34 protein-coding genes and 2 pseudogenes are annotated in these 45,558 nt (G+C 47.0%); 17 read left to right on the top strand and 19 right to left on the bottom strand.

The window, feature by feature from the left end:
• Window positions 1–100: pseudogene (locus NC996_RS22855) on the top strand (IS982 family transposase); the annotation flags it as partial.
• Between the two features lie 23 nt (window positions 101–123).
• Here the strand turns inward: NC996_RS22855 and NC996_RS22860 are convergent.
• Complete coding sequence (locus NC996_RS22860; RefSeq protein ID WP_199300602.1) at window positions 124–399, bottom strand: hypothetical protein; 276 nt, start codon at window positions 397–399, stop codon at window positions 124–126.
• A gap of 373 nt (window positions 400–772) precedes the next feature.
• Here NC996_RS22860 and NC996_RS22865 point away from each other — a divergent pair, with 373 nt between their 5' ends.
• Window positions 773–1,681, top strand: coding sequence for a DUF4394 domain-containing protein (locus NC996_RS22865; protein WP_242037590.1), 909 nt, complete (start codon window positions 773–775; stop codon window positions 1,679–1,681).
• Window positions 1,682–1,760: 79 nt separating this feature from the next.
• Here the strand turns inward: NC996_RS22865 and asnS are convergent, their stop codons facing one another.
• Window positions 1,761–3,152 carry an asparagine--tRNA ligase gene (asnS, locus tag NC996_RS22870; protein WP_190686524.1) on the bottom strand — a complete coding sequence of 464 codons (1,392 nt, stop codon included), beginning with the start codon at window positions 3,150–3,152 and terminating at the stop codon, window positions 1,761–1,763.
• A 109-nt stretch (window positions 3,153–3,261) separates the two neighbouring features.
• On the bottom strand, window positions 3,262–3,636 hold the full coding sequence (locus tag NC996_RS22875; protein ID WP_190686527.1) for a DUF2203 domain-containing protein: 375 nt from the start codon (window positions 3,634–3,636) through the stop codon (window positions 3,262–3,264).
• A gap of 37 nt (window positions 3,637–3,673) precedes the next feature.
• Here NC996_RS22875 and NC996_RS22880 point away from each other — a divergent pair, with 37 nt between their 5' ends.
• Window positions 3,674–3,955, top strand: a complete 282-nt coding sequence (locus NC996_RS22880) for a DUF6439 family protein (protein ID WP_190536186.1) — start codon at window positions 3,674–3,676, stop codon at window positions 3,953–3,955.
• A gap of 12 nt (window positions 3,956–3,967) precedes the next feature.
• On the opposite strand, the gene NC996_RS22885 is transcribed toward NC996_RS22880, so the two are convergent.
• Window positions 3,968–4,417, bottom strand: coding sequence for an ATP-binding protein (locus NC996_RS22885; RefSeq protein ID WP_190686530.1), 450 nt, complete (start codon window positions 4,415–4,417; stop codon window positions 3,968–3,970).
• A gap of 447 nt (window positions 4,418–4,864) precedes the next feature.
• Window positions 4,865–6,292 carry a 23S rRNA (uracil(1939)-C(5))-methyltransferase RlmD gene (rlmD, locus tag NC996_RS22890; RefSeq protein ID WP_190686533.1) on the bottom strand — a complete coding sequence of 476 codons (1,428 nt, stop codon included), beginning with the start codon at window positions 6,290–6,292 and terminating at the stop codon, window positions 4,865–4,867.
• 75 nt (window positions 6,293–6,367) lie between these two features.
• On the opposite strand from rlmD, the gene apcD reads away from it, so the two are divergent.
• Entirely contained in the window at window positions 6,368–6,853 is a 486-nt protein-coding gene (gene apcD, locus NC996_RS22895) for an allophycocyanin subunit alpha-B (protein ID WP_190412828.1), read from the top strand.
• A 428-nt stretch (window positions 6,854–7,281) separates the two neighbouring features.
• Complete coding sequence (locus tag NC996_RS22900) at window positions 7,282–7,719, top strand: hypothetical protein (RefSeq protein ID WP_190429045.1); 438 nt, start codon at window positions 7,282–7,284, stop codon at window positions 7,717–7,719.
• Window positions 7,720–7,991: 272 nt separating this feature from the next.
• Here NC996_RS22900 and NC996_RS22905 read toward each other — a convergent pair whose 3' ends face one another.
• On the bottom strand, window positions 7,992–8,693 hold the full coding sequence (locus tag NC996_RS22905; protein ID WP_348260025.1) for a hypothetical protein: 702 nt from the start codon (window positions 8,691–8,693) through the stop codon (window positions 7,992–7,994).
• 659 nt (window positions 8,694–9,352) lie between these two features.
• Between NC996_RS22905 and NC996_RS22910 the strand changes: the two genes are divergently transcribed.
• Window positions 9,353–10,273, top strand: a complete 921-nt coding sequence (locus NC996_RS22910) for an FkbM family methyltransferase (protein WP_348260026.1) — start codon at window positions 9,353–9,355, stop codon at window positions 10,271–10,273.
• Window positions 10,274–10,350: 77 nt separating this feature from the next.
• Entirely contained in the window at window positions 10,351–12,681 is a 2,331-nt protein-coding gene (locus NC996_RS22915) for a methyltransferase domain-containing protein (RefSeq protein WP_190686543.1), read from the top strand.
• Between the two features lie 29 nt (window positions 12,682–12,710).
• Here NC996_RS22915 and NC996_RS22920 read toward each other — a convergent pair whose 3' ends face one another.
• The 3 genes from NC996_RS22920 to NC996_RS22930 all read right to left on the bottom strand — a co-directional run bounded on the left by NC996_RS22920 (window position 12,711) and on the right by NC996_RS22930 (window position 17,060).
• Window positions 12,711–14,936, bottom strand: coding sequence for an O-linked N-acetylglucosamine transferase, SPINDLY family protein (locus NC996_RS22920; RefSeq protein WP_190686546.1), 2,226 nt, complete (start codon window positions 14,934–14,936; stop codon window positions 12,711–12,713).
• Between the two features lie 131 nt (window positions 14,937–15,067).
• Window positions 15,068–15,637 carry a type IV pilin-like G/H family protein gene (locus NC996_RS22925; protein ID WP_190686549.1) on the bottom strand — a complete coding sequence of 190 codons (570 nt, stop codon included), beginning with the start codon at window positions 15,635–15,637 and terminating at the stop codon, window positions 15,068–15,070.
• 118 nt (window positions 15,638–15,755) lie between these two features.
• Window positions 15,756–17,060 carry a methyltransferase domain-containing protein gene (locus NC996_RS22930; protein ID WP_190686551.1) on the bottom strand — a complete coding sequence of 435 codons (1,305 nt, stop codon included), beginning with the start codon at window positions 17,058–17,060 and terminating at the stop codon, window positions 15,756–15,758.
• A 274-nt stretch (window positions 17,061–17,334) separates the two neighbouring features.
• Between NC996_RS22930 and trxB the strand changes: the two genes are divergently transcribed.
• From trxB to NC996_RS22950, 4 genes are all read left to right on the top strand, one after another.
• Window positions 17,335–18,717 (top strand): thioredoxin-disulfide reductase, encoded by a 1,383-nt coding sequence (gene trxB, locus NC996_RS22935; protein ID WP_190686554.1) that lies wholly within the window; start codon window positions 17,335–17,337, stop codon window positions 18,715–18,717.
• Window positions 18,718–18,882: 165 nt separating this feature from the next.
• Complete coding sequence (locus NC996_RS22940; RefSeq protein ID WP_190426687.1) at window positions 18,883–19,788, top strand: ABC transporter permease; 906 nt, start codon at window positions 18,883–18,885, stop codon at window positions 19,786–19,788.
• A gap of 196 nt (window positions 19,789–19,984) precedes the next feature.
• Window positions 19,985–20,428, top strand: coding sequence for a hypothetical protein (locus NC996_RS22945; RefSeq protein ID WP_339380350.1), 444 nt, complete (start codon window positions 19,985–19,987; stop codon window positions 20,426–20,428).
• A gap of 156 nt (window positions 20,429–20,584) precedes the next feature.
• Entirely contained in the window at window positions 20,585–21,505 is a 921-nt protein-coding gene (locus tag NC996_RS22950; protein ID WP_199303137.1) for an ROK family protein, read from the top strand.
• A gap of 73 nt (window positions 21,506–21,578) precedes the next feature.
• Here the strand turns inward: NC996_RS22950 and NC996_RS22955 are convergent, their stop codons facing one another.
• From NC996_RS22955 to NC996_RS22965, 3 genes are all read right to left on the bottom strand, one after another.
• Window positions 21,579–21,995: a hypothetical protein gene (locus NC996_RS22955; protein ID WP_190412837.1), complete on the bottom strand. Its 417-nt coding sequence runs from the start codon at window positions 21,993–21,995 to the stop codon at window positions 21,579–21,581.
• Window positions 21,996–22,113: 118 nt separating this feature from the next.
• A complete protein-coding gene (locus tag NC996_RS22960; protein WP_190412838.1) occupies window positions 22,114–23,787 on the bottom strand; it encodes a CTP synthase in 1,674 nt (557 codons plus the stop codon).
• A gap of 179 nt (window positions 23,788–23,966) precedes the next feature.
• A complete protein-coding gene (locus NC996_RS22965) occupies window positions 23,967–24,140 on the bottom strand; it encodes a hypothetical protein (protein WP_190686557.1) in 174 nt (57 codons plus the stop codon).
• Between the two features lie 182 nt (window positions 24,141–24,322).
• Between NC996_RS22965 and NC996_RS22970 the strand changes: the two genes are divergently transcribed.
• Together NC996_RS22970 and NC996_RS22975 are read left to right on the top strand one after the other, a co-directional pair.
• On the top strand, window positions 24,323–24,874 hold the full coding sequence (locus NC996_RS22970) for a pyridoxamine 5'-phosphate oxidase family protein (protein WP_190686560.1): 552 nt from the start codon (window positions 24,323–24,325) through the stop codon (window positions 24,872–24,874).
• A gap of 56 nt (window positions 24,875–24,930) precedes the next feature.
• On the top strand, window positions 24,931–26,706 hold the full coding sequence (locus tag NC996_RS22975; RefSeq protein WP_190439890.1) for an N-acetylmuramoyl-L-alanine amidase: 1,776 nt from the start codon (window positions 24,931–24,933) through the stop codon (window positions 26,704–26,706).
• Window positions 26,707–26,796: 90 nt separating this feature from the next.
• Here the strand turns inward: NC996_RS22975 and NC996_RS22980 are convergent, their stop codons facing one another.
• From NC996_RS22980 to NC996_RS22995, 4 genes are all read right to left on the bottom strand, one after another.
• Window positions 26,797–27,588 carry an Rpn family recombination-promoting nuclease/putative transposase gene (locus NC996_RS22980; RefSeq protein WP_190686563.1) on the bottom strand — a complete coding sequence of 264 codons (792 nt, stop codon included), beginning with the start codon at window positions 27,586–27,588 and terminating at the stop codon, window positions 26,797–26,799.
• Window positions 27,589–27,657: 69 nt separating this feature from the next.
• Window positions 27,658–29,772: a TIGR00300 family protein gene (locus tag NC996_RS22985; RefSeq protein WP_190686566.1), complete on the bottom strand. Its 2,115-nt coding sequence runs from the start codon at window positions 29,770–29,772 to the stop codon at window positions 27,658–27,660.
• Window positions 29,773–29,990: 218 nt separating this feature from the next.
• A complete protein-coding gene (locus NC996_RS22990; protein ID WP_190686568.1) occupies window positions 29,991–30,674 on the bottom strand; it encodes a GDSL-type esterase/lipase family protein in 684 nt (227 codons plus the stop codon).
• Window positions 30,675–30,796: 122 nt separating this feature from the next.
• Window positions 30,797–31,066, bottom strand: a complete 270-nt coding sequence (locus NC996_RS22995; RefSeq protein ID WP_190686570.1) for a hypothetical protein — start codon at window positions 31,064–31,066, stop codon at window positions 30,797–30,799.
• A gap of 157 nt (window positions 31,067–31,223) precedes the next feature.
• On the opposite strand from NC996_RS22995, the gene NC996_RS23000 reads away from it, so the two are divergent.
• Complete coding sequence (locus NC996_RS23000; protein WP_190686572.1) at window positions 31,224–35,201, top strand: HEAT repeat domain-containing protein; 3,978 nt, start codon at window positions 31,224–31,226, stop codon at window positions 35,199–35,201.
• Between the two features lie 51 nt (window positions 35,202–35,252).
• Here the strand turns inward: NC996_RS23000 and NC996_RS23005 are convergent, their stop codons facing one another.
• From NC996_RS23005 to NC996_RS23015, 3 genes are all read right to left on the bottom strand, one after another.
• Window positions 35,253–35,528, bottom strand: a complete 276-nt coding sequence (locus tag NC996_RS23005) for a hypothetical protein (protein ID WP_190686574.1) — start codon at window positions 35,526–35,528, stop codon at window positions 35,253–35,255.
• A 195-nt stretch (window positions 35,529–35,723) separates the two neighbouring features.
• The gene (ppc, locus tag NC996_RS23010; protein ID WP_190686576.1) at window positions 35,724–38,840 is read right to left on the bottom strand and encodes a phosphoenolpyruvate carboxylase; all 3,117 of its coding nucleotides are present in this window, start codon (window positions 38,838–38,840) and stop codon (window positions 35,724–35,726) included.
• A gap of 206 nt (window positions 38,841–39,046) precedes the next feature.
• A complete protein-coding gene (locus tag NC996_RS23015) occupies window positions 39,047–39,295 on the bottom strand; it encodes a hypothetical protein (RefSeq protein WP_190686587.1) in 249 nt (82 codons plus the stop codon).
• Between the two features lie 432 nt (window positions 39,296–39,727).
• Here NC996_RS23015 and NC996_RS23020 point away from each other — a divergent pair, with 432 nt between their 5' ends.
• From NC996_RS23020 to NC996_RS23030, 3 genes and pseudogenes are all read left to right on the top strand, one after another.
• A complete protein-coding gene (locus tag NC996_RS23020; RefSeq protein ID WP_339380351.1) occupies window positions 39,728–42,988 on the top strand; it encodes a DUF1574 domain-containing protein in 3,261 nt (1,086 codons plus the stop codon).
• Between the two features lie 479 nt (window positions 42,989–43,467).
• Complete coding sequence (locus NC996_RS23025) at window positions 43,468–45,045, top strand: MBOAT family protein (protein WP_190686584.1); 1,578 nt, start codon at window positions 43,468–43,470, stop codon at window positions 45,043–45,045.
• A gap of 232 nt (window positions 45,046–45,277) precedes the next feature.
• A pseudogene (locus NC996_RS23030) lies at window positions 45,278–45,558 on the top strand (photosystem II q(b) protein); the annotation flags it as partial.

A 45,558-nucleotide genomic window follows, 5' to 3' on the forward strand; every position in this document is an offset into this window, starting at 1 on the left:
CAATTTCTTGGTGAATTTGGTCTGTGGATTAATTGCCTATTGCCATCAGCCCAAGAAGCCCTCTCTCAATATCAATGCGTTTTTCCTCCCTTCTGCTTAACCCGAACTCAGGTCAATTACATTTCATGACGAGCGCCCCGAAGGATATAAAGCTTTCACCTCTTCCCGGTTATATTGCAAGACTTCTTCTAGTTCCTGATACGTCCACTGGCTGTAATGAACTATCTTCTCTAGAAGAAAATCGATGGAGCGACCTGCGAAAGCTTCTTCTAAAATACGCTCTAAACCCGTTTCAGCAAAAGCTGCCAAAAGAACAATAGCTTTAGTGTTCCGGTTAGCGATCACCTCATAAGTCACAAGCTTCACAAAATCTCGCAAGACGCTTGTGACTTTACCCATAACTTTGCCGCAACGGCAAAGTTATGGGTAAAGTCACAGTGTTCTGAGTATTGGTTTTGAACAGCTTTGTACCTAATCCCACACTGCCTTAAAACACAAACTGAAAGTTTCTGCTTTCCGTAGTTTTCCCATACGTAGTTTAAACAAGCATTTCATCAAAACTTCATCAAAACTTCATCTTTTGAGCGAAAAGAGGCTGCTAATTAAAGAATTTGTAAAGATAGACTCTGACTGAAAACCGTAGTGATAGTTCCTCCGTACAGTACACAGTCATTGTCAATCACCCTTAAAACTAAGCATATTTGCGTAGTTTTAGTTACTTGTTGAGCTTGACTGACAAAACTAGAAAAAATTAGCAGTCGGAGAACTACCCATGAAACTAATTAAGCTTGGTACAGCGATCGCTGCATTAACTGTAGCCACGATGTTCGATCTGCTCGGCGTTGCCAAACCCGCAGAGGCAGCGACCATGAAGCTGATTGGTCTAAACGACGATAACGGTCTAGTTTTCTTCAACCGCAAACTTTCCAAGGTTAGTAAAACTGTTGAGGTCACGGGGCTTAAGGGCGAAAATTTGCTAGGTATCGACTTTCGACCAGCCGATGGTCTTCTCTACGGTGTCACAGACAAGAACGGTATTTATACGATTGATACCACCACAGGTGCTGCGACTTTGGTAAGTAACCTCAGCGCTCCCTTCTCTGGAGGAGTCACGTCAGGATTTGACTTCAATCCAGTACCTGACCGCCTGCGGCTTGTCGGTAGCAATGACCAAAACCTTCGCATTAACGTAGATAGCGGTGCCGTGATTACCGATGGAACCTTAGCCTATGCGGCTGGCGATCCCAACTTTGGCACTAACCCCAATATTACCGCTGCGGCCTACACTAATTCGTTTGCTGGGACAACCACAACCGCACTGTACGGAATTGACTTTGCTCTCGACACATTGGTTCAGCAGAACCCGCCCAATGCTGGCATTCTGAACACGATTGGCTCCCTAGGTGTTGATTTCGGCGAAACTGGAGGATTTGACATTGTAACGACCAAGAAGGGAGGTAGCATTGTCAATAATGCCTTCGCAGCTTCTGGCTCGAACATTTACAGCATTAACTTGGCCACAGGTGCTGCTACAACACTGGGTACTTTTAATGGCGGCGGCAATATTGTTGGTCTTGCTGCTACCTCCGTTCCGGAGCCTGGTACTGTTGGCTCTTTGCTCGGTTTCGGTGCGCTTGCCTTACTAAGTCGCAGCCGCCGTCGTGTCAAGTCAGCTAATTAAATATAGTTTCAAGATTTCATACTTTGCCCTTGTGCTTTTTGGGCTTTCAGTAGAGTGGGTATTGCCCACTCTACTGAACTTAAAAATCTACAGTCAATGGCGCACGAGGGAAGGGGATCACATCTCGAATATTGCCCATTCCAGTCATAAATTGCACTAAGCGCTCAAACCCCAAACCAAAGCCAGCGTGAGGAACCGTGCCATAGCGACGTAAATCGAGATACCACCAATAATCTGCTGGATTTAGCCCTTGAGCTTGAATTCGTCGTTCTAGCACATCCAGACGTTCTTCCCGCTGCGATCCCCCAATAATTTCGCCAATTTTGGGAGCGAGGATATCCATTGCGCGGACGGTTTTTTCATCGTCGCTCAAACGCATATAAAAGGCTTTAATTTCTACTGGGTAGTCGGTGAGGATGACAGGTTTTTTGAAGACTTCTTCAGCCAGATAGCGTTCGTGTTCTGACTGCAAATCCAAGCCCCATTTGACGGGATACTCGAATTTTTTATCGGCTTTTTCCAAAAGCGCGATCGCATCCGTATAAGCCAACCGTTCAAACTCGTTGTTAATGATATTGTCTGCTGTAGCGAGAACGGAGTTATCAATCCGCTGGTTAAAAAACTCCATATCTTCAGGACACGTATCCAGCACATACTTAAAAACTTGCTTCAGGAAGGCTTCTGCTAAGTCCATATTGCCTTCTAAATCGCAGAAAGCCATTTCTGGTTCTACCATCCAAAATTCTGCCAAGTGGCGAGAAGTATTGGAATTTTCTGCTCGGAAGGTGGGGCCAAAAGTATAAACATTGCTGAATGCCATCGCCATGACTTCCGCTTCCAGTTGCCCGCTGACGGTGAGATAGGCAGGGCGTCCAAAAAAGTCTTTGCTGTAGTCAATCTCCTGAGCGTTTGTGCGGGGGATATCCTTCAGGTTGAGGTTGGTGACGGTAAACATCTCTCCCGCCCCTTCACAGTCGCTAGCGCTGATAATCGGAGTATGAACCCAGAGGAATCCTCGCTCTTGAAAGAATTGGTGAATTGCATAGGAACAGGCGTTGCGGACGCGGAACACTGCGCCAAAGGAATTGGTGCGCGATCGCAAATGTCCAATTGTTCGCAAAAACTCAAATGAGTGACGTTTCTTTTGCAACGGATAGGTTTCGGGATCGGCTTCCCCGTACACTTTCACCGTTTCTGCCTTCAGCTCAATCCGCTGTCCTTTTGCCGGAGACTCTACCAGCACACCCACAACTTCTACAGAAGCACCCGTGTTCAGCTGCTTGATGATGTTTCCATAATCTGACAAATCCGGATTGAGTACAACTTGGAGATTAGCCATTGATGAGCCATCGTTGACTTCAACAAAGGCACATTCTTTCAATTCTCGCTTCGTTCGTACCCAGCCTTTGATCGTCAGCGGCTCATCTGGCTGACCATTTCGCAATATGTCTGCAATCCGTCGAGTCACCATGTTGTTATCTGTTGTTATCTGCTAAGTGAAGGTTTCGATAGTTAAAGGGTTGAAAATTGAGGGTTGAAGCTTTAACTTTCAACTTGCCACCTTTTCAACCTGCTAACCCCTACCCAGCGCAGGACTTCAAGATCCAGCCTACAACAATGCCAAGTCCTGCAAAGCGGACAGCTTGCCAAAAAGGTTCTTTTAAACTGTCCCAAGAAAATAGACGACTTTCTAAGTTAAGTTCTATAGTATCCAGCTCTTCTTTGATGCGCCGCAGCTCGACTTGAAGTTGTCGCTGCTGGGAAAGCTTTTGTTCCTTTTTTATCTCGTCTAATCGTTCCTGGAGTTCTGCTTGCCGTTGCTTGTCTTGCTGCGCTTGGACGTAGCGTTCTTTGAGATCGGCAAGCGAAGTCTCAACTTCCAACAGCGATCGCTCAAATTGCTCTTGATCCCCAAGTGGGGGCGATGTATCTGATCCTTTGGGACGGCGCGGCATACAGTAGAGTAGGGATAAATGCGAGTCTATCTTCAGTATGTCTCAACCGACCCAGCTTTCTAAAACCTCTGACTTGAACGAACTAAGTACCCTGGAACTCGCTCAAGCTCTGGCAGAACGTTTGAGTATTCACCCGAATGATTGGCATCGGCTCAAATCTAACCGCAAAGTTCGCGCTGGCGAACAAGCCATCGCCGCACTGGTATTTCTCCTGAAAGATCAACCGGAAGAAGCGTTGGTGCGCTTTCAGCAAGCTTCTGGCTGGCTGGATAAATCTATCTCAGCACCGCCTTGCCCAACTCATGGACACAGCCGTTAGAAAAGTCGGGTGTTAGAAAAGCAGGGGTTGCCGGAAGCGATTTTTGACTTGCTTGCAGAGTCTGAGTTCCGTTCCCTGGTGGTTCCAGTGGACTTGATCGAAGATTTGGTGGAGGATACACATCCCTCTGCCGCTTTCTGCTTCGTCGTCAGGGAGATGTTGTTCGGGGTCAGAATGGCAATAACAGGGGGGAGAAAAGCCCGTTCCTTCGTCTGAAATTACCCACCAGTATTGTCCTTCTACCATCGAAAAGCGGACGGACACGGTCTTACTGGGATCGAGCTTATTGCCGTGTTTTGCCGCATTGACTAGCGCCTCTTGCAGCCCTAACCGAATTTCTGCTTGCCACCGGGATGGAATCTGAGCTAACAGAAGATCCAGGACGGGACAAAGGTAGAGGGTAGAAGCGAAGCTTATCGTGCCCCAAGTTCGCCTTACCGGACGCTGTGAGATAGCAATCACTCAAAAAACCTCTAGACTTTCATTCAATAGAATTAACAGTCAGATGCCGAAGGGTATGCGCGTAGCGCTATACAGCTTTGATACGAGTAGTTTTGGACCCATCTTATGCGTACAACATCTCTTGCGTACAATCAGGTGCGTACAATCAGAGGAATCACGTAGATTCGAGATGATGTCCAGGCTTAAATACACCGATCGCCAAGCACTAATCATTGCGTATTTGTCCGGTACTCTCTTTTTTGAATCTGAGGATACCAAATGCATTTTTCCGTTAGATTACTTGGCAAATTGCTAGCTTTCTGACGGATACGAATAACTTGCTAACTTCTGACCTCTAGAGGAGTGCTTTTTATCCTAAAAGTTGTAGGATAAACCACTTTCTCTATTGTAACAAAATCTTCTAAAAAAGCCACCCCGAACCTCAGTCAAGTACACTACAGAGGGCTGTTATTGGCGTACAAGAACGGCGGCACATTCAACGTGAGACGTTTGGGGAAAGAAGTCAGCAGGTTGTACGCGGGTTAGCTTGTAGCCACCCGATTGACACAATAATTTAAGATCGCGAGCTAGGGTAGCGGGTTTACAACTAACATAGACAATCCGACTCGGCTGAATTTCTAAAAGGGTTTCTAAGACATCGCGACCGTCCTTCGGACGCCCTGAGCTAACGCATCCCTGCCGCGGGGGATCGAGCAATACAATATCTGGCTTCACTTCCAGCGTGGGCAACAACGTCTCGACCGTTCCCGTATAAAACTTTACATTTGTGATGTTATTCAATTGGGCATTGAGAGTCGCTTGCTCGACTGCTTCTGGCTGTATCTCCAACCCAATCGCCTGCTTTACTTTCTGCGCCAACGGCAAGGTTAACGTGCCAATGCCGCAGTAGGCATCTACTAGCACCTCATTTCCTTGGAGATCCAGTTCATCAGCGATCACCTGTAACAGCGCTTCAGCTTGCTCTGTATAAACTTGAAAAAAGGTGTCGGGACGCACTTGGAACTGTAAACCCGCGAATTCTTCGCGCAAGTAAGGTTGTCCGGCGATACAGCGGGTTTCCGTGCCAAAAATTGCATTGGTGCGATCGGGATTGCAGTTCAGCGAGACGCCCACTAGCTGGGGGTACCGAGTTAACCACTCCTGAGCTTGAGCATCGATCCCGGCGAGATTCCAATCTTTGACGACCAAGGTTAGCAATATTTCGCCCGTGCGTCGCCCAATCCGCAGCCCCAAATGACGGATTTTCCCTCGGTGAAGTTTTTCGTCATAAATTCCCCAACCCCGCTCCTGGATGCCTTGCTTGACTTCTGCCAGCAAGGGATTCAAACGCGAGTCTTGAACTGGGCATTGATTCAAGTTAATCAGGTGGTGGCTGCCTTTTTGGTAATAACCTGCTTGGACTTGACCCGTAGATGACCGTTTTACCGGATAGGTCGCTTTGTTGCGATAGCCCAACGGATCGGCAACTGCCAGGACGGGATCGACCGTTGGCTGGGCGATCCCGCCAATGCGTTCTAGGGCTTGGAGCACCTGATTTCTCTTGGCTTCTAGCTGGTGCTGGTAGTCAATATGCTGCCACTGACAGCCCCCGCACTTATCTGCCACAATGCAGGATGGACGGATGCGCTCGCTAGATGCTTCCAAAATCTCGTCCAATTTGCCGTGGGCATATTGAGGTTTGACTCGCACTAAGCGCACAAGAACGCGATCGCCCGGAACCGTATCCGGGACAAAAACTACCCGACCTCCCAAACGACCCACTCCGTCACCGCTGTCACTAAGATCGCTGATGATTATTTCCACCAGTTGACCTTGTTGCCAAAGGTCTTCACCCGCCTCGCTAGAACCTGTATTTAGTGATTTTGTTAGTGACATATTATCTCTGTCTCTTTATTTGTGTCCCACGGACTCGTTAAACTACGAATGATATTCTGAATCATCCCGATAATCATGAGTGTAGTTAGCCAAGTTATTCTCAAAGCAGACGACGAACTTCGTTACCCCAGTAGTGGCGAACTCAACAGCATCAAAGACTTTTTGCAAACTGGCGCACAGCGGGTGCGTATCGCCAACACGCTGGCTGAAAATGAGAAAAAAATTGTTCAAGAAGCCAGTAAGCAGCTCTGGCAAAAACGCCCGGACTTCATTGCGCCAGGGGGAAATGCCTACGGGGAGCGGCAACGGGCGCTGTGCCTGCGGGATTACGGCTGGTACTTGCGTCTAATTACCTACGGAGTTCTGTCCGGTGACAAGGAACCGATTGAAAAAATTGGTTTGATTGGCGTGCGGGAAATGTACAATTCCCTCGGCGTTCCTGTCCCAGGCATGGCTGAATCTATCCGTTGCTTGAAAAAAGCCTCCCTCGACTTACTCAACGAGGACGATGCAATAGCCGCGGCTCCTTATTTTGACTACATCATTCAAGCCATGTCCTGATTCTATCGCTATCAAACAGAACATGCGAGCGCGGGTGAAGAAGAATCTTTCTTCTTCACTTCTTGTCTTTATGCTTGTAGCGACATGCTTGTAACGACAAAAAACCGACAGTCTCTCTACAGAATCTGTCGGCTGGTCGTGTGTTCCCTATTGATGACTCGGCTAGAGTTCAGTCGTCTCTTAGTATGACCACTCAGCCATACAGGGAGAGCGATATCAATCATCTTCTTCTGTGATTGCGATCGCACAAGAAGATCGCTTACGAATGCGTAGGACAAAGTTGCAGGCGCAGTAGTATCTTGCGCGATCGCCCAAAAGACAAAAATCTCCCCAGCCTAAAAAAAGCCTAAAAAGGAGACCATAGTTTGCTAGCTCAGTGTAGACTCTTGGTACAAGATTGATACGCCAAAGGGAGCGCAACGAATGGAATGTCTTTCCTGAAAAGATTGCCTAGGGCAACCCTGGCGTTGCTTCTGGGTACTTATTGCGTATACGGCTGGTTGTTTTCCTTTACATATACCTGGGAGATTTTGCTGTTAGAGATAGGAGTAGCCTTGTTGATAGCTTTGGTTTTAACGGCTCCTATCAGGCTTTTGAGAATCTTTTTTGCCCGTTGGATGAATTCCGATACTAGAGCCTTCCTTTCAGTCATAACCGGAGCTTTGGCTGGGGTCTTCATCCTCACCTGGATTAATATTTTTGCCAATATTTTTGTTCTACTCTCAGCAGGTGCCCTAGCTAGACTAGACCTTCAAACTGCTAAATTCAATGCACTGCAAGCTTTTTGGATTCTCGTTGCCGTATCTTGGAGCGGGTTTGGTTTAGGCTTGATACTAAATCGTTTGTTGCTACATCCATCTTTTTAGCCAACGCCTCCATCAGCTTCTGTCTTGCGTTTAGTAGGCACAACACCATAGATTGCAGCCTATTGCGCCTTTAATTTCTCTCAATGGACACTGTAAATACCGTCACACAGGGCGAGTCAATGGGTGCTAGATTTCTGGAAACTAGAGTAAGCGTTTAACTGTCCTCTTGCTCTACAGCAGTCTTGCTGTGGGGCAGTTTTGTTTTTAGCTGCAAGCAAAGTCAAAGGTAGCGAACTCTTCTCTTGTCATAAAGTCTGTTTGCGCGGGGTTCCTTAATCTTGCTCCGGTAGCTGAACCTGCACTCCCCCTTCCGGCGTAATAACGACTTTACCACCCAGCGCCTCAATCCGACTGATAGCAATCCTGCGCGTGCGATCGTCAACTGCATTCTGTAAAACCATTGTCCAAGCACCCACTTGAGCAAATTTACTATTAGGATTGCGGGCTAAAAATTGTGCAGTTTGACGAGAAAGAGCTGCTACATTTTGGCTTTCTGGATCGGAATAAGCGATCGCCCACTCTGCCGCCTTCTCAAAGGATTTCCTAGCAGCTTGAGCATCTCCTAAAAACAATAACTCATCAGTTCCTTTATAACGCCAAATAAAATAAAATTTTAGCGGAGCTTTAGGAGAAAGCGACTTTAGCCCTTTTTCCATCAAAGCGACAGACTGTTCTGGTAGCCCTACATACATAGATATGCTTGTAGAAAGAAACAGATACATCTCTAAAAAACGCGGATCTCGCTCCACAATTATTTCAAAATATTCTGGACTGAGACTATACCCCGTCTGTTCGCGTGCTGAATCGTCACCAAAATAAGACAAAAAACCGAGCATTACCCAGTCTCCCAAAATATTATCAAACCCAAAAGAAGGAGTTTTTTGTAGCAGATTGAGACGTAATCTTTCGGTGTCTACTTCTCTATTGAGATTTGGCAGCGACGTGGTTTTGGCTCCGATAAGCAATCGGTTCAATTGGGAAACCTGTAAAACTCCAATTACTAAAATACATGCCAGACTTACACAAAACGTAACTATCGAGCGGCTTAGGTTTTGATTAAATTTGGAAAGCATTTGTATTTGCCACCTCTCAAGCAAGATAAAGTCTATCAACGGTTAGCCTTTCAAACACCAGTTGTTTTTGGCTCGTGGCTGGGTTACAGTTGATGATGTTGAAGTCGGTGATTGATCGCCTGATGGGTTTTAGTCTCACTCATGCCTTCTAGCCTGAAGGGTTCTACCCTTGACAATCCTCATTGTTTGTTAAAGATTGTTAAGTACACCTTAAAACACGTAGTTGCCAAGTGAGAAAGTTTGAGCAGAGGTAATTGTTACCATAAAATGATTTAGTAACTACTACATAGCTCCTCTTCTACTTCCAGTCAGTACCCTTCAAGAAAAAGCTGAGAAAGGCCTCTTTAATCTAGGGTTTAAAGAAGGCTACTTCCTAACAAATCCTGAATTTAGCTTTATTTGAAATAACTTGTCCCTCTTTAGTACCATTGGATAGACTAATCGCGAACATTAAAATTATAATTTTCAATTGGTAAGCTTAATCCACCAAAACGTAAATTTTTATTATGTCGTTTTTTCTTTCTAGCTTAAAAAGCAGCGGCCATTTAGAACAAGTTCATATGACTGTAGGGATTGTTGGCTCTCGCAAGATAGTAAGGGAGGATGATTATGCAAGTCAAGGCTGGCATATATTCGCGCCTAATCTCACTATTTATGGATTTGATGCTGATGCAGAAAGTTGTGATGCAATGAACTCGGAGATTGAAGCTCGACAAGTGAATTGGACTGAAAAACATATTCCACAAGTGCTTTGGAATTCAGTTGGAGAGGCTACCCTTTATGTAACCAATTTTACTGGTAGTAGTTCATTGTATCCTCCAAACGAATCTTACCTAAAGCGCTTTGCTGGATATCTAGAGTGGCACCAATTAGTTACTACAGTGGAAGTTGACACAACAACTTTAGATGCTTTTTGCGAATCCGAACAAATTGAGGAAATAGATTTTTTGCAGGTTGATGTTCAGGGAGCCGATCTTCAGGTTTTAGAAGGAGCAAGTAAAATCATAGAAAGCAGCATACTGGGTATTTTAACTGAGGTTGAATTTATTTCTTTGTATAGGAATCAGCCTCTTTTTAGTGATATAGATACTTATTTAAGAAATAAAGACTTTACACTTTTTGATTTGGCTATCAGCACTGGACGTGGAGTTCGGACGGATTCACCAATTGTATCGGAAACTCACCCCGGTTCTTTAATTTGGGCAGATGCTTTTTACTTTCGTGACTTAATTCGAGAAGACTTGAATACACACTTAAGAACACCTGAGCGAATTTTAAAACTAGCTTGTATTGCTGATATTATGAATTTTACTGATTATGCTTTAGAACTCTTGGAGTATCTAACATTGAATTACGGCGATGACGAGAAATATAACTTTGCTGACAATATAATAGAGAGTCTATCTCAAGTTCCAGAGCTAGTAGCACAAGGACTAGATTCCTTGCCTATTGTTACTAGAATTAGCAAATATGCTAGCTAGTGGTAAACCTCCTTAAAAACATATAAAGAACAGAGAATATCCCCGTTTTGTTAGCCAAAAAGTAGTTTACTAATTTTATGAAGTGCAAAATCTGTGAATCAAAATCAATAAAAACCGCTAATGCTAAAATAATGCAAAAGTACGACATTGATTATTTTAAATGTTCAAATTGCAGCTTTATTCAAACGGAGGAACCTTATTGGCTTGAGGAAGCATATTCTGAAGCTATAGCTAGTAGTGATGTTGGGCTGTTATTCAGAAACATCAACTTGTCCAAAGTATCAAGTAATATAATCATTAACCATTTTAACCATGAGGATAAATTTCTAGATTATGGAGCCGGATATGGTGTATTTGTTCGGTTAATGAGAGACTTAGGAATTGATTTTTATTGGTATGATAAATTTTGCCAGAATATATTTGCTCAAGGCTTTGAAGCTGAAAATCAAGAAAACAATCGTTATGAATTAGTCACAGCATTTGAAGTGTTTGAGCATTTGGTAGATCCAATTGCTGAAATAGAGCAGATATTGAAATTTTCTAGAAATATTTTATTTAGCACTGAATTGTTGCCAGCAAGTAATCCTAAGCCTAACGAATGGTGGTACTATTCGCTTGACGAAGGTCAGCATATTTCCCTATACACGGGTAAAGCACTGTCTATAATTGCTGAGAATTTCGGTTTGAATTTATATTCAGATGGCTCATCCTTGCATCTGCTAACAGAAAAAACCTTGAGCCAAAATTGGCTTAGTAGCTTGTATGGTGACGAGAAACAAAATTTTCAAAAAACATCACTACTTCAAAGAGATTATTTAAAAGCTATTGGTAAGCTGGATAATGATAATAATGAGGTTAAAACAACTGAGGAAGACAATAATGCTGATTTTGTAGCAGGGACAAAAGAAGTAAAAATTGCTATTGACGGGGTATTTTTCCAACTGTATAAAACCGGGATTGCTCGCGTCTGGAAATCCTTGCTTGAAGAATGGGCGAAAAACGGTTTTGCAGAAAATATTGTAGTTATTGACAGAGCTGGAACTGCTCCTAAAATTCCTGGTGTTCTATATCGCTCTGTACCAGCTTATGACTACGGCACAACGGATGCTGACCGGGCAATGTTGCAGCAAGTATGTGATGAGGAGGGTGCCGACTTATTTATTTCAACCTACTACACAACCCCATTGTCAACACCCTCTGTCTTTATGGCGTATGACATGATTCCAGAAGTCATGGAATGGGATTTTAACAATCCTATGTGGCAAGAAAAGCATTATGCTATCCAACAGGCTTCTGCTTATATAGCTATTTCAGAAAATACAGCCCGTGACTTGATAAAGTTTTTCCCGCATATTCCTAGAGAATCGGTAACTGTAGCTCATTGTGGAGTTGAAAATACTTTTTCACCAGCAAGCATTGCAGAAGTTAATAATTTAAGAACAAAGTACGGCATCTCAAAACCATACTTTATTTTGGTCGGTATAGGCGATTATAAAAATACAATTTTATTCTTAAAGGCTTTTGCTCAACTTCATAGTAGACAAGGCTTTGATATTGTTTGTACGGGTAGTGGAGCTTTTCTGGACGAGCAGTTTAGAACCTATACTTCAGGTAGCGTTGTCCATATGTTACAACTGAGTGATGAAGAGTTGAGGGCGGCTTATTCTGGTGCTGTTGCGCTGGTTTATCCGTCGAAGTATGAAGGGTTTGGTCTACCTGTTGTGGAAGCGATCGCCTGTGGCTGTCCAGTAATCACTTGTCCCAATGCCTCGATTCCAGAAGTAGCAGGGGAAGCCGCAATCTACGTGAACGACGAGGATATTAATAGACTTGCCGATGCTCTTTGTGATGTCCAAAAACCTGATATTCGTCGCTCATTAATTGCGGCTGGGTTTGAACAAGCGAAAAAATTTTCTTGGGAAACAATGGCGAGAACAATTAGTTCTGTCTTAATTGAGGCTACTCTCTTGCTTTTAAACCTGAAAGACATTAATTTAATTGTTTTTCCAGATTGGTCTCAACCAGAAGAATCTCTAAGCATAGACTTAGAAAGAGTTATAAAGGTGATCGCAACCCACCCGCAAAAAAGTCAGATAACGTTACTTGTAGAAACTGCCAATATTTCTGAGGAGGATGCCAATCTTGTTTTATCTAGTGTGGCGATGAATCTTATTATGCAAGAAGATTTAGATGTGACTGAAGGACCGGAAATCTCCCTGACTGGAAAATTAGGGGAAATACACTGGAAGGCTCTGTTGCCTCGCATTCATGCTCGCATTGTTATGCAAAATGAAAATCAACAGGCCATCGCGGTAGTGAAAGCAGAAAACATTCCAACCTGCAATCTTGACAGCTTCAGCGAGAAGCGAATTGTTCAGCTCGAAACGGGCGAATGGAGCCTCCACTAGACACCTTTCTGCTTTGTTGGATCTTCAGACTATCGACCAGTTTCAGCATATCTTTGCCACATCTGCTCATATGCCTTTTCCATTTCACGAGTAAACTGTTTGGCATTCCACAGGGGGGATGTCTGCCTTGATTGCCGCAGTTTCCAAGCGATTTGTTGCCGCAAAACGGAGTCTTTTCCTAAACGAATACCCCACTCTACATACTCTTCATCAGTCCAAGCAATACCTTCTGTCACACCCACGTTCATCATCATGGTGTAGCTGTTACGAGCTGCAAATTGTTGCCCAACTCTAGTCACTAAGGGAATGCCCATCCACAAAGTTTCTAAAGTAGTGGTGGCTCCATTGTACGGATATGTATCCAGTACCACATCAGCAATGCCTAGATTAGCACGGTGAGTTGCTTCTAATGGCACCTCCGGTAAAAATCGCAGGCGATCGCAATTCACCCCCTCTTCCTCAGCAATTTGTTCAAAGAATCTTTTCATTGACTCTTGGTCTTCGTGTCCTTTAATTAGTAGATAGCTGTGAGGTACTTCCTTTGTAATTTTTAATTGCAAACGGGCTGTATTGGGATGACGCTTATATGCTGTTTGACAGCTGAGATAAACCACTGCATCGTTAGGAATATTTAATTGTTCGCGCCGTAGGGTAGGTACATCTACTTCAAAGCCATCTACAGCAATATATGTTGTTGGTAAACGCCAAATAGTTGACGCATAATAATCTTGAGCAGATTCAGGTAAAACATAGGGATCTGCAATGAAATAATCAATTGCTGGCAAACCTGAAGCATCAGACCCTAGCCAAGTTACTTGAACTGGAGCAGGCTTTAATGCCATAACCCCACAGACTTCGCTAGAAGTGATGCTGTCTAGATCGAGCAGCACATCAATTTTGTCTTTATAAATACGTTCGGCAATTTCAGTTATTGTTTTTGTTTTGGATAAATCACAAAAATTAAATGTATTTCCAGCAATAAATTCTTGCAAACGATCGTTTTTACATTCTAAAGAATAAGCATAGACTTGAAACCGATCGCTTTCATGATACTGAAAAACCCATCGTGCTAGCCAGCCAACAGAATGTCTGCGTAAACAGGTAGATAAGTAACCAATCTTCAAAGGTTTGAGGGAATTACCAATGCTCTTAGATGATTGCTGTGATTGAAATACTCCTACTCCCAGATTAGAGTAGCCCTGGATTCCAGACTGACAAAATTTGCCAACCACACTGCGAAATTTATGTGTGTTATCAGGGTCATCCTGAAAGTAAGGAGAAAAGACCACAGTTGTCATTAAAGACGGAAGATGACCTTCCTTTACAGTGCTATTAGATTCAATTAGCGTACTCAACGCTAATTGATATTTTTGATGGGCTGACTCACCTCGTTCCCATTGGCCGCCAGCTCGCATCAGACCTCTGACAGTCAGATAATTTGCCGCTACCTCATCCATCAAGGTATGCGGAGAATTAAGAATACGTTGAGCAAATTCTAGGCTTTCCAGATTCCTGCCTGCGGCTTGATATAGATTTGCTAGATTTGCTAAAATCCCTATATTATTGGGTTCTATCTGTAAGCATAGTTTTGTCAATCGGGCAGTTTTTTCTAAAGAAAGAGAGTTTACAAAGGCAGCAGCTTTATCAGTTAGAATAGGGAGTAAGCTTTCGGCATTATTGGTATTTAAAATACAAGCTTCAATAAAGTCAAAAGCAGAAGGGTGAAGTGGATAAAGCTCCAAAACCTGCTGTATTATCTGCAACAGTAAATCGGCATCAAACTTGATAACTTGGCTTGACTGAAGTAGGTGTGCCATCTCAGACAAGGGCAAATCCTCATTGTTAGATATCTCTAAACTAGGCAAGAGTCGAATAATATGTAGCAAGTTATCCAAGTTGTCTGGATTGACTTCTCGGATGTGTTGGCGGATTGCCCAGGCAACTCTATAGTCTGTCTGAGCTTCCCGTCGCTCTGCTTCGGCTTGCAAAACCTCTGTTAGCTCTATTGTCCACAGATTCACCTGTTCTGATTCACCTTCTGTCATTGCTAAGAGCCAAGTCATCTGCGCTTCCGCTTCTTGTCCCTGCAACAGCAACATCAGACCCAAATGCCAGTAATAAAACTTCTCGCTGGGTTCTGCTTCAATAGCCTGTTCATACAGGCTTGCAGCCTTACTGTAGTCTCCTTGCAATAAATACCGATCGGCTTGCTGTTGCCAGCCTAAAGGATTGCCAGTAGAAATTTCAGCACTCATGACATGACAGTATTAGGAATCTAAGACTAGCAATAATAATTCAAATCAATAAATAAAGTGGGTAGTTATCTACCCACTTTAGCAAAGGTCTTCTGCAAAGAAGCTTGAAAGCAGACAAGCTGCTAGTAGGATTATTTAACAGGTTTCTGGTTGTTTCCGCAGGTAATACCGGTGGTATTCGGAGACGCAGGAGTAGGAGTTCCGGCAGCAGGGGCTGTACCAGCAGGTATTGGGGTATTAGTCTCGCACAACACTGCCAGGGTGGTTGATTCTCCAGCACCTGCACCCGATGTTTTACCTACAGCTACAGTACCAACGTACCCTTTCAAAACCGCAGGACCAGTCTTAGCAGGCGTAGCTTGAGTGGAGGCTCCTGCAGTCCCTGCTGCAACAATGGTGTATTTATAGTTTTCTGTTTGTGTATTAATACCTAATTCTAACTCCGCGAATTGGGCTGACGAAGTTACAAAAGTACCCTGTTCCAGAAACCTGGCTTGTTGGGCGCGGTTTGCGGAGCCAACGTAGCTTTTGGCTTCAGATGCGCGGGCTTTGTTGGCTTGGTTAAGGAAGGAGGGCAGAGCAATAGCAGCCAGAATACCGATGATGATGATAACGACGAGCAGTTCAATCAGGGTGAAGCCTTCGGCCTGCTTTTTCTGGTTCAGGTGTTGCAGGAACTTGGCTTTTAGTTCAGTCTTCATGAAAGGTCTCCTTGAGGTGCGGGGTGCTTAACTTTTAACTCTTGGATGTAACTTACCCACTTCCGCTTAGTTTCATATCACCCCCCCGAAAAAATTTTTTGCAGGTTTCCCTATCAACTCAGGGTTGCCCCTCTAGAAGCACACAGCCAAAGTCCTCCAGCCCAATCAGTGCCTGTTTTACAATTTCAAAAGCTTCTGCCTCAGATGTCGGCTCCAGGGTCACAGGATTTACGGGTCTGAGTTTCTGCCATAGCTGCACCAGTGACAGCATAGACTGAGACGACTCCCACAGGGGGAGTAAGCAAGCCGCTATGGTACTGTCCATTACTGGCAGGTACTCACTAATTTCAAACGGTTGCAGTTGGTTAACGCGGCTGACGAGTTCTTCTTTCACCTCTAATGTCTTCATCTGAGGATGCAGATGAACTATGGCTTCCTGCCAATCTGACAACTGCCACTCAGAGACTGGCACAAAAGGCTGAGCCTGGTTGGGATGACCGCACCAGAAGTCCAGTAGCCGATGAATGGGATTTAACAGTTCAAATAGATGCAGCTGGTCTTCCACTGTAGTTTCAGGCAAGCTCATCGCTAAAAACACCGGCAAATTGTCTGGTTCTTTGAACAGAGTCATCAAGTCCCATTCCCGCCAAGTCACCATGCTGATAAACTCAAGGTCAGATGTTTTCAAAGCAGAAAACATTTCCGGGATAGTGTAGCCTCGATCGCCTTGAAATAAATAATTCATCAGAAACCACTCTTCGTCTTTTTCACGCTTAGCATCCCAGGTAAACGTCTTGAGCCTGACTTGATCTTTCAAAGCCTTCATCGTTTCCCGCACTATGTCAATTTCCAACTCTCGTGGGGTTTCATCCATCAATCCCATCATCTTGAAAACCTTCTGCGCTCGATAGTAGTTGGTTCGCTGCAATGAACTATGAAAATTAGCGCGGATAATTCCCTCTGATTTCAAAACAGACTTCATAGCCTGTAATGCTGTCACTGGATCGGGTAAAAGATAAAGAACATCGTCACAATTAATGTAGTTAAATTCTCTATTAAGTTGTTGTAAATTTTCTATTGCTAGAACATGAAACTCTACATTTTCAAAGCCGTGATATTGCAGGCGTTTTTTGGCTAACTTTATTGACTCCTCTGAAAAATCAATGCCAACAACTTTTGCTCCTGAATTTGCTGCTGCAAGCATCAAGGATTTGTAGCCTGTGCCACAACCTGCATCTAAAATTACTTTATCTTGAGTATCTATAACTTTTTGGTTTCTCAAGTAGTAAGAGGTGACCATGTTATGAAGATAGAGTAAATTTGTCTCTCCAGTGGGATATTTTTCTAGTGGAATTCTAGGATAAGGTCCAGCGTCAAATTGCTGACGAATTTTCTCTAATAACTCGGATGATTGGTTGTCCATGCTTAATCGCTCCTAATGCTAAATTTTATTTTTCCCATCTTTGGCTTAGAAATATACTTATCTAGCAAAAACTGCTTTTAATCGCTCATCAATAGAGTTAGGGCTGTTTGAAACCAAAACTCAAGCTTAACAATGTTTATAGGCGTACATTCAGGTTTCGTCCCTAGAAATAAAGGGCTTGCAGACGGCCTACACCGGCAGGCGCGGGATGAAATTTCTGGTCAGAAGCGGTTATACTAAATTAAGCGTAGTCGTTATGAGTTTGTATAATCCTATGACCAACTCAACCGTAGAGAACTTGGTGATTATCGGTTCTGGCCCCGCGGGGTATACCGCTGCTATCTATGCGGCGCGGGCGAACCTGAAACCGTTTGTGTTTGAAGGGTTTCAAGCTGGGGGGCTACCTGGCGGGCAGCTGATGACAACGACGGAGGTGGAGAACTTTCCTGGATTTCCAGAGGGGATTACTGGACCAGAATTGATGGATCGGATGAAGGCGCAGGCTGAGAGATGGGGGGCTGAGTTAGTTACCGAGGATGTGATTTCGGTGGATTTGAGTCAGCGTCCTTTTATTGTCCGCTCTGAGGAACGGGAAGTTAGAACTCATAGTATTGTAATTGCTACGGGGGCGACGGCGAAGAGGTTAGGGCTGCCCAGCGAGCATGAATTTTGGAGCCGGGGGATCTCGGCTTGCGCGATTTGTGATGGTGCGACACCGATCTTCCACGGTGCGGAACTGGCTGTGGTTGGCGGGGGTGACTCAGCGGCTGAGGAATCAGTTTACTTGACTAAGTATGGCGATCGCGTTCATATGCTGATTCGCGGCGACAAGATGCGGGCAAGTAAAGCAATGCAGGATCGGGTGCTGAATAACCCTAGGATTACGGTTCACTGGAACTCTCAGCCAGTGGATGTTGTCGGTGAAGATGGTCGGATGACCGGGATTAAGCTCAAACATACTCAGACTGGTGAAGAGAGTGTTCTCCCTGTTAAAGGATTGTTCTACGCAGTTGGTCATCAGCCCAACACCTCCCTATTTAAGGGGCAGATGGAATTGGATGAAGTTGGTTACATCGTGACGAAGCCTGGTTCGGTGGAGACGAGTGTAGAAGGTATCTTTGCTGCGGGGGATGTCCAGGATCGTGAATATCGTCAGGCGATTACTGCGGCGGGTACTGGGTGTATGGCAGCAATGTTGGCGGAACGATGGCTATCTGTTAATGGTTTGCTCCAGGAGTATCGTCAGCAGATACATACGTCTGAAGAGCCAGATACACCGGCAGATGAGCCTGGTGATAAGATAGCTGAGCTGAATCCAGAAGCGGCGTTTAACCCGCAGGCGACGAGGCATGAGGGTAGCTATGCGTTGCGGAAGCTATTTCATGATAGCGATCGCCTGCTGATGGTCAAATATGTCTCGCCCAATTGCGGGCCTTGCCATACGCTAAAGCCGATCTTAAATAAGGTGGTGGATGAGTTCGATGGCAAAATCCACTTTGTAGAAATTGACATTGCGGAAGATAGAGACATTGCCGAGAATGCTGGTGTTACCGGAACGCCTACAGTGCAGTTCTTCAAAAACAAAGAATTAGTGGGTGAGATGAAGGGCGTTAAGCAAAAGAGCCAGTTCCGCCAAATGATTGAGCAATATGTCTAGCAAGGGTTTTAGGAATCAGGCGCATAGAATTCGCAGCTATACCAACAAAACCCGCTAGACAAGGGTTTAAAATGAAGTCCGCGTAGCATCCGGACTTCGCTTTCTGTTCCCTTCTTCTGAAGGGGGGTTGGCGTAGCCGCGATTTATCATCGCCAGGATATATTGATGACCCCGACAAAACTTCCTTTACCTCGACTTTTACGTTTATCTGGGCGTCCCAGTCTCTCCATGCAGATGATGCGGGTGGGAATTGTTATCACCTTGATGTTCGTGTTGATAGCCTTTCTCACTCCCGCATTTCAGGCTTGGGGATGGGTGCAAAATCCTTTGGAGTCCTTGGCTAACCCGATTCACGAGCCACCCTCGTGGCGTCATTGGTTTGGTACCAGTCGCCAAGGGTACGATGTTTTCTCGCGGACGCTGTTTGGGAGTCAAGCGGCGCTGCAAGTGGTTATCTTAGCAACCGTGTTGAGCCTTGTCATCGGGGTGCCGTTGGGTTTAGTCAGCGGTTATTTGGGTGGTAGGTTGGATCGGGTGCTGCTATTTTTGATGGATACAATTTATACGTTACCGGGGCTGTTGCTGTCGGTGACGCTGGCGTTTGTGGTGGGACGAGGGGTCTTAAATGCCGCGATCGCCCTCAGCATTTCCTACATTCCCCAATATTATCGAGTCGTCCGCAACCATACGGTTAGTGTTAAAACAGAACTGTTCATCGAAGCCGCTCAAGCAATGGGGGCAGACACTTGGAGGGTTCTCTCTCGCTACCTGTTTCTTAATGTGATTCAGAGCGTGCCTGTATTATTCACTCTGAATGCTGCCGATGCAATTTTGATTTTGGGCAGTTTGGGTTTTCTAGGGTTAGGGCTTGCCGATCAGGTTCCAGAATGGGGCTACGATCTCCGTCAGGCGCTGGATGCTCTGCCTACTGGCATTTGGTGGACAGCGCTTTTCCCAGGCTTAGCGATGACGCTGATGGTGGTAGGGTTGTCTCTGGTGGGAGAAGGATTAAGCGAGTTTGTGAATCCCCGGTTGCGGAGAGAAAATTGGAACCAAAAATCCCCTGAATAGAGTCAAATATTTTATCGGTAATGGGTAATCGAAACCTTTTTATACAATGACCCATTACCAACGATCCATTACCAATAAGCACTGCTGCTGAGATATGAAAGACAATATTTCTTTAATTGCTGCCGCTACAGGTGGTTTTATGTTATCTATTGCGATCGCTGGGATACTTAGGGCGGCACCTGTCACAGGTTTGAAGGTGCAAGCCAGTCCCAACACGGCCCAAGTATCGGATTTGCAGCTTAAACCTGTTTATCCCGATGAAACTGTTAGTTATACCCTGAATGAAAGGTTTTCTGTAAAAAATTCAATGCGCGTTCTTCCACAAATCAAGGGGGCGTTGAATAGTTTTCACACTTTGACGGAAAAAAGTAAATCTGCTTTGGGAGAAAAAGCTATCTCTGAGGTAGGAAATACTGATTGGGAAGTTCAAAACTTGGGCTTTACTAACTGGGTTGCTTCCGTTGAAGGGACAATTAAAAAGCAAGATTATCAGATGAAAAAGCTGGAGTTTGAATTAGCGAAAAAGCAGTATGAAGACAAAGAAATTGTAAAAGCAGTATTAGACCAGAAAGCGGTAAGTTATCAGCAGGCTAAGCAAGAATTTCAAAAGTTCTGGAATTCCTTTAAAATTTCAGACTGATATTAAGGGTCGTGGATTAAATAACTGACAAACTTCACCTTCTGTAGGGGCATTGCAATGCAATGCCCCTACAGAAGGAATTGGGACTTTATAAATCAGCTCTAAAGGTTGGGAAAAGTGACAAATGGCATGAATATAGATAAGTGGTATTAGTTTTTGGAAATTAGAAGAACGGTTGTGGTGAATCGGGAAGTAATTGGCATTGATCTGGGAGGAACGGCAATTAAGCTGGGGAGGTTCCGCGAGGATGGGACTTGCTTGGAGTCGTTGAGTGTGGCGACACCGCAACCGGCAACACCGACAGCGGTTTTGGATGCGATGATAGAAGCGATCGCGCAGCTCGATCCAGCAAGACACGCGATCGCGCTCGGTATCGGTACCCCTGGTCCCGCCGATGCATCAGGTAGAATTGCCAGAGTAGCAATTAACCTCGCAGGTTGGCATGATGTGCCCCTCGCAGATTGGTTAGAAGCCAAAACAGGTTTACCCACAGTTCTGGCTAATGATGCTAACTGTGCTGGGATGGGAGAAGCTTGGTTAGGAGCTGGACGCCATTACCGGAATTTGATTCTGCTAACACTCGGTACAGGTGTGGGGGGTGCGATTATCCTCGATGGGAACCTGTTTGTGGGTCATCAAGGTGCCGCCGCTGAGCTAGGATTAATTACCTTAAATCCAGAGGGTCCGCCCTGTAATAGCGGCAATCAAGGCTCTTTAGAGCAATATGCCTCAGTAGCCGCCATTCGCCGCCGCACAGGGTTAGAACCAGAGGAACTGGGCAAGCTGGCAAGCACAGGCGATCGCCAAGCATTAGAATTTTGGCAAAGCTACGGACGCGATCTCGGTGTTGGATTATCGAGTCTCATTTATGTTTTAACGCCGGAAGCGATTGTCATTGGCGGCGGCGTTAGTGCAAGTGCAGAATTTTTCTTTCCGGCTGCACAAGCAGAAATTGAGCGGCGGGTGCTGAAGAGTTCCCGTGAGGGTTTGCACCTATTAAAAGCTGAGTTAGGCAACCAAGCTGGAATGGTTGGGGCGGCAAAATTGGCTTGGCAAATTTTGAAGACTGAAAGTTGAGGGTTGAGGGCTGGGGACTGAGGGTTGAGGATTGAGGAGTGTTAGTCTCAGCACTTGTCGTTCTCCCTACTGGTTAAAATGAGTGCCCGGTTTTCTGTTTGATATATTCCAAAATTTTCTGATAGCAATCCGGGTCATTCTGCTTGTTGATAATGATGGGAATAGCACTATTCGGCAACCAGAACGTGAGCCTACCGTTAGAAGAATAGGAAAAGCTACTGATACGGTTGAGATCGACTACATATTCATTCCGTTCATAACTAACTTTGATCCAAGATGCTGCCAGTGAATGGAAGCTAACTTGTTGAATATAGTCCATTACTTGCTGATAGCCATCCGGGTTACTTTGACGGTTGATAATAATTGGGATGGCACTATCAGGCAACCAAAAAGTTACCTTACCGTTCGGGGTGCAAGCGAAGGCACTGATGCGGTCAAGATCGATTACATATTCATTTCGCTCATAACTCACTTTAATCCAATACGCCACATGACCTCCTCACATTAAGGTGAGTTCTGGCACTGACAACGCTCCCCCGCGCAAGTGGTTGGTGGAAAGCAGGACGTGAAGCGATCGCTTTCCGTCCTGCTGGAATTGCCAGCAACTGTTAAGATACCTCAGCTGCTTGGAGCGTCGCATCTTCTTGGGTAGGCTGTGAGGAGTCAGAACGAGCAAGTCCGGGGTCAAGCTGGGCTAGTGCCGCTTGAATCAATCCCTGGAACATCGGGTGGGGATTACTGGGTCGAGAGCTAAATTCCGGGTGGAATTGGGTGGCAATAAAGAAAGGATGGTTAGGTAGTTCAATAATTTCCACTAATCGCCCATCCGGCGAGGTACCGCTGATCGCATAGCCGGTTTCTAAAAACAGGTTGCGATAAGCATTATTAAACTCATACCGATGCCGATGCCGTTCGTAAACCACTTCTTCTTGATAGAGCCGGAAGGCTAGAGTATTGGGCGCTAAACGACAAGCATATAGCCCCAAGCGCATCGTGCCGCCCAAATCCACCACATCTTGCTGTTCCGGCAACAGGTTGATCACCGGATTCGATCCATTCGGGGCAAATTCAGCACTATTGGCATCTTCTAATCCTGCGACGTGTCGCGCCCATTCAATCACCGAACATTGCATTCCCAGACACAAACCGAGGAAGGGGATCTGGTTTTTACGGGCGTATTCAATCGCCGCAATTTTGCCATCGACACCCCGAACGCCGAAACCTCCAGGTACTACAATGCCGTTCACACCAGCCAGGTAAGTTTCGGCACTGCCCGATTCGATGCTTTCCGAGCTAACCCAACGGAGGTTAAGGTCACAATTCATTGCGATCGCTGCATGGCGCAAAGCTTCCAACACTGAGAGATAGGCATCTGTTAACCTTACATATTTACCAACGATGGCAATCTCTATCCGGTGAGTTGGATGATATAGGCGATCTACTAAGATTTTCCACTGGCTCAAGTTGGGTTGGCGTTGCTCTAGTTGCAGCAATTCCAGGGTTTGCTGTGCTAGTCCTTCCCGTTCTAAAATCAGCGGCACTTCGTAGATACTTTTGGCATCTTGGGCTGTAATCACGCACTCGACGGGAACATCGCAGAACTCTGAGATTTTTTCTTTGAGTCCTGGGTGTAGAGGGCGATCGCATCTACAAACTAAAATATCCGGTTGAATCCCGATCGACCGCAATTCCTTCACCGAATGCTGCGTCGGCTTGGTTTTCATCTCCCCTGCTGAGGGAATCCACGGCATCAGGGTTACGTGCATATACAGCACGTTATGACGCCCCACATCTTTGCGGAACTGACGAATTGCTTCCAAAAATGGCAGGGATTCAATATCGCCCACCGTGCCGCCAATTTCCGTAATCACCACATCCGGGTTAGTATTTTTGGCAACTCGCTGGATGCGATCTTTGATTTCATTCGTAATATGGGGAATTACCTGGACGGTGCCCCCCATATAATCGCCACGACGCTCTTTATTGAGTACCGCTTGGTAAATCGAGCCAGTTGTGACGCTATTGAGCCGAGACATGGACGTATCGGTGAAGCGTTCGTAGTGCCCCAAGTCCAAATCCGTCTCGGCACCATCTGCCGTTACGAACACTTCTCCGTGCTGAAAAGGACTCATCGTCCCCGGATCGACGTTAATATACGGATCTAATTTCAGGATAGACACCGAATAGTCACGCGACTTCAGCAAGCGTCCTAAACTTGCTGCTACAATTCCCTTGCCAATACTGGAAACCACGCCGCCGGTGACAAAGACAAACTTAGTCATAAAATGCTTAAAAGAAGAGCCATGTCGGCAACCCACCCCGTTAATTGTGCCACAGTCTTAACGAGTTGTTCGTTGCTTGTTGTTTGCAGTCTGCGATCGGTGATCGCTGGTTTGTAAAACCTTGGCAGAGTGGCTTTGTTGGCTGCCTTATCACCTATCCTATAGGAACGATAACAAGGCTAACAGTTGCTTTGCGATCGCTTATAGACCTTCAAACCCCTCAAAGGACTGACGACGGACAATTCCCACGCTTGGGCGATCGCGCTTTTGGTACGGTTTAACCCCTGAGTGACACTATTTTTGGCTTTGACTGAGTACCTCCCGACTTCGCTTCTAGCATCTGGTATTAGCACTTTGCCTTTACCGGAAGTTAGACGAAATCGATAGCTTCGTTCCTTTCAATGCCATCAATCCCACTCGTTTTCCTGCCAATTAGATTCTAAACTATTGATACCTGGTAATGCTTCGACCTCTGTAAATTGCTTGATAATTAAAATACTATTAACTGGATAATCGGTGGGCTAAGACACTAGACATGGCTAAAATTTACGATGAATTAAATCAGAATCTCCGAGACTTTATTCAGGAGCAGAAAATCTTCTTTACCGCGACTGCACCGAAAGAAGGTCGGATTAATTTGTCGCCTAAAGGAGTAGATACTTTCCGCTGTATTGATAATAATACAGTGGCTTACCTTGATTTAACTGGGAGTGGCAACGAGACCTCCGCTCATTTACATGAACCAGGAAATGGGCGGATGACGATCATGTTTTGCAGCTTTTCTGAAAAGCCTTTAATTCTTCGTTTATACGGTCAGGGAAAAGTAATTTTTCCAAGACATGAAGCTTGGGACAAATTTTATTCCTTGTTTACGCCAATCTTAGGAGAACGTCAGATCGTGGTACTTGAGATAAAATCAGTACAAACTTCATGCGGATATGGCGTGCCCATTTATGAACTGAAAGAAGAAAGAAAAACTATCAGAGAATGGGGTGAAAAAAAAGGGAAACAAGGAATCTTTGACTATTGGTGCGAAAAGAATCAAAAGAGTATCGATGGACTCCCCACAAAACTTTTACAAGATTAAAGAAACTTTTTTACTAATTTTATCCTCTAATTGATGTAAGGAACTTAGGATTTAACATGAGAAACATCCTGGGATTGGCTGTATTAGGGGTGGTTATGGCAGCACCAGTATCGGCAAAACAATCTCTTTACGTTTCCTATCCTCCTGCTAGCCATAAAACCACAGCTGACCGAATTTTCTTAATTGGCACAGCTCCACCGCCCGGAAAAGTGTTGGTAAATGGGAAGGCGATCGCGCGGAGCAAACAGGGGCATTTTGCTCCCAGTTTTCCGTTAAAGCCGGGAGAGAACCTCTTTACGGTGAGCTATCAAGGTCAAGCCGTCAAACTTAAAGTTACGCGGGCTGCCGCCCACCCTGAGCCACCAAAGGGGTTGGCATTTGCCAAAGATTCCCTGACTCCATCGCAGGATCTCGCCAGACTGCCGGGTGAGTTGCTGTGTTTCGGCGCAGTTGCTCCTGCTGACGCCAATGTTTCCGTCAATTTGGCGAATCAAACGATTCCGCTAACTAACCAGCAGCAGGTTGTACAGCTACCAGCGAATTCCGCTGCCTTAACTGCACAAAATCAACCTTATGCTGTCGCTGGGGCAGGACACTACCTGGGTTGTGCAGCAGCGGCGGCGGCGGCTGATTTGGGTCGTCCCCAGTTCAAAGTAGAAAAAAATGGGCAGATTGTGAGTCAGGAGGGACCGGCGAAGATTCAGATTCTCTCTCCAGCACAGCTAGAGGTGGCTGAGGTGATTGTTGATGCCGGGGTCGCCCGAACCGGGCCAAGTACAGATTATTCTCGCCTGACACCGCTGCCGAAAACTACGCGAGCTACAATTACAGGTCGAGACGGGGAATGGGTGCGCTTGGACTATGGCGGCTGGATTAACAGTAAAGAAGTTCAAATTGTCAAGGGTTCAGTGCCACCGCGATCGCTGATTCGCAGTATTCGCGCTCGGAAGATTCCCGGTGCCACAGAAGTCATTTTTCCCTTACAAGTGCCGGTACCGCTCGTTGTGCAGCAGGGCGATCGCACGCTGACATTAACGCTGTATAACACGACGGCGCAAACGGACATCATTCGCCTCGACCCCGATCCCGTCATTTCTCGCCTGGATTGGCAACAGGTCGCCCCAGAAACCGTTCAATATACGTTTAATCTCAAATCCGCTCAGCAATGGGGTTATACGGTGAGATATGAAGGCACGAGCCTGATTTTATCTCTGCGCCATCCCCCTCGTCTCACCTCTGGCCCCTCCCCTCTCCGTTCTCAGTCTTCCAACAAGCCTTTATCTGGAATCAAAATTGTTCTCGATCCCGGACATGGCGGTGAAGACAGTGGCGCAGGAGGGCCAACCGGCTATCCCGAAAAAGAGGTGACGCTCACCATGTCAAAGCTGATCGCCACTCAGCTAATTGCACGGGGTGCCACAGTGTACCTGACGCGGGAAGTTGATAAGGCGGTGTCGCTGCCAGAACGGGTGGCAATTATTGACGCAGTGAAACCGGCAATTTCGCTTTCAATTCACTACAATTCCCTCCCCGATGAAGGAGATGCCCAGAATACGCAGGGTTTTGGGACTTTTTGGTATCATCCCCAAGCCCACAGCTTAGCGATGTTTCTGCATAACTACATCGTGACTCAGGCAGGGCGTCCTTCCTACGGCGTTTTTTGGGATAACTTAGCCCTCGCGCGTCCTGCCTCTGCACCCTCTGTATTGCTGGAATTAGGTTTTATGAGCAATCCGGAAGAATTTGAATGGGTGGTCAATCCGCAAGCGCAGCAGAAGATGGCGGCAGCGATCGCTGAAGGCGTTACCCAATGGTTCAAAGTCGCTCGGTAAATACTCTTGTCGGCAGTAGGCTGGGTATGGGCATTCCCTTTGCAATGATTTGGGCAATGAATTCCCATCCCAGCAATACTAATTAAGTGCCTAATCGGAAGTCTTCGCTTCTGCGGCTTGTTTGGCTTGCTCAATTGTCAATCCCAAAGCCTCTGCGACCTGCTCCACAGTTAACCCTAATGTCAATAATCGAGACACTGCTTCTAATTTTGCTTCCAGTTTACCCTCCTCGACGGCGTCTTGATAAACTCTAGTTTGCTTTAACTCACTGAATCCAAACATTGCTTCCATCTCCTGGCGAGTCATTTGTGGAAACTTATACAAAACTATTGTCTCAATCAACTCTATAACTTGTCGCCTGATGGCTTCATCAGCAATTTCTTGACTAGCTTTATTCAGTAGCTGCCTTGCCAACTCGGTGGCTTTCTTTTTAGTTTCTACGACTAATTTCACCACTCCCACGCCAAGAGATCGATCTGCCGCTTCTCCTAATTCATCCAAATATATCCGCCTAACTCGCGGACTGGTCAGTAATTCTCGATACTGCGCTTGTACGCCAGGATCTAGGCTTCTGTTTTTAAAGATTACTGCTCCGCGCCAATCATTCGGTCGCTCATATTGAGAGAGGTATAAAAATATTTCGCCAAAAAAGCGCTGATAGAACCTTGGATCGCGTTGAAATTGGACTTCTACAAAATAAATGGGTTGGTCGGCAGAATCGTCAGAGGGTAGAAATAAACCATCGATACGAAAAGCAGTTTGTTTAACTTCAACTGAGGTGAATTGATAGGTGTTACCCGTTGAAGCAGGTTGACCGATCAATTCAAAGAAGATGCTAGGGAAATTTTGAAAGAGTTGATAGAAAATGCTGTCAGTTTTCACGCTTTCGGAGCCACTATTGAAAAAACAAATAGGGTGGGCAGTGCCCACCCTATCGTGTCTACACAATAATTAAACTGATTGAGCAATGTGATAAGGGCTGGTTAATTTATCCAGCTGTTGCACTAACAGACTGAGGAATAAACCGACATCAGTGACGACACCGACGGATTCGACAGAACCGCGATCGCTCAATTTGGTGACAACGGCTGGGTTAATATCTACGCAGACCATCTTCACCCCGGCTGGGGTCATATTTCCCACCCCAATTGAGTGCAGCATCGAAGAGAGCATCAAAATCATGTCTGCACCTTGCAGCAGTTGGGAATACTCTTCCTGAGCTTTAATTAAGTCCATCTGAGTATCTGGTAAGGGGCCATCATCGCGGATGGAACCGGCAAGGCAGAAGGGAACGCCATTACGGACGCACTCATACATGACACCGCTGTTGATCGCACCGTTCTCAACAGCTTTGGCAATACTGCCATAACGGCGAATTGTGTTAATTACTTTCAGATGATGGCGGTGTCCACCCCGAACGGCAACGCCGCGTTTCATATCCACACCCAGAGAGGTTCCCAACATAGACTGCTCGATGTCGTGGACAGCGATCGCATTTCCTCCCAGCAACGCCTGCACATAACCTTGCCGAATTAGATGCGTCAGGTGTTCGGCACCGCCAGTATGAATCACTACTGGCCCTGCTGTCACCACTACTTTACCGCCAGCATCGCGGATTTTGCGAAGTTCCCAGGCAACTTGTTCCACCACCAATTCCACGCGGCGTTCGCTGGAAACTCCGGCAGACATAAAGCTGAACTCTTGGGTGTTGCGCTGTTCGCGGGATTCGGTTTTACGAACCGTGCGGATACCGACGACATCAACGACTACCTGTTCGCCAAGTTCTAAATCCCGCAGCAGTTTACACCGTGCTACCCGTCCGTTGGGAGTTTGGGTAATGGCGATCGCGCCATCCATGCGTTGCTCTTGCACTCGCACCCACTCCCCATTGATTCTGACTTCTGTGGGATAAATGGTGGACACATAGAAATCATCTGGAGCCACCCCAGCTTGGATGACATCTTCCAGCTTGGCATCACGCTCATCTTGGGGCAAATTCACCGCACCCAAATCGATAAGCTGCGACAAAATCGCTTCCATCACATCGTGGGAAGGAGCCGACACTTTCACCTCCGCAGAGGAGGTACTTTGCCGTTGCTCTCCCAGACTGAAGTTGAGAACCTGGAAGCTGCCCCCATTTTCTACGACTAAATCTAAAGCACGGTTGATTAAGCCGGAGTCCAGCAAATGCCCTTCTAGGCGAATCGTGCGGCTTTCCACCGAGACATTGGCATGGACTTCTTCTCGGACGGGTTCCGTCACCCGCAGCGTCAGGCACTTGGCAGCACCCCCGGCTTTCAAAAATTCTGTCAGCGGCGTTTCGATGACTTGGAATCCAACATCGGCAAGGCGTTTTTTGAGCGCCTCACTCGCCTTATTCATCACTACAACGTGGTCAATATTCACCGCGTTGCAGGCGAAATTCACCGCATCCGCTTCCTCAATGGCAATCCGCTTCTCCGGCGCAACTCGCATTTCAATCAAGCGGTTGGTGTAAGAATCAAATGCGGGGGGATAGTAGAGCAAATAGCCGCCACTCAGGGGACAGAAGCAGGTATCCAGATGATAGAACCGCTCATCCATCAGTCGCAGCGATAGCACTTCGATGTCGAGCCACTTTGCCAACAACGGGTGAGAATCGAGTTCTGAGCGGAAGCCGTATCCCGCCCACAACCAGCGCCCCTCTCGATCCAGCAGCGCATCACCAGCGCCTTCAAACGGCAAGTCCTTGGGCAGTTCATGCACCTTATAGCCTTTTTCCTCAAACCATTGCTTGAAATAAGGCTCCTCACCCTGCCGCTCTTTGTGGAAGAAGCGGCTCAGGACGACGGTATCTCCCAGCACCAGCCCAGCATTGGCTGTAAACACCATATCAGGCACACCGCGTTGGGGTGCAACCAAATCGACAATGGCGTGGTCTTTGAGGACGTAGTGAAGCTTTTGCCATTGCTCTACGGCGCGATCGCGCGAGGATTTGTGAATATTGCCCTCCATCCAGGGATTAATCACATAATCCACGTCGTAATGGTCGGGAGCGCACATGAGGAAGCGGATCGAGGAGGTCATAAAAGAATCTCTAGTGAAATAGACAAGGGCAAACTCTTATTGGATACAGACTTTCCATGATCCAATTCTGTAGGACTTGTTACGAAATCTTTACCTCTTATTTGTAACAGCGAAAGTCAGCTCTAGAGGCTAATGTCTATTTTATTCTTTTACAACCCAAGGGGCTTGACAAAAAGTGATTTAGTGGGAATATTTAACAGTTTGAGAGCAAGTCGCTCCTATGTTTGATTCGCACTCCGTCGATATTGCAACAAAGCTGGAGGCCAAGTAGCTTGGGCTAATAAGGGCTGTAAATTTTTAGCAACGCGGGAGGCTAAAAGCTGGTGTCCGGCGGCATTTGGATGAATGATATCCTCCTGCCGATTTTTCGGATTATCGACAATTCCAGTTAAAACCTGCGGAATTAAATAAGCCTGTGTATCTTTAGCAACACGTTGATAAAGTTCGTCATATTCATCTTCTATGTAGCCGAGATTTATTCCTAGCAGCACAACAATTGCTTTTTGTTGTTGTATGGAGGTTACAATTTGTCGCAAGTTTTGTTCTGTCTCTGTTTTAGGAATTTTTCGCAGAAAATCATTTCCACCTAATTCAACAATTACCAGCCAAGGTTCTGCCGCGATCGCATCTTTTTGTAAGCGACTCAAGCCCATTGCGGTTGTATCGCCGCTAACACCGCGATTCAGTATTGGCAAACCGAGTTGACGACTCAACACGCTAGGAAAAGCTTCTGTCTTGTCCACGCCATATCCAGAGGCAATGCTATCGCCTAAGACGATAACTTGCTTACCAGCACCCGCTTTGAGGTTTTTGACATCATCGAAATTGTTGCCGCAACTGGTAACAACCAGCAGGGAAGCGAACAACAAACTAAAGAACCACACCCATCGGCGTTTTTTCATACGGTTTCCAATTCAACTCAACGATATTGCAGATGGTTGGCGGTAGGGGCGAAAAGAGAGAGCGATCGCCTATGCCACTTAACCCAATATTATTAATGCGAATGCTTCTCCCCGCGCTTCGTCTACTGACCACTTTTTTCGGCGCGGTAAGCATCGATAATCAAATAAACGCCTTGCGCCAACATCATAAGGATGACTAATGGCAAGGATGTTCCCAACATAATTGAAATAATGCCCCCGATATCAATCAATCCTGCTTGGATAAGAAATGATACAGCGCTGGCTTTCTTAAGATTAACTGAGTCTGAGGACAGGATAAGAACAAGTAAGAGTAAAGCTTGAAGTTCTGGGTTTTCAACGATAAGTAAATATTTGAACAGGTTGGTAGTCATTTGTGGAATTACTGAACCGTACAATTCCACGAAAGCGAATCGACTGGAGAAACCGCAGAACTCATAGGGACAGATATTAAGTTACCCTTTCTGACCCTCATCAAACCGTGACGCCGCTTAAGCTATTAATATCCGCAACTGCCCTTATCCGTTGATTATGGCTGAAATCCGCAATCGCAACAGCGTCCAGGTAAACGAGGCTGGAAAGCAGAAACTCATAGAGGCTAAAGCTGCTAAACATATTTACCGTAATTATAAAAAAAGGATTTGGACGTATTTGGACATTGCTGAAGCCTCTGGAGTGGGTGAAAAGACGGTTAAGCGGTTTTTTGCGGGAGAATCTGTTGATTGTGATAATGCGATCGCGATCGCCACAGCCCTAAATTTAGAACTAGCAGAATTAATCGATCCGAAGTCAGATCCATCACCTCCACCGCCAGAAACCCCGATTGGCTGGCGCGATATCTGCCACAAAATGCTGGAGGAACAGCTGAGGCGTTACCAATTCCGGCGACAGGCGACGGGTACGGGGTTGGGGCATGAGGTGGGTATCTATGTGCCGCTGGGATTGGTGAAACCGACAACTCAGCCTCGACGGAGTGAGGAGTTTTGCCCATCTCCAGATGAGGGGCGGTTGCAATATCAGCTGAATGAGAAGGAAATTGAGAAGCGGTTTGAGGCGGATGCGTTTCTCCGGGAGGTGATTGAGGAGGGGGAAGGCAAGATGATTGCCATTATTGGGGAACCGGGGGCGGGGAAAAGTACGTGGTTAGAGCAAATTGCCCGTCATCTCAAGGATTCAGAAAATGTTTCCCGGTTGCCGATTTGCATTCAACTGGGGAGTTTGGATGGGAAAACTTTGGAAGAGTATTTACTCCAGGTTTGGCTGAAGGAGGCGCTGTCTCTTCAAGGAATGGTGGTATCAGCCCAGATGCAAACTGAGTTGATGCAGTTGTTTAATTCTCATCAAGTGTGGCTGCTATTGGATGGGGTGGATGAAATACGGGCGGATACATCCACGGGGGCAAATTCGCCCCTACAAGGAATTGCAAATCAGCTGAGGGGTTGGGTGGCGCAGACGCAAACCCTGTTAACCTGTCGGCTGAATGTTTGGCAAGCGAACGATCGGGTAGTGCCGAATTGTGATATTTATCGCACCCTGGATTTTGACGATTCGCAGGTGGGGGAGTTTATTGGGGAGTGGTTTGCTAGGGCGGGGAAACCCCAGTTAGGGAAGCAGTTACGGGAGAAGTTAGGGGAATCGGGGCGGGAGCGGATTCGGGATTTGATTAGAAATCCTTTGCGGTTGGCGCTGTTGTGTCAAACCTGGGCGGTGAAGCAAGGGGAGTTGCCGAAGACGAAGGCGACGCTTTACCAGCGATTTCGAGAGGATTTCTATGAGTGGAAAAAAAACGAGTTTCCCATCAGCTGGCAGCAACGGCAGGAGTTGAATGCAGCGTTGGGAAGGTTGGCGGTTGCGGCAATTGAGAATCAGACACCCCTGAGGGAGTCGCTGGCATATCAGGTGATGGGGGAATCTCTGTTTGAGTTAGCGCGACAGATTGGTTGGCTGAATCTGGTGTACCGAGATGGGGAAACCGATGAACCTGTCTATGCCTTCTATCATCTGACGTTTCAGGAATATTTTGCAGCGCTGGCGATTGACAATTGGCACTTTTTCTTGACTCATGACAATGGCAATCCTCAACCGTTACCGGGCAATATTTACCGCATTTTTGAGCCGCAGTGGAAGGAGGTCATTTTGCTATGGCTGGGGCGAGAAGATGTGGAAAGGGAGCAGAAAGAAGAGTTTATTTGGGCACTTGGTTGGTTTGACGATGGGTGCTACTGCTTTTATCAGTATCGAGCCTATTTTCTAGCCTCATCTGGGGTTGCTGAGTTTCAGGATTGTCCTTGGGCAGATGAAATCGTAGCGCAAATTGTTACGTGGGGCTTTGGTTATTTCAACATTGACAAACAAGAGTGGTGGACATTTCTCGATCCGATTGCGGTGGGAGCGAGAGCATCCCTGTTAGAAACTAACTGTATCCTTGCTATTAATCAAATTGTTGACTTATTAGAAACCACAGAATCTGAAGATACCCGTTGGATGGCTGCCTACAGTTTGGGGAAAATTGACCCAGGAAACGAAGTAGCTATTTCTGGGTTAGTCCGGCTTCTGGAAACCACAGAAAATGAATCCACCCGTAGCAGTGCTGCCCAGAGTTTGGGGGAAATTGGCACCGGAAACGAAGTAGCTATTGCTGGGTTACTCCGGATTCTGGAAACTACAGAATCTGAAGATACCCGTAGGAGAGCTGCCCGGAGTTTGGGGGAAATTGGCACCGGAAACGAAGTAGCTATTGCTGGGTTACTCCGGAGTCTGGAAACCACAGAAGATGAAGATACCCGTTGGACGGCTGCCTACAGTTTGGGGGAAATTGGCACCGGAAACGAAGTAGCTATTGCTGGGTTACTCCGGATTCTGGAAACTACAGAATCTGAAGATACCCGTAGCAGTGCTGCCTCCAGTTTGGGGAAAATTGACCCAGGAAACGAAGTAGCTATTGCTGGGTTACTCCGGATTCTGGAAACCACAGAAAATAAGGATACCCGTAGCAGTGCTGCCTACAGTTTGGGGGAAATTGGCACCGGAAACGAAGTAGCTATTGCTGGGTTACTCCGGATTCTGGAAACTACAGAATCTGAAGATACCCGTAGCAGTGCTGCCTCCAGTTTGGGGAAAATTGACCCAGGAAACGAAGTAGCTATTGCTGGGTTACTCCGGATTCTGGAAACCACAGAAAATAAGGATACCCGTTGGAGTGCTGCCCGGAGTTTGGGGGAAATTGGCACCGGAAACGAAGTAGCTATTGCTGGGTTACTCCGGAGTCTGGAAACCACAGAAGATGAAGATACCCGTAGGAGTGCTGCCCGGAGTTTGGGGGAAATTGGCACCGGAAACGAAGTAGCTATTGCTGGGTTACTCCGGCTTCTGGAAACCACAGAAGATGAAGATACCCGTAGGAGAGCTGCCCGGAGTTTGGGGGAAATTGGCACCGGAAACGAAGTAGCTATTGCTGGGTTACTCCGGCTTCTGGAAACTACAGAATCTGAAGATACCCGTTGGACGGCTGACTACAGTTTGAGGGAAATTGGCACCGGAAACGAAGTAGCTATTGCTGGGTTACTCCGGATTCTGGAAACTACAGAATCTGAAGATACCCGTAGCAGTGCTGCCTCCAATTTGGGGAAAATTGACCCAGGAAACGAAGTAGCTATTGCTGGTTTACTCCGAATTCTGGAAACTACAGAATCCGGAGTAACCCGTTGGAGTGCTGCCTCCAGTTTGGGGAAAATTGGCACTGGAAACGAAGTAGCTATTGCTGGGTTACTCCGGATTCTGGAAACCACAGAATCTGAGGATACCCGTAGCAATGCTGCCTCCAGTTTGGGGAGAATCTTAGAAAACTACCAGATGCCCTCAACTGTCTTAGCTTTGCAGCACTGTTTAACACATGAAGTTTATAAAAGCAATTTTAAACTCTACGAAAACTGCTACAAACTTATCTGGGAGTGCGCTCAAACTCTGCCTTACCCAACCTTTTATCAAGCTTGGCATCATCCACCTATTACTCCCCATCCAGAAGTTACAGAGACTACCGAAGTTGGTTTCACCCCCTTCACCCAACGCCATAACTTGGCAGTATTACCCAAAATTCTTCACGCCGCCATTAACAACGATCCTCAGATGAGGGACAAAGTACAACTTATTTGCATCGACAGCAGCAAATTCGAGAACCCAGATAATCCCGCCTCGGAAATTTACGCCGAGATGGTAATGCAAGGCTGTCCTGAACGTCCGAATGGGGAACCGGAAACGATGCAAGCGCTCAAAGTTTATTGTCAGCTAAAATGCCAGGGAATCTTTCTAATTTTTTACGAAGATACAAGCGGCGAAACACCCCAAGGCTTCAGTCAAACTTTCCTCACATCTCTGAGCAAATTTCATAATGCGAGGAGAATTTGTGTAGTGAGCGAACAGCCTTGTAATCTCCAAACATTCTCTCCAAGTCAACCAAATTTAGTTACAGATATTGTGAGTTGGATTAGAGAGAAAATGATGGAAGAATAAAGCGCATTTCCTTCTCCTCAACCCGCTATTAAACTTCCTCTTTATATCAATTCACTCAGGCTGCTTGTGGTGAGTTGCCAAACCCGCAATAAAAGCTCCCATAACCATTCCCGCCCACAAGCCGCTGCTGCTGCCTTGCATATAAGCTCCTGGCATCATCCAAGCTTGACACGCTGTCTTGAATGCTGCGAATTCTAAAGTATTTTTTGTCATACTTTCGCAGCGTTGGTTATCAGCCAGTAACTTAATTTGTACACCCATGTAAGCACCGAAACAACCCGATGCTAACGCTATAAAAGTACAAATTAGCATACGTTTTTTATTCATGGCTAACAGCTAATGGCTAATTATTCGTAATAGTTAATGATATCAAATCCCGTTTATTCCCCACAATTTTCCGGAAACCCACCACGCCAGAGCCTGCGTCTCCGGCTCCCCTCCCCGCTTGCGGGGAGGGGCTGGGGGTAGGGTTCTTTTATGGACAATTCAACAGATTTGATCTGACTGATTAGCCATCAACCATCAACCCGTATTCCGCATCCCGGCAGCAATCCCGTTAATCGTTAACAGCGCCCCGCGTAGCAATTCGCCTTTACTGTAACGAGAATGGACAACACCAGACGCTGCTTGCTTGCCATGTTGGCGCAGGCGTTTTAGCAGAGAGACTTGCAAGAAGCCCAGAGGGACAATCGTGCCGTTGCGTAACTGCACAGACCTTTGTAGGACTGGATCGCCATCCAACAGCCGTTTGTGACCCGCAATCGTCAGCACTAAATCGCAAGTGAGGTGAAACTCGCTCTTGATTTGCTCAAACAAGGCTTCAAAGCGATCGCGATCTTCCGGGTGGGACAACTCCCGCACGTAGTGGTGAGCAATCTGCAAATCGACTTTCGACAACGTCATTTCTGCTTTAGAAATTGCCATCTTGAAGAAAGGCCACTTGAAGTAGAAATAACGCAGCAGCTTCAGATTTTCTTCGGGTTCTTCGTTCAAAAACTCTTGCAATGCCGTTCCGACACCGTACCAACTCGGCAGCAGGAAGCGCGTTTGCGTCCAGCTAAACACCCAAGGAATTGCCCGCAGACTCGCTAAATCCTTTTTACCGCCGCGACGGGCAGGACGAGAGCTGATTTGCAATTGGCTGATTTCTTCGATGGGGGTCACTTGGTGGAAGAAATCGACTAAATCGGGTTGTTCGTAAATCAAGGCGCGATAGTGGGCACGCGATCGCGTCGCCAACTCTTCCATGATTTCGTTCCACGGCTCGATATCATCAAACCCGGTTCGCAGCAAGCTTGCCTGAATCACAGCGGTTGTTACGGCTTCCAGGTTGTACAGGGCTAACTCTGGCAACGAGTATTTAGAAGCCAGCACTTCCCCCTGTTCGGTAATTTTGATCCGCCCATTGATACTATGACCGGGTTGAGCCAGGATCGCTTCGTAGGCAGGACCGCCGCCGCGACCGACCGAACCGCCGCGCCCGTGGAAAATCCGTAAAGCGATGCCGTACTGTTCGGCGATTTTTTGTAGCACTTTCTGAGCTTTATGGATTTCCCAGTTACTGCTCAAGAAGCCGGAATCCTTGTTGCTGTCTGAGTAGCCCAGCATCACCTCTTGCAGGTTATAGGTTGGAGATTCCAAGGAAGCAGGTTGGTTTGAATCCTCAACCTTTAACGCTTGCGAATCTTTAACGTTTTCATAGCCTCCCGCAAGACAAGCGCGATACAAAGGCAGTTCAAACAAATCTTGCATGACTGCGGGTGCCCGCTTCAGGTCTTCCACCGTTTCAAACAGCGGCACCACCATGATGCTGCTCTTTCCGGTAGAGGGGTCATACAGACCCGCTTCTTTTGCCAGCAGCAGCACTTCCAGAACGTCACTGGCTTCCCGGTTCATGCTGATGATGTAGGTTTGGCAAATTTGAGAACCAAACTCTAGCTGGAGCTGCCGCAGCATTCGGAAGGTTTCAACGGTTTCGCAAATTTTTTCAGAAAATGGCAATTCTGCTGGGATTAGCGGGCGCTTGGTTTGCAGTTCCGTTGCCAGCCACAGCGCGCGCTCGGCTTCCGATAGATCGTTGTATGCTTTGGGCAGAATTTGCAGGTATTGGGTTATTTCGTTGAAGGTGTCGGAATGGCGAGTGCTTTCCTGGCGAATATCTAAGTGCGCCAAGTTGAAGCCATAGATTTCCACCTGACAAATTAAATTTTCCAGATCCCGGCATGATAAACCCGTCTCAATCAGGTTCCGGTGAATCAGCCGCAGTTCTGCTAGAAATTCTTCTCCAGAGCGGTAAACGACGTGAGACTGGCTATCTGAGATTTGCCGATGCAAGTTTTCGCCATCCGAAAGTCGCCGGTTGCGATCGCTGGTATTTTGCAGACGCTGCTGAATGTATGCCAGCTTCAGGCGGTAAGGCTCTTGTCGGTATCGAATTGCCAGATGCTCGTATACTTCTGGCATTTGCGACCGATCCTGCTCTAAGGAGTCCAGCAAATCTGGCAAGACATCGCTCCAGTGCAACGACAAGCTGAGCTGATTCGTCAGTTGCCGCAACGATTGGATATACTTCTCCAGCACTAAACCGCGCTGATAGCAAGCGGTTTGCCAAGTGACTTTCGGGGTGACTGAGGGGTTTCCATCCCGGTCTGCCCCTACCCAAGAACCAAACTGGCAGAAGTTGTTTACAGGGGGAGTTAGTCCCGGAAAAGAAGCTTTTAAGGCGCGTTTTAGGCGTTGATGAAGCTGAGGAATCGTATCAAACAACACTTCCTGGAAGTAGTGGAGGGTGTAATCCACTTCATCCAACACGGTTGGTTTAAATTGATGCAGTTCGTCGGTGCGCCACCAGAGGCGAATTTCTTCGGTTAATTGTTCGATGCAAGCCTCTGCTTCCCAAGAAGTCGTCAAACCTAAGGCTCTAAATTCTTCTTCTGCCTGGTCTAGCTGTTGCAGAATTTTAGCAATCCGCTGCTGTTTGCCGCGAATCGTATGGCGAACAATTTCCGTCGGGTGAGCGGTAAAAACTAGCCGCACGTCCAGATTATCAATCAACCGCTGGATTTGCTGCGGAGGCACATTCATCTGGCGCAAATGGGGAAACAACCCGTGGAATGTCCCGGCATTTCGTTTGGCTGTGCCATCGTGGTGCCAGCTCTTTTCAAGCAAATCCGCTCCCGGTCCGCCGTTTTGGTTTTCTTCCTCCATGTCCTCTGGCGACAACACAATGGCGGAGTCCCCATCTCCTTGCAAGCTGGGAAGTTTACGCGGTGCTGCCTCACCAGCAGGAGCGTTGTAGGTAGCACGTCGGGAAAGCTGCTGATCGCGCTGTTCGTAGTGCTGCTCGACGATGTTAATGAGCTGGAAGTAGAGAGCAAAGGCGCGTGAGGCTCGAATCGCTGCATTGAGATCAAGCTTTTCGATCAGCTGAGGTACTGACTCAGGCAATTCTGTTGCCTGTCCTTCTGGCGAACACCTCGATCGAAGTTGATTAAGCAGATCGACCAGTTCCTGACCGCATTCCTGTTGGAGAACAGACTCCCATAAGTCCTCCACCACTTTGAGGCGATGACGTAAAAATAAAGCAGAAGTAGATGTTACCGTCAATGGCTGATCCGTCGATTGCAGTAGGGAACTCATAGAGTCTATTCTCTCTAAAGAAGAATAATCACCTAATTTTAGGGTTTCTAGTCCCAGCAAGTGGTTTACAGCGAACACCAACTGGGTTTTTCCAGAAAAAGGGAGGGGTTGCGAACTGACTCTTTCAGCGCTAGGCTAACGCCTCGCTTCAAAGACACGCGATCGCGTCCTAGTTGGTCGGCGAGGGGATTTTTATTTACTTCCGGCTAATCTCCTTCATTTTCCCCTTCCTGTGATGTGTTTCCTAAGTTGGGTACGTGGAGAACCGGCAAGCGATCGCCCCGAAATACTTCCTCACTATTTTGTCCAATGGCGCATAGCAATTCGCTGACTGCTTTGATGCCTAAAACTCCGAGTAGCATCGGCACCGTGGCTAAACTCAACCAAATTTCGGGCGTTGCAGACGTTGCATTTTCGGCGGTTGACGGTTGCTTTTTGTTAGGAAGAGTTTGCATGGGCGAAGGTCTAGATAAAAACTAATTTCTTTTTAGACAAACAAATAAAAGAGGTCAGAATTTAAACAGCACAAGGGGCACTTATCCTTCTAGTTTATGCATCTGAATAATACAGCGATAGCCTCCTAGGGCATAGTAGGACGGGAACACGCTCCTCAGCGCTACTGTCCTAAGCGCGGGGCGTTCGGCAAATAGCTATGGCACAAGAGCAATAATTCGGTAGCACCAATGGCAGTCTTGTGTAAGACTACTGAGAATCTAGAAGCAATTGTACAAAGCTTGGGGACGTTCGGAGCGGTTAACGCTTGCTGAAGTATTAAGTATGAAGTATTAAGTATGAAGTATGAAGTGTGAAGTATATCCTGAAATTTTGGTGTTCAACCAATTTTTCATCCTTTGTGACAACCTTTAAGCGCGACTTCCAATCGCAGGGTGCGCCCTCCGGGCTACAGCGTTCATGCTTCATCGTCTTTTCATCTGTTGCAAGTCCAGGGTACTTTCTTTGTGATGTTGGATGCCGATCCGATCGCCTATTTAGAGGGTCAATCCTCCCTCGCCCAGTGGGTTTCCCGCGCTATCGGTCTTCCGGAAGTGCGCCTACGATTTCGCTTACGAGGGAATAACCTGCATATTCTTTGTGAAGGCTCCGAATGTCCGCCTGCTGGACCCGTTGTGAGCCGATTTGTCGAGGCACTGAAGGGGAAGGAAGGAGGAGCTGGGTTCCCCCCGCAAGACGCTCCCATTGACCAGGTGATTCTCTATGGTCGGAAACTGGGCATCCAGCGCCCAGACTGGATCAAGCAAATTCACCTAGAGCGACTGGAACTGCATCAGGCGTCAGATGCCGCAGGCGTGGCTGCTGCAACGCCGACGGATGGGCAGGAAATGACTGCCGAGCAAGGAGCAACTAGCGATGCTGACGGGCTGAGAGTCTCCAACCGCAGCCTCGCTCGCTCCGGTCAACCAGAAGCGATCGCGCGTTATCTGAGCGAAACTCTCAGCCCAATGGGAGTCGGCGTCAAGGTCGTGATTCAGACGCTTGGGAGGGAGCCAGGAAGCCGGGGAGCCGGACAGCATCAAGAATTGTCCCCTGCTTCACCAGCGGTTTCCCGTCGTCTGTGGGTACTTTGCGATTCTAACTACAGCACCGATGAGTCGCTGATGGCGGAGCCGGTGGCGGCTCAGTTGCGAAATTTGAAGCTAGAAGGGTTTCGGGATGCCGTGATTTGCAGCCAGGTTCGAGGAGAAGCGGCTCCCGACTGGCGGCTGCGGGTGGATCTGACCCCTCCAGAGGAAATGCTCAAGGATTGGGCGCGTTGGGGAGATATCCAAGCGATCGCCCGCTTGCTAAATCAAGTGTTAAACGCGCAGGAGATGCAAATCTCCGCAGTTCTGAAAGATTCAACGCTGCATTTATTTTGTAGCCAGAAGCTCTTCAAGCAGCTAAAAGCAGCCGGAGACACCGTACCCGCAACCAGCGATGCGGCTGAGATTGCGATCGCTGCACCCGATCGAAAAACCGCAACGAGTGCGATCGCTCCCGTTTTAGAGTCTCTGACAACGCAAGGCATTCACGCTGCCACCATTTACGGCGTTGAGACTCACGGTGTAACACCAGTCCCGGAACAAGAAACGCCAATCTGGATTGAATGGCTGAATTTACCTGCGTCCAGAGATCCCGCGTTAGCAGAATCTACTTTGGAATTGGCGCAACGGGGCGATCTGAACGCAATTCAGTTTTTATTGCAACGCTTACTCAATCCCGACCTAGACGAGCGATTAACAACGGGTGGCATTCGTTTATCTCTGCGCCGCAAACAAGATTTGTTGCACATCATGAGCGAGGCACTCTCTAGTCCGCAGCAATCTGCCGTCGGGTCACCTGTTGCCAAGTTTCTGCGCGGGTTGGCGATTCCTGGCATTAAAGGGGTGCGAATTTATGGGCGTCGCGCCGGTCACTCCACCCCCTTGTGGCAGATGGGCGTTGATTTCACCCCTCGCAAACGCCTGGTACCGGAAGCAACCCCAGAGTTTGCTGCCAGCGATGTTTATCTAGGAGATATCCTCTCTGGCAGTAACGAACCCGTTCTGCGTTCTGATGTCACCAAGGAAGACCTCAAAGCAGCCGCTAGCGCTGTCTCTTTCAAAGTGACTCGAACCATCCAGCAATGGCTATGCGCTTCCCAATTGTTTATTCCCACGGTGGAGATTAAAGACCTGGCACCCGTCGCCTCAGGGAAACTTAGCAATTCCACCTACACTTATTACCAAGGTTTCGTCGTGGCTTTGGTCTGGGGGATGCTGGGATTCTTGCTCACGGTGCAAACGGATTGGTTTCTGTCTGCGATCCTGAAGTCAAAACCACCCATTAATCAAGCGTCCGCGGTCAGCGGCAAATCAACCCTTGACCCGCGAGAACCAATCGAGGATACGTCAGTTCCCTTGCCCCAGATGTCTTTGCAAAAATCTCGTGGTTCAGAGGCTCCTGTATTCAATTCTGAAGGATTCACTCGCCAAGGAGATATCACGGTAAGGAACGAGGGTGAAAAGTCCCAGCGGAATGCCGCATCAGCAGCAATTTTGGCAGCCGCGCGAAGTTCTAATCCCTCTTTTAATAACCGCCTGTTAGACGAAAAAGTGGCTCTCTACCAACAGATGCTGTTACAAAGACGGGGAGTTCCCCCGGATGTTTGGATAGTCGGCAGTTCTAGGGCAATGCGGGGGGTCGATCCTCAAGCGCTGGAAGAAGCATTGGCAGCGCAGGGATATCCGGGTGTTCAGGTGTTTAACTTTGGCATCAACGGTGCGACGGCTCAAGTAGTAGATTTGATGGTTCGCCAAGTTTTGACGCCAGAGCAACTGCCAAAACTGATTATTTGGGCGGATGGTGCCAGAGCGTTTAATAGCGGGCGGATAGATGCTACCTATAATGCGATCGCTAACTCGCAAGGCTACCAACATCTGCTTGCCGGTACTTTCCCCAAGCAGAATTCAACCCCAGGAAGTCCCAGCCAAACGACGGCGACACCACCGGCTAAAACTCCGGCGACGGCGGATAAAGGAGCCAGTGGTTCCTTAACGCAAAGCTATCAAATGGTTAATAATTGGCTCAATGAAACGCTAGGAACGTTCTCAGCGACTTATCCCCAGCGCGACCAAATGAAAACGCGGTTGCGGGATCTGTATGTTGTTTGGGCAAAACCAGCGAAAACAACTTCTGAGGGAGCCGGCGATAATCCCCAAACATTGACATCCAGCCAATTTGCCATTGATTTTGATGGCTTCCTTCCCCTCACCGTTCGTTACAATCCTGCCACCTACTACAAGCAATATGCCAGAGTCAGCGGTGACTATGACAGCGATTATTACGCTTTCAAGATGGAAGGCAAGCAAACCCAAGCGCTAGAATCGCTGCTGCAATTTACCCAAGCGCGTCAAATTCCGATTGTTTTTATAAACCTGCCTTTGACCCAGGATTACTTAGATCCAGTACGCATAGAATATGAGCAAGAATTTCAGCGGTATATGCGATCGCAAGCAATCCAAAAAGGGCTGATTTTCCGAGACTTAAATCAGCTTTATCCCACTCAACACGATTATTTTTCCGACCCCAGCCACCTTAACCGCTACGGTGCTTATGAAGTTTCTAACCAGCTAGCCGAAGATCCCATGATTCCCTGGCCTGCTAAATAGGACTGAGTTAAGAGGACTGAGGACTGAGTGAACCAGGAGTGGAATGAGTGCCCAATACCCAAGCTGAATTTATCCCGTTCTTTTACTTAGTTCAATTCTTCTTGTTTACCCTTAGTTTCCTGCTAAATAGGATTGAATCATGTTAGCGGGGCACGAAGTGCGGACTGAGGGCTGAGTGAGTCAGGAGTGGAATGATTACCGAATACCTAAGATGAATCTCTCTCATTCTTTTACTCAGTTCAATCCTTGTTGTTTACCCTTATTTTCCTGCTAAATAGGACTGAGTCATATTAACGAAGCGGCACGAAGTGCGGACTGAGGACTGAGTCAATCAGGAGTAAAATGAGTGCCCAATATCCAAGATAAACTTCTCTCATTCTTTGACTCAGTTCAATTCTTCTTATTTACCCTCAGTCCTCAGCCTTCAGCCCTCAGTCCTCAGCCCTCAGCCCTCAGTCCTTACTCCTCAGTCTTCAAAAATGACTTTTATCTCTCTTATCTACGGAGTTTTTCTGCTCAGCGTTTTGGGAATTTACTGGTCGTTCCAAAAACAGTCTTTGCAGATGTGGACGTTGCTTGTTGTCAGTCTGGTTTTCTATACCTCACTGCAAGCGCCAACTTTGGTGAATGAGCATTGGCTGCAAATTTTAGCTTCGCCGCAAGTTGCCTATATTCCTTTGCTGATTGCTATTACTTTGATGAACTTCAGCTTAGGTAAGGCAATTGGAGAAAATACAGCATTAGGGATGTACGCGACCGATCCCCATGAAGATTGGCAATTCGATCAAGCGTTTTGGAATCGCCAGCGACTAAAGTTTTTATGGTTGGGGATTGTTCTGAATGTCTTATTGTTGGTGAGCTTTAAGTATGTACCTTTCTTCTTAAATTCGGTGGCGGGCTTCTACGAACAATTCACCGGAACATCGCTACCCGTTGCCGAAAATAGCGCCAGTTGGGTCAGCACTCACTTAATTGCGCCTTTAGGTTTGAGCTTCTTTTCTTTTGAGTGCATTGCTTATTTAATTGATGTATATCGTGGTGCCCCAGCGACGGAGCGATTTCTCGATTTTGCAGCTTATAAGTTATTTTTTCCCAAGCTAATTGCAGGGCCAATTACTCGTTACCATCAATTCTCAACTCAGCTCAAAACGCTGCAATTTCCAACACTTAATCAGATTACAGAAGGACTGTGGCTGATTGCCTGCGGTGCAGTTAAAAAAGCGCTTTTGGCAGATCGGCTGGGAATTTTTGTTGATTTGTGTTTTGGTAACTTAGAGCGAGCGAGCAGCGGCGATTTGTGGTTAGCGATCGCTGCCTACGGACTGCAACTCTATCTGGATTTTAGTGGGTACGTAGATATCGCCCGTGGTAGTGCCATCCTCTTAGGCTTCAATCTCCCGGAGAATTTTAATTTTCCTTACTTCAGTACCAGCATTGCTGATTTTTGGCGGCGCTGGCATATTACGCTAGGCGATTGGTTGCGAAACTACCTCTATTTTCCCTTGGGGGGTTCGCGCCAAGGGCTGCGCCGTACCTGCCTAAATTTGCTAATTATCATGTTAATTGCTGGGATTTGGCATGGAGCAGCTTGGGGCTATGTCGTCTGGGGTGCCTATCACGGTCTTGCTTTAGTGGCTCACCGCCTCACAGAAGCCCACTCCCGCCAGTCTGAGAAAGCTAGAAATTGGTGGAAAAGCCTTTCGGGTGTACTGCTTGCGTGGTTGCTAACCCAGTTTATGGTGTTCACATCCTGGATTTTCTTCCGCCTACCGAATCTGAAACAATCCAGTTGGGTGATTCAGCACCTCTGGGGTCAGCCTGCTGATGCCCAGTTTGCCGAAAAAGTCTACGGGGAGGCGCTGGGTGTGAATGCATCTCAGTTAGGTCTACTGCTTTGGCTGCTAGCCGCGTCGATGCTCCTCGTCTATGCCGTCCATCGGGGTCTCAAGTTACAGCTTAATTGGCCTCTGAAGCTGCTGCTGGTGCCATTGTGTTTCTACATTGTCTGGATATTTGCGCCCCAAGGCGGTCTTCCCTACATTTACTTTGATTTTTAGGGCATTACATTAAGCGATCGCCCGCTACTCCTGGCTGACACGTCTCGCTTGCGATCGCTAACCCTACCGCATTCTCAGCCACTCATAAGTAAATGAAATGACAGTGATTCGGATTTATGAACAAAAAAAGACTGGACAAATACGAATAAATGTAAATATTATTAAATACAAGGCGAGACAAACTTCGCCTCATTCATACCGAACCTAGAAAATTCAAAGCACTCATAAAAACATGACCACAACCTTACAAAGACGCGAAAGCGCCAACGTATGGCAACGGTTTTGCGATTGGGTCACATCAACCGACAACCGCCTGTATGTAGGCTGGTTCGGCGTTCTGATGATCCCAACCCTACTGTCTGCCACCATCTGCTTCATCATCGCCTTCATCGCCGCTCCTCCCGTGGACATCGATGGCATCCGCGAACCCGTAGCTGGTTCCTTGATGTACGGCAACAACATCATCTCCGGAGCCGTAGTTCCTTCCAGCAACGCCATCGGCTTGCACTTCTA

This window comes from Trichocoleus sp. ST-U2 (assembly GCF_039961875.1).
GTDB lineage: Bacteria > Cyanobacteriota > Cyanobacteriia > Cyanobacteriales > FACHB-T130 > FACHB-T130.

Bases quoted from the DNA above. Each gene is read 5' to 3' on its own strand.
- NC996_RS22960 (WP_190412838.1), bottom strand. From the start codon at position 23,787: ATGACTAAGTTTGTCTTTGTCACCGGCGGCGTGGTTTCCAGTATTGGC.
- NC996_RS22865 (WP_242037590.1), top strand. From the start codon at position 773: ATGAAACTAATTAAGCTTGGTACAGCGATCGCTGCATTAACTGTAGCC.
- NC996_RS22995 (WP_190686570.1), bottom strand. From the start codon at position 31,066: ATGACTACCAACCTGTTCAAATATTTACTTATCGTTGAAAACCCAGAA.
- NC996_RS22880 (WP_190536186.1), top strand. From the start codon at position 3,674: ATGTCTCAACCGACCCAGCTTTCTAAAACCTCTGACTTGAACGAACTA.
- NC996_RS23015 (WP_190686587.1), bottom strand. From the start codon at position 39,295: ATGCAAACTCTTCCTAACAAAAAGCAACCGTCAACCGCCGAAAATGCA.
- apcD (WP_190412828.1), top strand. From the start codon at position 6,368: ATGAGTGTAGTTAGCCAAGTTATTCTCAAAGCAGACGACGAACTTCGT.
- NC996_RS22915 (WP_190686543.1), top strand. From the start codon at position 10,351: ATGAAGTGCAAAATCTGTGAATCAAAATCAATAAAAACCGCTAATGCT.
- NC996_RS22910 (WP_348260026.1), top strand. From the start codon at position 9,353: ATGACTGTAGGGATTGTTGGCTCTCGCAAGATAGTAAGGGAGGATGAT.
- NC996_RS22970 (WP_190686560.1), top strand. From the start codon at position 24,323: ATGGCTAAAATTTACGATGAATTAAATCAGAATCTCCGAGACTTTATT.
- NC996_RS22900 (WP_190429045.1), top strand. From the start codon at position 7,282: ATGTCTTTCCTGAAAAGATTGCCTAGGGCAACCCTGGCGTTGCTTCTG.
- NC996_RS22985 (WP_190686566.1), bottom strand. From the start codon at position 29,772: ATGACCTCCTCGATCCGCTTCCTCATGTGCGCTCCCGACCATTACGAC.
- NC996_RS22875 (WP_190686527.1), bottom strand. From the start codon at position 3,636: ATGCCGCGCCGTCCCAAAGGATCAGATACATCGCCCCCACTTGGGGAT.
- NC996_RS22930 (WP_190686551.1), bottom strand. From the start codon at position 17,060: ATGGACAACCAATCATCCGAGTTATTAGAGAAAATTCGTCAGCAATTT.
- NC996_RS23025 (WP_190686584.1), top strand. From the start codon at position 43,468: ATGACTTTTATCTCTCTTATCTACGGAGTTTTTCTGCTCAGCGTTTTG.
- rlmD (WP_190686533.1), bottom strand. From the start codon at position 6,292: ATGTCACTAACAAAATCACTAAATACAGGTTCTAGCGAGGCGGGTGAA.
- NC996_RS23000 (WP_190686572.1), top strand. From the start codon at position 31,224: ATGGCTGAAATCCGCAATCGCAACAGCGTCCAGGTAAACGAGGCTGGA.
- NC996_RS22860 (WP_199300602.1), bottom strand. From the start codon at position 399: ATGGGTAAAGTCACAAGCGTCTTGCGAGATTTTGTGAAGCTTGTGACT.
- NC996_RS23005 (WP_190686574.1), bottom strand. From the start codon at position 35,528: ATGAATAAAAAACGTATGCTAATTTGTACTTTTATAGCGTTAGCATCG.
- NC996_RS22975 (WP_190439890.1), top strand. From the start codon at position 24,931: ATGAGAAACATCCTGGGATTGGCTGTATTAGGGGTGGTTATGGCAGCA.
- asnS (WP_190686524.1), bottom strand. From the start codon at position 3,152: ATGGTGACTCGACGGATTGCAGACATATTGCGAAATGGTCAGCCAGAT.
- NC996_RS22940 (WP_190426687.1), top strand. From the start codon at position 18,883: ATGACCCCGACAAAACTTCCTTTACCTCGACTTTTACGTTTATCTGGG.
- NC996_RS22920 (WP_190686546.1), bottom strand. From the start codon at position 14,936: ATGAGTGCTGAAATTTCTACTGGCAATCCTTTAGGCTGGCAACAGCAA.
- NC996_RS22990 (WP_190686568.1), bottom strand. From the start codon at position 30,674: ATGAAAAAACGCCGATGGGTGTGGTTCTTTAGTTTGTTGTTCGCTTCC.
- ppc (WP_190686576.1), bottom strand. From the start codon at position 38,840: ATGAGTTCCCTACTGCAATCGACGGATCAGCCATTGACGGTAACATCT.
- trxB (WP_190686554.1), top strand. From the start codon at position 17,335: ATGACCAACTCAACCGTAGAGAACTTGGTGATTATCGGTTCTGGCCCC.
- NC996_RS22925 (WP_190686549.1), bottom strand. From the start codon at position 15,637: ATGAAGACTGAACTAAAAGCCAAGTTCCTGCAACACCTGAACCAGAAA.